This is a genomic window from Amphibacillus sp. MSJ-3 (assembly GCF_018919165.1).
Lineage (GTDB): Bacteria > Bacillota > Bacilli > Bacillales > Amphibacillaceae > Amphibacillus.
The window spans coordinates 1-57671 of sequence record NZ_JAHLQM010000003.1 but is presented as its reverse complement, the minus strand read 5'-3'; the positions used below and the strand labels follow the sequence as shown (position 1 = coordinate 57671).

Genomic DNA, 57671 nt, shown 5'->3' with positions numbered 1-57671 from the left:
TTAATGATATCCGCTTCATTAACATCAATTTTTACTGGGATAACTGAACCGATTGAGTTCTCATTCTTATTCGCATCACCATTTTTATACTTTGGGGTTCACGTTGTATTAGGTGCAACCTCATTTATGATTATGCATATGCTTGAAGTTGGCGTTGGCTTGACCTTCTCAGGTGGTCTTTTAGACTTTATTCTTTATGGTGTACTACCGGGGCAAGCAATGACGAACTGGATTTCGGTTGTCATCGTCGGTGTGATTTATGGATTCATTTATTACTTTGCCTTTCGCTTCTTTATCACTAAATTCGATCTGAAAACACCTGGACGTGAAGAAGGCTCTCAAGAATCTAAACTTTATACAAAAAAAGATTACAAACAGAAAAAAGCTAATCAAAAAACTGAGACAAGCAAGGATCAAATGTCAGAAGATATCATTACAGGACTCGGCGGTGCTAATAACCTAAATGACCTAAGCAACTGCGCAACCCGCTTACGTGTCAATGTTAAGGATCATTCACTTGTTAATCAAGATTTACTAAAATCAACCGGAGCTGCAGGTGTAGCTGTACGAGGAAACAACGTCCAAGTAATCTACGGTCCAAAAGTAGTTAATATTAAATCACGTGTTGATGAATATCTCGAAACCATTGATCAAACAACGGACAATGACGAAGATAAAAAGTAAATTCAAACAAAAAGTATTCTTTGTCAAATAACGTTGGCGAAAAATTTAGTCAACCAATTATTTAAATCATGTGAGTAATTAATAAGGCTCAAGTTTTGTACTCTGATTTCTCTGACTCGCACTACATTCGACAGGCTTTCCGCAGGCACGGCCTCGGGTGCACAGGATGTAAGTCAGTTAAACGTCGCCACAAAACTTGACTTCTTTAATCTAACATTCCTTAAGTTTCTTACTGGATCTACGGACTCGTGCTATCCCTGCAGGAGTCCGTCAATTTCCATTCGAGTCAACTTTGATAGTAAAAGTTACACTTTTAAACATACTTCAATGTCTCTTATATTACTTTAGGAGTTATTTTGAATTAATTTTAAGTTTTATTTTTCTTTATAAACAATACTGGAAGAACTTTTTAAAATTTAAACTCTAAAAAGGCGAATTCCACTAAGGAACCGACTTTTTTTGCTAAAACACCAGTTTATTTAGTTCATTTGTTTCTTGTCTGCAATTGCAATTTCTACTTTTACTACCATTGTTGGAACAATTGGAATTATAAAAAGAAACAAAGATAAAGCAATAGCCCTTCTCATTGTCTCACCACCATATGTTTATCTTGCCATCGGTTTTTAAAAAGTATATTACTAATTCCGATATCTAATCTAGCTTCTTTCTTCCACTTTAATTCCTCTTCTAGTGCAATCTCAATGGCTTCATTTATTAATGAATAAACCGCATAAAATCAGATTTTAAACCTCTGATTTTATGCGGCTTTATTTTTATGCTTTTTACTAAAATCAATTCATTTTTAACTCATGTCCCAGCCCTGTAATACTAATCTTAGTATTTATAAAAAATACCTAGTCTATTCTTACAAATGGAAAAGTAAATACATCTAGTATTGACGATTCCAGTGATAGATGGCCCAAGCGGTCATTAGCTAAAGAATGATTGCTAGTAGGGACTTTCCCATGTTTCACTTGACCAGGAGCACCATTAACCCCTGGGGTATAGATATTGTCACCAATTTCAAACATATAATTACGCTGTTGATCACTATCCCAGAAACCTTTGCCATCATTAAAGGCGACTTCCGCACGACTTGCTTCACCAATATTAAGTGTTATTTTACTATAACCCGCTATTTCAGATTCCTCCATCTTAACCCCTGGGGCAATTGTCCATCTTCCACCCTCTGGCCGATAATGAACATATGGAGTCTCAAAACCTCTTTGATAATAGATTGTTACTTTATTACCTTCCTCTAAAGCATCCGGCTTACCAGGGGATACTTCACCAGGTGAACCCCCTTGTCCCGGAATATAGGTATTGTCACCAATTTCAAACATATAATTACGTTGTTGATCACTATCCCAGGAACCTTTGCCATCATTAAAGGCGACTTCAGCACGACTTGCCTTACCGATGTTAAGTGTTATTTTACTATAACCCGCTATTTCAGATTCCTCCATCTTAACCCCTGGGGCATTTGTCCATCTTCCGTCCTCTGGGCGATAATGAACATATGGAGTCTCAAAACCTCTTTGATAGTAGATTGTTACTTTATTACCTTCCTCTAAAGCATCCGGCTTACCAGGGGATACTTCGCCAGGTGAACCCTCTTGTCCTGGAATATAGGTATTGTCACCAATTTCAAACATGTAATTACGCTGCTGATCACTATCCCAAGAACCTTTGCCATCATTAAAGGCGACCTCCGCCCGACTTGCCTCACCGATATCAATGGTTAGCTTACTATAGCCATCATATTCTGAATCTTCCATTGCTAATCCTGGTGCGCTTGTCCACTTACCACCCTCTGGACGATAGTGAACATATGGGGTCTCAAAACCTCTTTGATAGTAGATTGTTACTTTATTACCTTCCTCTAGAGCATCTGGCTCACCAGGCATAATACTACCTGGACCCGAATGGCCCGGAATAAAGGTATGAACACCTGAATCAAACAAATAGTTATCTCCATTATTATTATCCCATGTACCTTGGCCATTATTAAAAGTTGCCTCTAAGCGGTCAGCTTCTCCAATATCAATGGTTAACTTACTATAACCAGCAATTTCAGCATCTTCCATTTTCACGCCCGGAGCTACTGTCCACTCGACACCTTCAGGTCGATAGTGTATATATGGCGTATCAAATCCTTTTTTATAATATACAGTGACAGAATTCCCTTCTGGTTCTTCTTGAGTTGTTACTTTCAACATTTCACTGGGATCAGATTTCTGTCCATCATACCCCTTAGCAATCACTGTATATGTGTAGGCTGTATCCGGATCCAAATTAGTATCTGTATACGACGTTTGACTTGTATCACCAACAACTTCTCCATCTCGTAAAATTTCATAACCAACGACATATCCATCAGATGGATCCCATTCAAGCGTAACCGCTGAATCCGTTACATTAACGACATTTAAGTTCTTTGGTGTTGTCGCTGGCTCTTTTGGTTCCCTGTCAATTGGATCTGAATCAAGCCATTTCTCTCCATCATACCAACCGACCCGGTCAATTTGAAATCCCGGCTCATTAGGTCCTGGAATTTGCCTTCCTGAACTATCCTTAAATATAATATTTGCACTTTGGGCATTTTCAAAAACGTATACATACCAATCATCCTCAACTAGAGTCATCTCTGGCGCCGTATCCCAAGTGACTTCAGCCTCATCTGGTAACGCATCATAGTAGTAAATCTGCGGTGTTCCCCAATCTGCCGGTTTCTTAAAATATACTTCAAGTAACTGATCTGGATCCCGCTTTTCATAGGTATAGCTTTTTGTTTTAACTCCATTTTCATTTTCTGCATAGAGTTTCAATGTTACTGTTTCATCAAACTCCATATCAGCACCAATTGTTATCACTTCGCCATCAGTAAATTCAGTACCCTCTTCCGGATGACTCCCATCAAGTGTATATTTTCCTGTTTCTGCACGATCAACATTTAACGTAATCGTTAGCTCATCTGTCTTGAAAGAGTGACTTCCCGGTGTAGCTGAAACAATTGGTAGATTCGTTACTGGCTCAGCCGTGTCTTCAATCAGGATGATGCCTTGTGTACCGGCATCAAATGTTGCTAGACCATTTACAACTGTTGTTTCATCGCCAGTATAAGCATTTCTAACCACAGCTCCGTCTTCAAAAATACCTTCTACAGTCACTTCAGTCTTTCCTTCTGCACCTGTTGCTACAACAACCTGATCAACTAAATCATCCGATTCATAAGTTCGGGCAAATGTATATGGACGATCAGCTAATTTATGATGGGCTCCTGCACCAACAGCTATGTGATCATTTCTAAACTGGCCAAGTTTTTGCCAATGTGAAAGAACCTTCTCATTTATATTATCCCAGTTCATTGATGAACGGGTACCTTGATCAGAATCCGAACCACTATCTCCTAATGGACGAGCTGTTTCATCGCCATAAAAGGTTTGTACCCCACCAGGAAGTAGTAATAGTGCAGTACCTGCTTGAATTAGATCATCTCTACTATATAGTTTTGTATCATGAGACGAGATATAACTTAACATATTGAAATCTGGATCAGTATTAATTGTTTTTGCATATCTAGCAAAGAGACCTTCTAAATCATTCAAATTTGAATCTTGAAATTCAAAATTAATCACTGAATCAAAACCATGATCGAAATATTCACTCTTACCGAGGCCATGACCAAAGACCTCTGCCGTCATCCAAAAATCATCATCCCAATTAGCACCAGGACTATCTGGGTTATTCTCCCTCCATGTCTGTAACGCAACTTCAGCTTCAGCCTTTAACTCTGCCCAGCGATCAATTTCCACATGTTTTGCAGTATCGACACGGAAGCCATCAATCCCAAATTCCTCAACCCAGGAGGTTATCCATCTAATGAAGTAATCCTTCGGTGCGATATTTAATTCTTTTCGATAAGGCTCTGCGGCTGGTACAAGCCAATCCTCATACCCACTCGATTGGTTTTCCCACTTATTTTTTAAGATTGGCGGTAAGGCAACGCCTGAAGTTGTTTCAGTTTTCACATCGGGCAGAAAACTTAGACACATTGTTGTTTCGCTTCCACCACAATTATCATATCCAGCTGTTTCATCTGCGCGAATCCAGTCACTTCCCCACCAATTCGCCCAAGCTGCCTCATCTTTTTTATTGACAATATCGTTATGTGTATGCCAATCTTCCCCTTGATCCCGATTCGGTGTCCAATCTCTTGGAAGGCCACCAGAATTACCAAAATCAAAATCATGCATATCAACAATCGTTGGATAGCCAACATGATTCATCACGATATCAAGGACAACCCTAATTCCCAATGAATGCGCAAGATCAACAAATTCACGCATCTCATCAATCGTTCCCATATTCTGATCCATTGCTGTGAAGTCGAGTCCATAATAACCGTGATAAGCATAATGGGCAAAATCACCATCGTCTCCACCGCCGACCCATCCATGAATTTGCTCCCATGGTGCTGATATCCATATGACATTCGTACCTAAATCTGTAAAATAACCTTCCTCTAATTTCTGCGTCAATCCACTGATGTCGCCACCGTGGAAAGTCCCTACATTTGAACCCCAAGCATCTGTGCTCGGTCTTCCATAAGCATCATCATTACTGGTATTTCCATTGTAAAAGCGGTCAGTCAGTACAAAATAAACGTTTGCATTGTCCCATGAGAATGGTTTATCGACGAGGTCACCAGATTCATCGAATCTTTCTCTAGCATCCACCACTAAGTTCGATGGCATCATAAAGACCCCTTCAAACATTGGCAGGATCATTATCAAACATAGCATCATGCTTAATACTCGCTGAAATTGTTGCTTCATTTTCTACTTCCTCTCCCTTCAGTTTTAGAAAACATTTAATAGCTGATGCACCAAACCGATCATCCGAAAACCTTCAAAACAAGATCATCTCCTATTTCTATATTTGTAAGCGTTAACAAAATTTAGTGTTCTATTAACGATGCACATAAGTTAAAGTAGAGAGCTTATATTCAGTTAAGCTGCATTAAAAGTCTGGATTTACAAGTAAAAAGGGAATCTATTAAAAGAAGCTGATAAGCTTTTTGCTTTTCTGGTAGAACTGGATATGGAAAAATCATGTTGCGAAGAATGCTCTTGCTGCTATATTGTACAAAATAAGCAAATTCAACTAAACAAGCGAGTGCTTTTAGAATTTATTAAACTAGTTGATTATCATTAGCTGAGAAGAAAAAATGATAGAATCACCTGACTAATTAACATTTAAATCAAACAATCGATTGTCTAATTGAATCGAATTGACTCACTTATCTATTACAGTCAGAGATCAGAAAAGGTCCATTTATATTAGTAAATTGTTAATTACATCATTAGCGATCGCTAAAGAAAGCGTTTGCTCTAACTATCATTCATTATACCTAAGGACAAATAAGTGTCAAGAGTAAAATACACTGCTAATAAGTGGATTTCCCACTTACAAAGCTTAGCGTCTTTCGAATCCCACAAGTGGGAACCCTACTGGCAGTTACACTACGCTAGAACATCCTTTTACTGACCACCAATCTTCTATTTATCATCCAACCCTTTCACTTTTATGATTAGAGTATGAGATTTACAGTTAGTTAATCTATGAAAAGACCATTTAAAAATTGAAGTTTCTATATATTTATGATCAAACGTGAGGCTAGTCCTTTGCTATATATGGCTGGTCAATTAGCAAGGGAAATCTACTTATAAAAATAACCCTCTCTTCCTAAATTCATAGAAGGGGACTTCTAAAAGAGGCTAATCGATTAAATCCAAAAGGGTTTTCTAACTATAAATATTTATATAGGAAGATGTTGACATCAAAAAAGCTAAGTGTTATTCTTTTAATGAATTGAATATGTTTCTTCGGGGCAGGGTGCAATTCCCGACCGACGGTGACAAGGATCAACTTGAAGTCCGTGACCCGCAATTTTTTTGCGGTTGATCTAGTGAAAATCTAGAACCGACAGTTAAAGTCTGGATGGGAGAAGAAAAACTAATTAGAAAACACAGCAGGATAAGTGTATCCTTTTTGCCGTAGTTTCTTTTAGTCTATTAATCAAAGCCTCGTGGTCCACACAAGGCTTTTTTTGTTTAGAAAGGAGGAGGATAGATGCATGAAAAATATATGAAACTAGCCATTCAAGAAGCCAAAAGAGGCTTCGGTAGAACCCTGACTAATCCTTTAGTTGGTGCAGTCATCGTCAATAATCAAAAAGTCATTGCAAAAGGCGCCCACTTAGAATATGGCAAAGAACATGCAGAAAAAAATGCTCTCTCATCATATAAAGCCCCTAACAAACAATTCGATTCAATTCTCTATGTCACACTCGAACCTTGTAATCATTATGGTAAACAACCCCCTTGTACACAGGAGATTATTAATAGTGGAATAAAACAAGTCGTCATTGGACAGCTCGACCCTAATCCCTTAGTTTCAGGTAAAGGAAAAGAAACATTAGAGCAAAATGGCATCAAAGTGATTACAGGTGTCTTAGAAACGGAAGTCCGTGAATTGAATCCCTTTTTCAATTGTTTCTATGAACAAAATCGCCCCTATATCACCTTAAAGCAGGCAATCACTTTGGATGGCAAGCTATCTTTGTTTTCCGAGCGGACGGCGATCACAGGAGAGGATACTTATAAATACGTGCGTAAAGAGCGCGATCATTATCAAGGGATCTTAGTTGGTAGTCAAACGGTTCTAACTGACAACCCCTTCTTATTAGGAAGCGGTCAAGGCTTACACCCCATTCGAATGGTGTTAGACCGGCGCGGACGATTGTTTAATCAACTCGATCTAAATATTTTTACCAACCAAGCGAGTCCAGTTTGGATTTTTACCGAACAAAAGGTGGAGCTTAGCCTCCCCGAACATGTTGACCTAATCTTTAAAAAAAATATAACAATCGAATCCGTTATTGATGAATTAGTGAAGAGAAATATCCAATCTCTTTATGTAGAAGGCGGAGCAAAAATCCATGATAGCTTTTTAAACAGTGGTTATTGGGATGAGCTGATCACTTACATCTCACCCAAAATAATTGGTGGTAACGGTGTGCCAGCAATGTCAAGTACAAGAAATGCTAATCGATTAATCGAATTAAGAAATGTAAATGTTGAATTTATTGATCAAGATATAAGAGTTTCTGGAAGAAGGTGTTGAAATTGTTTACTGGCCTTATTCAAGAACAAGGGAAAATTTTAAAAATCAACCGGAAAGCACACACAATACAGTTGACTTGTCAAGCCTCTAAGAAGATATTAGCTGACTACCAAATTGGAGATAGTATGGCGATTAATGGCGTTTGTCTAACGGCAATTGCCAAGACTGATTCCAACTTTACGGTGGATATCATGCCGGAGACTTTTTACCGGACAACTTTTTCAAAATTAAAAATAAACGATCAGGTGAATTTAGAACGGGCGCTAGCTTTTCATGGAAGGTTGGAAGGACATTTGGTAGCTGGGCATATTGATACAACTACTCGCCTGATCCAAAAAAGAAGCAATGAAAATGCATTGATTTTAACCTTTGACTATCCTCAGGACCACCAGGGAGAAATCATTCCCCAAGGATCGATTGCAATTAATGGGGTTAGCTTAACAATAACAGAAGTACAGGCACGATCTTTTTCTGTTAGTTTAATCCCGCATTCAAAGGATCAGACAAATTTGGGAACTTTAAACCGTGGCGAATATGTCAATGTTGAAACAGATATGGTTGGAAAATATATCAAAGCGCAAGCGCATTTTACGGATAAAAGATTGGGAGGACTTCTATAATGACTAAGCGTATTGAACAAGCAATTGAATCCTTAAAACAAGGGAAGCTCATCATTGTCGTAGATGATGATGATCGGGAAGCTGAGGGGGATCTGGTTGGATTAGCAAACTTAGTTACAGCTGAGACTGTTAACTTTATGACCAAACAGGCTCGCGGTTTAATCTGTGCCCCTATTTCTGAAGAGATTGCCAATCATTTTGGACTTACGGAAATGATAAAAGAGAATACAGATTCTTATCGAACTGCATTTACAATCAGTATCGATCATCAAGACACTTCAACAGGTATTTCCGCCTTTGACCGGGCAAAGACAATTAAGGAATTAGCTAACCTAACTAATCAAGCTAGCGTTTTTCATCAACCAGGCCATATCTTCCCCTTAATCGCTAAAAAAGAAGGGGTATTAGCAAGAAGAGGCCATACTGAAGCGGCCATTGATTTGGCCAAGCTAGCAAAAGAGCCACAAGCTGCCTATATTTGCGAGATTTTAAATGAAGATGGAACGATGGCTCGAAGACCACAATTAGAAATCTTAGCAAAAAAGTGGAAGATGCCAATCATTACTATTGAAGAGTTAGTCACATATTTAACGGCAAATCAAGGGTTAACAGTAAAGTTACCGACAGCCTATGGTAACTTTGATTTAACTTTGTTTGAAGATGAAACAAATAAAGAACATCTTCTTCTATCCAAAGGTGAGATTAGAGATCTTAAAGAACCTTTACTTGTTCGGATTCATTCGGAATGTCTAACAGGGGATATTTTTGGTTCTCACCGTTGCGATTGTGGTGAACAACTACATGAGGCGATGCGTATGATTGAAGCAAATGGTGTCGGAGCAATTCTTTATCTTAGACAAGAAGGACGCGGGATTGGTTTGAAAAATAAGCTAAAAACCTATCAACTACAAGAAGAGGGTTTAGATACCTTTGATGCAAATCTCGCCCTGGGCTTTAAGCCAGATGAGAGAGATTATCGCTTTGCAGCACAAATCCTTAAGTCATATGGAATTGAGAAAATCAAATTACTGACAAATAACCCTAACAAAATTGATCAATTAAATGCTTTTGGAATTGAAGTGATACAACGCATTCCATTAGAAATAGATCCGGAGAAGGAAAATCTCCATTATATGAAAACTAAAAAGGAAAAGTTCCATCATCTACTATCAATTAATTAAAGGAGAATTAATATGCCAACATTCGAAGGAAATTTTAACGGGAAAAATATAAAAGTAGGAATTGTGATTGCTCGTTTTAATGAGTTTATCACTTCAAAGCTATTATCAGGAGCAATCGACAATTTAATGCGCCATGGAGTTAAAGAAGAAGATATCGATATTTATTGGGTACCAGGTGCATTTGAGATTCCTTTTATCACTAAAAAATTAGTCGGACAAAATAAATACGATGGCATTATAACCCTTGGTGTCGTGATCCGAGGTGCAACAACACATTATGAATTAGTCAGTAATGAAGTTGCCAAAGGTGTCGCACATATTGGACTAGAGTCAGATATCCCCGTCTTGTTTGGGGTGCTAACAACTGAAACGATTGAGCAAGCAATCGAACGCGCTGGAACAAAAGCAGGTAATAAAGGCAGTGAAGTTGCTCAAGGATTACTAGAAATGATCTCACTTAATAAGGTGATCTAAGGTAACTTTAACATTCAACAACATTGAGTGAAAGATTAGAAGCTGGAACATAAGTAGCCTTACTAAGTAAATAGAAGCATTTTTATTTCTGTAATATTCTAGATCATTTGAAGTCTTAGCGTTATGGCTTGTGAATTTCCCTAACTTCACGGCCAATAACGCTAAGTCTCGTTCTTTATATGCTTTGGATTTACCTCTTAAACGACTAGCTGCTTTAGTAGCTGATTGTTTAAGGTGCTCTTTTCGTTTCTTTAAAAATAATCCATTTATGATCTATCCCAAGAGTACCAACCAAGTGATTGGAAGATCGGCTAGTGACTCCCATGGAAAAAGTGCGAGTCCAAAAATCCTTATGGCGACACAGCAGTGGAGCGATAATAATTGTGGCATGGGACTGGGACTGGGGCTGCGGTTACTCGTCCCATCGAAGTGATTTGCGGTTACTCGCCCCACCAAAGAGACTTGCGGTTACTCGTCCCAGCAAAAACATTCACCTACGGAAAGCGCCCACCTAGAGTGTAAATCGTGGCATGATAAATCTAAACTATTTAAGTCATGATGAATCTATTAAATGATCATAATATCAAAGAGGGAATCCAGTATCTACTGAATTCCCTTTTTATTTTAGCTGGGTTTTATCCCTGACTCTTTCCTGTTTAATCTTACAAAGCCACGATTAAATTATATAAATTTAGTATTAATAACGAAATGATGATGAGCTTAAAGATCAGGTCAACCTGCTCAATTGAGAGCCACTTTGCCAACCGACTACCGATTAGGCCTCCTAGAATCCCACCAATTACCATACCCGGTAACATCGTTAAATTATAACTTCCCAAATCAACAGTTACACTTGTGATAAAAAGTGAGGATAGCTGTGAAAAGAAGATAATAAAAATTGAATAAAGGCCTGCTTTCTTTGTATCCAAAGCAAAAAGTAAGCTTAATATTGCAATATTATGTGGACCGCCACCGATATCTAAAAAGGCAGATAATAAACCAAGTATAAGCCCTACCAACAAAATAATCCATTTATTTTCAATATGGTAAGATGGAAATTTGTCTTTATATTGAACATAGACGAATACGGCGCTAAATATAATAATTAAAAAACTAGTTTGAATGACTCCAACCCAACCGTAAGCTAGTAATGACGTGAAGATACTTTTCCCTAACAAACCACCAATCACCGATCCACTAGCAAGTAAGATTGCTTGGATCTTATCCATCGTTTTAAGGTCACGGCGTTTAGTCCATAATGAGACTGTCGACATCCCCAGAACAGTCGTTGATGAAAGAACTCCAATCGTCCCAATCGGATAATGCCCTAAGAAATCCAAAATTGGTTTCATAAAAACTCCCCCACCAATTCCAGCAATTGCCCCAATGGTACTAGCCAAAAGCCCAATCATAAAATACAAAAAAATCATTTACGTTCATCCTTTGCTGTCTATTCTATCCAAAACTACTATATTGATTTAGATAATCTTCTTTGTAAAACTAATCTTCCAACCTTCTTAGTCATTTTTAAAAATTGAATAATTAGAGTTATATCGATCATTACATCTACTTAAAGAATCAGAAAAACACATTTTTATGTACTTACCTACACTGCTGAACACCTTCTTTATTTGCCCATAGAAAAAGGCCAGTAGATTCCTATTGTAATTAAGTCGTTAAGACCGAATCAAAGGTAGAAACTACAAGACCTATTTTAATTCTAACCGAAAGAAGTTAAATATTAAAGGTAAGAGAGAAAATCAAATATAAAACCTCTTCATCTTAAATTTTTCAAAAAGCGGACAATCACTTGTTTATAAGTCAGGTGACAAATAAGAAAATAGAGTAGGTAAAATTTCATTTATTCACGGAAAGAAATCCTTCAATTTTCATCAGGATGAATTATTCTGAATAATAATGATGTAATTTGATTGTTTTTGACTGAAATCTATTATATAATCTATTTATAAATGAAAACGGAAACAAGAGGTTGATAAATATGTTATTTCAACACCGAAAGGAAAAAATCCTAAATTTATTGTCACAAAAAGAAACCGTATCGATTCATGATTTAGTTGTTGATGTTGGGGTTAGTGAGTCTACTTTAAGGCGTGATCTGATCGCCTTAGAAGAAATGGGACTCTTAACACGCGTTCATGGTGGAGCAACCACGGTTAAAAATATTAGAAATGAACAAAAAATGTCACAAAAAGAAAGGAGCAACTTTCAAACAAAAGTAAAAATTGCTAAGTACTGTTCCCACTTAATTAAAGCAAATAGTCAAATTTTTATTGATGCTGGCACTGCCACCCTAGAATTGGTTAGAGTTTTACCCAATAATAAAAATATCCACATGGTTACCAACGGAGTCGATCAAGCTTTATTAGCTTTACAAAGAGGGATAAAGGTCACCCTATTAGGAGGACCGGTCAAACAAAATACACATGCAATCATTGGTTTAACAGCCTTTCATCAACTCGAGCGAATGAACTTTTCCTTCGCATTTATCGGAATGAATGGCATCAGTAAAGAAAACGGATTAACAACAACCAATCTAGACGAAGCGATGATCAAAGAATGTGCCATGCAACAAAGTCAAAATATCCGAATCTTAATGGATGATAGCAAGCTTAACCATGTCTACCAATATAAAGTGAAGGCCCCCAGCCAGGCGATTATCTTGTTAAACAGAAAAGCACAAATTAAGGCACCCGAAACGGTTGAAAAAATAAGTAATCATTACGATCTGCATTTTATCGAGGATTAATCTCGTAAAATCAAATTAATGAAAAGGAGAACATTTATGCTTTATACACTAACATTAAATCCATCAATTGATTATTTGATGCAAATCAGCGACCTAAAAATTGGTGAAACAAATTATACAAGTGGCGAAAGAATGTTACCTGGTGGAAAAGGGATTAATGTTTCACGAGTGCTAAATCAATTAGGTGTAGACAACAAGGCACTAGGTTTTATCGGCGGACATACCGGCCACTTTATCGAAGAATGGCTGAAACTTGAGCAGGTCAATTACGATTTTATTACAGTCAATGGAGATACGAGAATAAATGTGAAATTAAAGGGAAAGACCGAAACTGAAATTAATGGGGTTGGCCCAATAATCACTCAAACAAACAGTATGGAATTATTAAATAAAATTAAACAATTAGATGCTGGGGATACAATCATCCTATCTGGTAGTAAAAGTAGGGGCTTATCTGATACCTTTTACAATGACATTATCGAAGTTTGTACTGAGCAAGGGGTTTCCTTTGTAATCGACACAAACAGTAAAGAACTTTTAAATATCTTAAAAGCAAAACCATTTTTAGTAAAACCAAATCAAGCTGAGTTAGGTAGTCTTTTTAATCGAACGATTCAGTCAAAAACTGAAGCCATTCACTATGGTAAAAAGCTTCAAGAAGGTGGTGCGGAAAATGTCATTGTTTCATTAGGCGGTGATGGTGCAATTTTCATTGATAAGGATCAAACTTATCTTGCAGATTCCCCTAAAGGCCAAGTAATCAATACGGTTGGATCAGGTGATTCAATGATTGCAGGTTTTATGGCGGGAATTGAAAAAGGATTAACAAAGTTAGATGCCTTTAAACTAAGTGTTCAAAGTGGTAGTGCAACAGCCTTTAACAGTGATTTAGCCACAAAGGAAGATATTTTAGCACTAAATAATCAAGTTAAAATAAGAAAGGATTGAAAATCATGAATATGAATGATCTCATGCGTGAAGAACTAATGATTCTATCTTCCAAATCAACAAGCAAAAAGGAAATTCTCGATGAAATGACTAGAAAACTTGTTGAAACAGGTGCAGTTGATGATTATGATACTTTCAGACAAGCAATCTCAGAGCGAGAGGAGAATATGACTACTGGAATTGGTGATGGAATTGCCATGCCACATGCCAAAAATCAAGCCGTAAAAAAAACATCTGTTGTTTTTGCCAAGCATCCAACTGGCATTGACTTTGACAGTCTGGACGGTCAACCCGCTCGCTTATTCTTTATGATTGCAGCGAAGGATAGCGCAAATGATACGCATCTTTCAATTCTATCAAACTTATCAAAACTACTAATGAATAAAAACTTCACGGAAGCACTTTATGCCGCTGACACACCACAGAGTGCTAAAGCAATCATTAGTTTAGCTGAAGCTGGGTTGGAACAAGATCATAATAACGAAAGTCCTAGTCCAGACAAGAAGGGCGACGAACCCTATGTAATAGCTGTCACTGCTTGTCCAACTGGAATCGCCCATACTTATATGGCTGAAGATGCTTTAAAAAATAAAGCAAAGGAAATGGGCATTAAGATTAAGGTTGAGACAAATGGGTCAGATGGGGTTAAAAACCAATTAACTGATGATGATATTAAAAAGGCGGATGGCATTATCGTTGCTGTCGGGAAAAAAGTATCAATGGCCCGTTTTGATGGAAAACGTGTTGTCGAACGCCCGGTTGCTGACGGAATCAACAAAAGTGAAGAATTAATTAATCAAGCTCTATCAGGAAAGGCACCGATCTATCAGGCAAACCAAAGTGATCGAGAAAATGATTCAGATGAAAATAATCATCAGGAAAAAGGCCACTTCTCACTAAAATCAATCTATAATGATTTGATGAGTGGTGTATCTAACATGCTTCCTTTTGTGATTGCTGGAGGAATCATACTCGCTCTATCATATCTTTTGGAAGGATTTGTCGGAAAGAACTCCCCAATTTTTATTGGTATTAATGAAATAGGTAGTGCAGCGTTTAGTTTCCTAATTCCTGTTTTAGCTGGTTACATTGCCATGAGTATAGGTGGTAAACCTGCAATGGTAAGTGGCTTTGCCGGTGGTGCTCTTGCAGTCAATGCCGATGCTGGTTTTTTAGGTGGCTTAATTGCCGGATTTTTAGCGGGCTATATCACACTTATAGTGATAAAATGGCTGAAGGATATGCCGAAGAACCTGTCTGGTTTAAGAACGATCTTATTGTATCCAATCCTAACCTTATTCTTTACAGGCCTATTCATGTATTTTATTTTCGGACCCGTTTTCGCTAATATTAACATTGCCATGCTAAACTTTCTAGAAAATCTAGGTGCAGGTAATCAAGTTTTACTCGGCGCAATCCTTGGTGCGATGATGGCAACGGATATGGGGGGACCAATTAATAAAGCAGCTTATGCCTTTTCAATTGGTATCTTTACCGATACTGGTGACGGTAGTTTAATGGCTGCGGTAATGGTTGGTGGCATGATCCCACCTTTAGCAATTGCATTAGCTTCAGTTATTTTCAAAAATAAATTCACTGAAGTTCAACATCAATCTGCCCTAACAAACTTTGTCCTAGGCCTTTCATTTATTACAGAGGGGGCCATCCCCTTTGCCGCTGCAGACCCTATTCGTGTGATCGGCTCGAGCATGGTGGGTAGTGCGATAGGCGGTGGATTAACACAACTATGGTTAACCAAGGTCCCCGCTCCTCATGGTGGAATTTTCACCATGCTGGCACTAGGTGACAATCGCTTAATGCTCATGTTAGCTGTCCTAATTGGTACTCTCATCAGTGCGATTATCTTAGGCCTTTGGAAAAAACCACTAGAAGAACAAATAATTGCGGAATAATAATGAATTAGAAGTCAAACCTGATTCGGTTTTCAATTAAACCCGGATCAGGTTTCTGTTATGGTATGGCGAAATAATTAAAATTGACAAATAGAATTTCATAAACTTGCCCTATTCCCCTTCTTCAATCAAAATTAGAGAAGTTTTAAAAACTCAAAAGGGACTATTTACAGAAGATATTTTGCCAATTCATTCTACAACTAAAAAGTATTCAATTTAGCCTGACAGTTCCATGTTCTAACTAGTTCACCCAATTACGTATTATTCTAGTCCCTTTTGTAAAACTAGTACATACAAAAAATTGAAATTAATTCACCAGGAAGCCTAGGGATTTAAAATCGTACCCATAAATAGCAGAGCTCCGGTTTTTTCATCTGTAATTGTCATAAAGAAGGGGCGATCCACTTTCATTTCAAATGGAGGATCAATTTGTGCAGAGGTCGTTACTATATCAACTGAAGTAGTCCCAGCTGCTTCAGTCCCCTCTTCATTTACGTCAATAAATGTCTTTTGTTTAACTTCACTAATCCATATTTGAACATCTTCTTCAACCATTTTACTAAAGTCAGCTTGTCTTTCATCAAAGGCTGTTTTCATACCTAACGATTCTAATGCTTTGCTTAAGCTTGCCTCGAACTCAAGTTGAAACTTTGGTAACATAATAGTGCCTTCTTGTTCTTGAAACTCACTCTTCCACTTTTTCCAGTCTTTATTTGTCAAATTATCCTGAAGGTCAGCTATATTTTTATCTTCATTCGGAAGGAAAATTTGCATACTCATTTCTTCATCATCACCATAAGGTAGTGAGATGGCCTGGAAATCCCCATTTTCCATATACATGAAGTTTTTTTTCAATGTCATCAATGGGACATTCTTTGTTGAACCATCTTCTAGATGAAAGGCATGCTCTTCTGTCCTATTTTCATCAAATGGATATGTCCATGTACCTTGAAAATAAACTGCATTAATCAACATGGCGACGATATCCGGATTAAGTGGGACATCAACAATTTGGTCGATCTTCTCATTTGTTGCCTCACTGACCCACTTATTGATTTGATCAGCGGATTTCCCATCAGCAACACCAATTTCTTGCATCTCTGCATGATAATAATGCTGATTGTTTTCTAGAAAATCATTCTGAAATTGAAATTCCTGATTGAGCCAAATTGAGTTACCCATTTTCAGCTCAGCCTGACGTGAATCATCATTCATAATCGCCAACAATGAAGCATTGGCCTGATTGAGTTGATCACCTTCTATTTCATCTAACTGCAAGGTATCAACCATTTCCTGTCTGGTCTCACCGTCAGCTCCGTTGTAGACCATAGAAAGGGCCATAAATAAACTTGTTGGAGAAATAAAGGTGTTTCCATTTTCATCAGATTCAATTGTACTTAATAAATCGAATCCTAACTGGTTATTCGCATCAATAATTGTCTGATCAATATTTTCACTAGAGCTTACATTGCTATCATCATCTTGGTCGATGGGAGCCTGATCTGCTGTTCCACATGCTGTTAATAGTAAGACAAATAATGCGATAACACTCATCTTCTTCATCTCAACCATCCTCATTTCATATATTTTGGCTCTATTTCCTCTTGAGTAAGACTGCACACGGGATTAGCAATATTCAACTTATCGAAATACTTTGTCATGCCAACATAGTCAAGGATTTACTAGCTCTTATCCCCATTTATAATCCGATCATTTCCTTGGTATTATTGAAGCGGGGATCTTACTGACAATTGTACGGCGATAAGTAAAGTCCTTGACAAAGCTAGAATAAAGGCAGCATTTTCTCTTCTCAATCATTCTACTTTTGAACCACAATTTATCATCGATCTAATTGGTAAAAAAGTTCTCTGTATAAAAGGGTTGATTACTTTCATTAAAGTCAACGCCAATTCCCAATTTAGTAAAGCCATCATGTAAGATATTCCCACGATGCCCCGCTGAATTCATTAAACCTAGGTGAGCAAAAATACTATTAAACTGTCCGTAAGCTAGATTTTCCCCCGCCTGGGTAAAGGATATCTGATCAGCTAACATTCGATCCGAAAAGGTTTGATTTTGTAAATTTGTATGGCCAAAATACTGATTCTCTGCCATATCCGTACTATGCTTTCTTGCTGTCTCACTAACCGCTTCATCCCACTCCAGTATAGGTAAGTCATAATTGATACGAGTTGCATTGGTTAGATCAAATAACTGATATTCAAAACCCTTTCTTAATGCCTGGCTGGAGGGGGTGTAAAGGACATCCTTTGTTGATTCTAGGTCAGCATCAATGAGTAAGACAGCTGTCAACCGATCATCCTCATGAATATCATAAAAAAGAGTGACATAACTTCCGTCAATTTGATAAATATCATATTCTCCTTGACTATTAACTTGGTAGATAAAACGCTCATAGTCAATCAACTCTTCTGGTTCACCCAAGGTATCATTGACAGCCTCCTTTGTATCAGCCATCGAGAATGGATACTGGGTGGATAATAGATCTTGATTCGTAAATAACCCACGAACGATCTCTTCATCATCATATGCTACCATCATAAAGTTATGATAGTTTTCATGATAAGTAAACCAATCTAATCCATACTCATTCCTACTTTCCCGCATCGCCTCACCATATAATTCATCAACCTTATCCTTGGTATCACCTAACTCAATATTTCCTAGTGAAAAAGCTTGTTCACTTGGTAGAGTTAGTTCAGGCTTTTCTACTGGCTTTTGCTCTGGTTTTTTTCCAGGATCAAGAATACCAGAATTAGGTGATGAGATTTGATCTCTCACTTGATCGATATAAAAGTGATTATCTACCATATGATGAGCAAATTCCTTCACTGAAACAAACATTTCGTTCACAGATTCAGGAATAGCGTTACGAATGGGCTTCTGCCAAAGCGGTTCTGTCCAGAAAACAAACAGGACGATTAATAATAAATAAAAGAATCGCTTCAAAAGCTTAACCCCCTCCTTATTAATTACCTTATTTTTATAGTACTGAAACTTAATTAACTTTTATCGGTAGCTAACAGTATTGCCAGTTTGATGGATTTTGAACAGCTCCAATGTCGACTTTTCAAAAAAACTAACTCAATATTCCTATCAAAAAACTAAAAAAGTCGTAACTGAAGGGGTGCTAAACCGTCATAATCAATATCTAGCATTCCCTGCAACATTTTCGCATTACCAGCTGCATCTCCACCAGAGTTATTATTAAATAAAATATAGATATCTTCTGTTTCTTCGGCGATTTGTAAAATTCGTTCACGCCACTCCTGCAATTCAGCCCGATTATATTTATAGAGGTAGCGGACTTCTCGCCAATTGGTGTCTTTATTCTTAGGTCGATTCCAACCATAAACATTACGTCCATGAAAGCGAACTAAAGTTTTTACAGAATTCGTCACAACCGGGACAATTGGAACTGAACCATAACCAGTCTGTGGTTCATCTACAATCGAATGAATCCAATGATATTTCCGCATGAATTCAAGAGTTTGTTCACGGTTTCCTGGTCCGTACCAGGACTGATTTCTAAATTCTAATGCAATTGGAATACCATCCATCTTTTGAACACAATAACGTAAATAAATCATATGGTCCGAAGTACAGTCGAACCAGGGTGGGAATTGAAACAACACCATTGCTAGTTTACCTGCTTCGATCAAGGGCTCAATCGAATCCCTAAAAGCTTCAAACATCTCTGTTTTTGAACCATAAGGCGCATTTGCTCGCCTGTGACCAGTCATCCCTTGATAGGCTTTCACAACAAACTGAAAAGAGGCTGGTGTCTCTTTAATCCACTTTTCTATATTACGGATCGGTTGAACTGCATAGAATGAGGCATCAAGTTCAACAATCGGAAAATGGCTACAATATTCAGTAAGCCGTTGATTACTTTTAACTTCAGCTGAATATAAACGATCGTGCTCCCGCCACCCTGTTAAACCAATATATATCAACCTAATCACCTTGTCCCTTCATACTTTACAGGTTCTATTTTATCAAACATGACCTAGCCTGTCAGTTAAGTAGGATTGTAAGTATAGTCTATGAACGGAGGGTGAATCATGACTTCCCCTTACCTCTATTTAATTTTTAGAGTCCAATCGGGAACGATGATGACATTTCGGACAAAAAAATAGATGCTTTTGGCATCCAAATAGCTTAAGGGATCAATCAACTACAGTGAATAGATCCCTTCAAGGAGTGCCCTTGTCGTAGCTATTTCCATTCTTGTACTTAATGTATCTTCCTCTTTAACTGTTGCTATAAGATTACTGATACTTTTGTATAACTCTTCATATTCTCCTTCATCGCCAATTAATTGTAATTTCCACTTATTCTTTTCGTACATTTCTTTTAGCTCATCCGCTTGGATTGACAACTCCGTCCAATTTGGCTGGTCTAACTCCTTCTCAAATTCGTCAAGGTGATTAAAGAAGGCTTCACCTCCAACTTGATTTGAACAACCCGTCAAAAGAAGAATCATACAGAGTAAAACAATTGTCTTTTTCACTTTTCTCCTCCTAATTATGAATTTATATGACTATTTTGTCCCATAATAGGATAAATACTATTTGTAAAAGGTGGAAGGATATTATGCCAGAGTTAATTTTGATCTTGTTACGTTCAATCGTCGCGTTTTTATTGTTGTTTGTTATGACTAGAATTATGGGGAAGAAACAAATTTCCCAACTAACTTTTTTTGATTATTGTGTTGGAATAACGATTGGTTCCATTGCCGCTACGATGTCAGTTGACCAGAATGTAAAAGCATTAAATGGAATCATGTCCTTACTCGTTTGGGGGATCTTCCCCATCATATTGGCCTATTTCGGTATGAAGTCAAACACTTTTTCTAATATAACAGACGGAAAGCCGGCAATCTTGATCGAAAACGGGAAATTATTAGAGGATAATATGAAGAAAAACCTTATGAATATAAATGAAATCATGCTCTTATTAAGGGAAAAGGATGTTTTTACAGTAGCTGATGTAGAAATGGCTGTTCTTGAAACAAATGGTGGCTTAAGTGTCATGCTAAAAACAGACAAACAACCTGTTACACCGAAAACCCTGGGTATTCCTGTTGAACCGGAACATGGTCCAAATATCTTGATTATGGATGGTAACATAATGAAAAAGAGTTTGAAAAAGCTCGGATATACAGCTGATTGGTTATTAGCTGAAGTTCAAAAACAGGGAGCTAATGAAATTAAGGATGTCTTTTTTGCACAGATAGACTCCAAAGGACAAATGTATGTTGACTTATATGAACAGAAGAAAAATGAATAATCATTAAAAATAAAAGCCATGTAGATACAGATTGGCATTCTTAATAACAAGCCAGGATCTGACCCTACATGGCCTAACAAAGGCGCGATGACTAAATTGAAATAACACTGAAGAACGACATTGGCTAATCAACAAGATTTAAAAAGCAGAGGAGTAAATCCGAATTCATCATCCAGTCCCATGGAATTTACTCTTCTTGATTTACCCTTCAAAAAGTTTTTTCTTCATCAAGCTGTTGATGGAAAAGGCCTTTGCCCTCTTTAGTCATTAAAAACCTATCAATCATTAATTAAATTTACTTTAAATCTTCAGCTTTAATTGTCCAGATCACTTGATTACTACTTCCACCAGCTACGTTCCCACTAATTTTACGAAAATAATATTGATCAGCTTCAAAGACTTCGGTAATAAATTGCCCCGATTGTTCTTCACCTGGTCCGATCTCCCCTTGAAAGTCCTCAACACTATCAAAAGCACCTACAGCTCCAATTGACCCAGAACCTTCGAGATTATCCGTCACTTCCATCGTACCCATAATATCTTCAACATTTAAGGTGGTATCACTTGTGTTTTTTATCGTCACATCAAGTAGGATCCAGTCATCTAATTGGGATTCAATTCCCTCTAGCTCATACCCTTTTAATTCAGCCGTGGTCACTGTCATATCGTAACTTCCGATATCCGTATAAAAATGGCCGGTGTCTCCTATTGAAAGGTCTACTTGATCTTCAACATCAAGATCTGCAGCATCTTCAGTTTGATCATCTGTTGCTAAATCATCATTTTCATTATTTTCGTCACTGTTCTCGTCCACTTGCTCTTCTGGTTGTTCACTATCATTCGTATTCTCATCCTTGTCATTGCAGGCAGCGAGCATAGTGATACTCAGCAATAATACTCCAAAAGCAATTAGAAATTTCCTCATTTTGAACACCTCTCAAATTGTTTTTTGAAAAAACATGCTGAATTAACCTTTCAATAGTATTTTAACATAGAATTTTAACTTTTTAGTATGTTAATTCAATTAAAGTTTGTGTCAAATAATTGTGGGAGTTTTTTTAAGTTCCTATTTTATACAATTTTTAGTATCTAGTTAATTTATGACTTTGTTCTCTAAACCCGCAGTTTCCAGATACTTCGCTTTCCACGGGCACGAACTCGGGCGCACAGGATGTGGGTCAGTTAGACGTTGCCACAGGACGTGGCGGTTTTAGTCTAACATTCCTTATTGCTCCACTACCGTGTCGCAATAAGGATCTTCGGACTCGTGGGACTGGGACTGGGACTGCGGTTACTCGTCCCATCGAAGACCGTTTGCTGTTTCCGTAGGAATCTACTGGCAGTTACACTGCGATAAAACCCATCGGTCACTCATCTCGCTTCTTTGAATGGATTTCGGATTTCCTCACGAACTACTTACTCCATATTAACTAGAGGTCTTTTCGTCTATTGCTTATTTCTAATCGATGGCTTTTTTTACATCTCTCAAAGAAAAGAGACTTCTTTCAAAAAGCTGTTAAGGTTTTACCGATCATATGGTATTATACTAATATATTAACCTATAATCATATTAAATCTTGTAATAGTGAAAGAGGTAGAGGAAGTTGAATAAAGTTATTTTAAGTGCCGATAGCACCTGTGACTTAGATAATATAACAAAAGACCGATATAGGGTTCATTGTCAACCGCTTCATATCAATTTAGGTGAAAAGATGTATCGGGATGGAGTAGATATTACGCCAAATGATATATACCACACCTTCCAAGAACAACGTATTTTACCAAAAACATCAGCCCCAAACCCCCAAGAATATATCGACTATTTTAAACAATGGACAGATAATGGTTGTGAAGTTATTCACATCAGCCTCGGTTCTGGTATTTCCTCGTCTTATCAAAATGCTCTTCTTGCTTCAGAAGAACTTGAAGGAGTTTATGTCATTGACTCTGGAAACCTTTCAACAGGAATGGGGCATCTTGTACTCGAAGCTGGTGATCGTATTAATAAAGGGATGCCTGCAGCACAAATTTATGAGGAAGTTAATCAATTAAAAACAAAAGTCCATGCCAGCTTTGTGATTGATACGCTGACCTATTTATATGAAGGTGGAAGATGTTCCGCCCTTGCTGCCTTAAGCGCAAACTTACTAAATATAAAGCCATGCATTGAGGTTGACCATACAAGCGGGAATATGAACGTAGGGAAAAAATATCGCGGATCCCTATCTAGAGTGTTTAAGCGCTATACTCAAGAGAAGTTAAATGAATACGACAATTTAAAGCTTGATCGTATTTTCATTACCCATTCGGGCACTTCTCCGGAAAATATTGAACTAGTCAAAAAGGTAATCGAAGAAACTGCTAATTTTAATGAAATTATAGTAACCCAAGCTGGATGTACTGTTTCTTCTCATTGCGGACCCAACACACTCGGTATCTTATTTATGACCCAATGAACAAAGTAGAGGCTGGGATAAAACTCAGCTAAAATGAAAAAGGAATTCATTTGATACTGGATTCCTTTTTCTTATGATCATCATTTAAATAGAATCATCACCTCTTAAATATTTTTGAGGTGTCACTCTGTGATTTATACTCTGGGTGGACGCTTTTTTAAATGTATAATAAATTGAATATTTTGATTGAAAGCTGGTTACAATGTTCAAATTGCGACAGAAGGCCAATTTGTGCTTCTCGCATTTTTCCGTACCAGGCAAAGAGAAAGTGAAAAATGGTTTAAAGCAAATTTTAATGCTTGAAACCATTTTTTTGGTTAGTTATATTCCAGCCTCTTGTATCTTATCTTCTACTTTTTTAGTAAGTGATCAATCTGCCTCCAGTTGAAATACTGGCATCAATACATGTTGCAGTATAGCTTTAACTCCTGTCCGGTGTTGATCATACAAAAATACAAAACACTAATATAAGTAAGCCTTCAGAACGCATGATGGATCACTATTTCTTCATATTCCTTTTTACAGTATAGCGAATCCATAATGTACCGTACTCTAACTGTTTAACAGACTTCAATTCAAAAGCGCTTGCCTTAATCGTGGAATATGGTTCTCTTGCAACGAAGAAGCGATGTCCATTTGGATCGCCATTTGCAATAGGAGCCAAAATAACACTAATTTCATCTACTAAATCATTTTGGATGAAAGACCAATTGATTGTTCCACCGCCTCCAACCATCATTCGCTTAATCTTAAAGTGATTATAGAGCTTATCAAGCATCACTTCATAATCAATCTGATCTTTTCCAGCGATGATATATGATATCTTCTTCCTTCTAAGAAAATCTTTGTAAGCATGAGATGCCTGCTCCGTTAAAACTTCTACAATGTGAGAAGCTACATCACCATAACCATAGCTATTGTCTTCAAAAGCTAATTCTCCACGCGGGTCGATGGATAGATAATACATTGAGGCATTTGTATCTGCGATATAATCCCCCTTGGGAACCGGATCGGCATTTTCATTTAATGCTGGTTTCTTATAGAATGTTATATTATCTTCTGTTGATGTCTTTCCATTTAAATAAGCTTGGATATTAAACTGCTGCTTCTGAGGATCCAAGGACAACTCTTGATATTGCCGACTTGCTTCTTTAAATTCTTGTAAATCCATCACATCAATATTGCCATCTATCGCCGTGTGTGTATGAATAATAACATATGGTTTCTTCATCAGTCTTACCTCCAAAATAATTAATATTTCTATAAATCATAGCTTTAGCATGGTTAACTGATCAGGGGAGCCCAACAAGTGAAGATTCACTTTATACAAGTTGTCTAGTTGGACGAACAATCATATCACTTATTGCCATCCGATCAGGTGTATCAATTGCAAATGCAACTGCAGATGCAATATCTTCAGAAATTAAGCCCCATTCTTTTTGTGCCTTATGAAGATCTTCTGAAACCTGTTTATCATTAATTGTCTTATATAACTCCGTTGCAACTGCGCCTGGAGAAATAATAGTAGATTTAATATTGTTTTTACCTTGTTCTTGTCTTAACCCTTCCATAATGGCTCGTACAGCAAATTTTGTTCCACAATAGACAGCTGAATCAGGATAAACAACATGACCTGCTACAGAATCCGTCGCAATAATATGTCCTGTTTTTTGCTCAACCATAATTGGTAGAACTGCCGCAATTCCATTTAAGACACCCATAATATTAATATCAATCATTTGCTGCCACTCATCACGCCGTCCTTCTACGATTGGAGCAGTTGGCATAATACCAGCATTATTGTAAAGAACATCAACTCTTCCATAAGTATCCATAGCAAGATTAATTACTTTTTTAACCTCTTCATAGTTGGTTACATCTGCTTGTTGAATATGGATATCCGCCTTAGGGTTTGCCGCTTTTATAGCTTCAAGGCGATCTAATCGACGTGCGGCAATAATTAATTTAGCACCTTTTTCAGCCAGTAATCTAGACGTAGCCTCACCAATCCCACTCGATGCTCCCATAATTACAATAACCTTATTTTTAATTGTCATCATTAAACAGCTCCCTCAAATTATTGATTGATTTTTTCCTAGGTACTTCATTTATAATGGGTTTTCGCATGCTTCAGCTTGCTACTCCCCTGTCACCTTTACTACCCTTTCGATAAAAAAATCTTAAACATTGAAGTTAAGATCACCCTGAGTATAAGTGCATTGCTATTAATATTGTATTTCCCATAACAGGACTAGCATTAACGGAAGTCAAATTGGCCATCAAAGGCAAACCTTTTTTCCACATTATTAGTCATCAATATTTTTTATTACCTTTGCTGGTACTCCTGCAACGATTGTATTTTCCGGAACATTCTTTGTAACAACCGCCCCTGCTGCCACAATAGCATTATTCCCAATTGTGACATTGGGCAATATTGTTGCATTTGAACCAATCCAGACATTTTCCCCAATGATGACTGGAGCAGAATATGTTGTTTTTCTCGTTTCTAAGGAAAAGCCGTGATTAAGTGTAGCGATCGTCACATTCATTCCAATTAATGCACCGTCACCAATCCTAATCCCTCCCCTATCTTGAAAAGAACAGCCTGTGTTAATAAATACGTTTTTCCCAATATTAATATTTTTCCCGAAATCCGTATAGAACGGCGGAAAACACATGAAGGATGAATCAACTTCAGCGCCTGTTAGTTTACTGAACAGCTCCACTATCTCTTCTTTCGAATGAAATGAAGAATTTAATTCCATCGTAATCCTTTGCGCTTCAAAGCTACATTCGGTTAATAACCCATGCAATTCTTTATTCCCACCTGGAATAGGATTTCCATCTCTACAAAACTTAACAAACTCCTCCATATTCATAATAGATCCTCCAATCTTCATATTTTCTTTAATTCAAAAGCCCTCTTCTTCACTAAAAAAGTATTCCCCATCTCATTTACAATCTCATCATTTACAGAGAAATTTAATGTGAGATAACACAATAAATCAGACGATAACGAGAATTAAATCAAAAATATCCTTTTCTTCATCTTTGACTGAATGGAAGATGAACGAATCAGACTTTTATTAGATTTCTCAAATCAGCTTTGCACTTATATGATAAGCTGATATGATTGGAATATCCAATACTTATATCAAATACATACGTATACCTTTTAGGCATATATATTCAGAGGTGATTTTTATGGATATTCGAGTCTTACGTTATTTCATTGCTGTTGCAAATGAAGAGAATATTTCAGCGGCAGCAAAACAGCTCCATTTATCGCAACCTACCTTATCAAGGCAATTAAAAGACCTTGAAGTAGAATTAGGCACTACTTTATTTCAAAGAGGAAATCGAAAAATTACTCTAACAGAACAAGGTATGTTCTTATTATCGAAGGCAAGGGAAATCGTAGAATTAGTTGATAAAACAGAAGCTAATTTCCATCATGAAGAGGTGATAGGTGGTGAAATATACATAGGCGGTGGTGAAACAAGAGCAATGCATTTTATTGCAAAGGCTCTAGCAGATCTGCTTAAAAAACATTCAGCCATTAAATATCACCTTTATAGTGGTAACGCAGATGATATCATGGATAAATTAGACAGTGGATTATTGGATTTTGGTATTGTAATTGAACCAACAGATAAGCAGAAATATGAGTTCATTCAATTACCAGCTACTGAAACTTGGGGTGTATTAATGCAAAAAGAAAGTCCCTTGGCATCTAAAGAATTTATTCAACCTTCGGACTTAATAGATAAACCCTTAATTATTTCACGTCAAACAGCGGTAGATAATGAGCTTTCCGGATGGTTTGGGAAAGGTCTTGAAAAATTGCATATTTCCGGAACATATAACTTACTTTATAATGCTTCACTCATGGTTGAAGAAGGTCTTGGTTATGCCCTATGTATAGATAAAATAATTAACACTACAGGCGAAAGCAAACTTTGCTTTAAACCGCTACACCCTAACCTGCATGCAGGGCTGAATATGATTTGGAAGAAGAATCAGATATTATCCACTGCCTCCCAGGCATTCCTGGGCCAAGTTCGTTATAATATTGAAAATAATGACATATAAAATGTTTCTTTACTTTGTAGGTTTTCCCCCATCCCCCACTGACTGTGAGTTGGGACTGGGACTGTGGTTACTCGTCCCACCAGAAACATTTGCGGTTACTCATACCAGCGAGGACTTTTGCGGTTATTCTTGCCATCGAAAACATCTGTTACTATCACAAGGGGATAAGCTAATGATTCTTAAACCAAGTGGGACCTTACTGTCAATTGATCTCCAACTTTTAAAATTCAATTTCCTTCAAATGCTTGAAGTGCTGTCTTACTGACAGTTGCACTGCGATAAATGTACTCTTCAACACTAGATCAGACAAAGATTAACTTGACCGATAAAGATGGCATTGATAAAATAGTAACATTAATTACTCATATTTCTTTATTGAAATATGCTTAAAAGTGATCGATTGCAATCTATAATCGTTTTTAAGATTATCAAGATGGCATTGAATAGTTATAAATTTACTTTTATAGAAGCAAACAAGTTAATACAAGTCCCTCTGTATATCCTCGATAATAAGGTTCGAGAGTTTCTACCGGAGATCCATTAAATTTCCGACTATAGAGGCAGAATATTTACATGTATTTCTGCCTCTGTCTTTTTTGCCAGAGGTTTTTGTTATTTAAAGAATGAGATACTTGTTTTTTAAAAAAGTAAGCTGTATTCCCTAACAATTATCAGTTACAGATAGGAGTGGTAAGTATGCAAGGTGAAAATGAAATGATTTTAATTCTTGATTATGGTAGTCAATACAATCAACTAATGACTAAAAGCATTCGCGACCTTGGCGTCTACAGTGAATTGTATTCACACCGATTAACGATTGACAAGATTAAGCAGATTAATCCAAAAGGAATTATCTTATCAGGAGGTCAACAAAGTCTTGATGACCAAGACCATTTGCCAATTAATGAAGCAATCTTTGATCTAGACATCCCTGTTCTTGCCCTTGATTATGGTGCACGTTTAATCACTGACTTGTTTGGGGGTAAGGTTGAGCAATCACCTGAACAAACCTCTAGGGAAATGAAAATAGAAATTACTGAGGAAGCTTCATTACTTACCAATACATCAAGTGAACAAACGATTTTGATAAGCAGTAATGAACAAATCACCGCAGTACCAAATCCCTTTGTTGTTGAAGCTAGAAGTCAATCAGTAGTAGTGGCAATGCGCCATCAGGACAAGCCAATCTTTGGACTTCAATTCCACCCAGAAGGACAAAATGCTGTCTTTGGGCAAAATATTCTCAAGAACTTTTTATTCGAAATCTGTGAATGTAAAGGAAATTGGACAGCTAGCCGTTTTATCGAACAAGAAATTGAACAGATTCAGCAAGTGGTAGGTGATCGCAAGGTTTTATGTGCTTTAAGTGGTGGAGTAGACTCTTCAGTTGTAGCCGCTCTTGTTCATAAAGCAATCGGTGATCAACTTACTTGTATATTTGTTGACCATGGTCTACTTCGTAAAAATGAAGGCGACATGGTAATGAAGACATTTAAAGATGACTTTAACATGAATATTATTCGCATTGATGCCGAAGATCGCTTCTTAAGTAAACTAAAGGGTGTCACAGATCCAGAACAAAAACGGAAAATTATCGGAAATGAATTCATTTATGTTTTTGACGATGAAGCAGATCGATTGAAGGATATTGACTTTTTAGCTCAAGGAACGATTTATTCAGATGTGATTGAGTCTGGGATAGATAGCAAGAAAATGGTCAAATCACACCATAACGTCGGAGGCCTACCCGAAAATATGCAATTTGAATTGCTTGAACCATTAAAAGCCCTATTCAAAGATGAAGTACGAGCAGTTGGCCTTGAATTAGGGATTCCGAGTGAAATTGTTTGGCGCCAGCCCTTCCCTGGTCCAGGATTAGGGATTCGTGTCCTAGGTGAAGTGACGAAGGAGAAACTTGAAATTGTTCGTGAAGCAGACGCCATTTTACGTGATGAAATCCAAAAAGCTGGACTTGATCGTGATATTTGGCAATACTTTGCGGTACTTCCAGGGATCCAGAGTGTCGGCGTCAAAGACGGTAATCGCACATATGACCATACAGTGGGGATACGGGCGATTCATTCTGTTGACGGCATGACCTCAGATTGGGCTAGAATTCCTTGGGATGTGCTAGAGAAGATTTCCCATCGTATGACAAGCGAAGTCGAACATGTCAATCGTGTAGTCTATGATGTAACAAGCAAGCCACCTGCAACAATTGAATGGGAATAAAAGAACATGATAACTTGGTGTGAGAACGTTGATTTAACAGCATTTAGGCACATATGAAATGGATGAAAACAAGTTAATTTGAATAGGTTCTCCGCCAAAATGGTTGTTGGAATTTCCTATATCAAGTTGCATAAAGAGCCTTGTAGCAAGAAAGCAAGGCTCTTTTTTTGATTCTATTTTTTATGTCAGAATAAATAATGTCGCCAAAATTTAAATTATGACCCCTATTTAAAACAGAAGACGTTTCTATAAACTGAAGAGTATTTTTTTATACTCAAAAACAATCGAAAGGAAACTACTATGAAACCTAAAACTAAATATTTCAACAAGTTTCTTGGGGTACTGATGCTCTTGCCGACACTCATCAGTACCTTTTTTACATCCACTACACCAGTTCAAGCCAGCACATTTGTATTGGAAGAATTGACTGGTTATTACTACACTGGCATCCCTGTTCATCTTGGTTATGAATTGACTCAAAATATTTATGTTTTGAAAATGGACGGAAAGAAAGTTTTCTGTGTCGAATCTGGTATTCCTGAAAATAGCGGTGAAGGTTATACACCTGAAGCTTTTATCCATACAAAAAAAGACCTGCTGTCTAAAATTGCTTACTACGGCTATACCAAGACAAAACAAACTCACTATGGCTACGCTGTGACTCAACTCATGATCTGAGAAGAACTCGGCGACATCTATCGTTCTTCCACGATTCCAAACTATCAGGAACGAAAAGCTGAAATCATGGCATTAGTCAAAAGACATGACACTCTCCCCTCTTGGCACAATCAAGAAGTCACTATCAAAGTTAGAGACTCTTTAGCATTAAAAGATGTCAATAATATACTAAGTGATATGACGCTTGAATCCAACTCTATGAACAGCACCATCAAACAAGACGGCAATACACTGATTATCACGCCAAGTGCCGATTCTAGAAACGGCAGTATCTTTTATTGGAAAGTCCCTCAGAACGAAGTTGGTACATCCGTTGTCTACAAGAAACCTAAAGAACAAGTCATGGTGGAATTTCATTTAGAGAGTTCTAAACAAACCAACCTAAAAGTCAACATCATCAAACTAGGGAACGTCAAAGTCCAAAAGATTGATGGAGATACTGGCAAACCACTGACCGATACGACATTACGTTTTGAATATGCAGGAGTATCTAAAGATATCACCACTGACAAAAACGGTGTCGCTGAAATCAAGGACATCCCACAAGGTACAAAAGTGACGATTTCCGAAGTCACTGCTCCCAATGGCTTTGTCAATAAAGGTGAAATCAAAACCGTTATGATTGAGCCAAATAATACTATTGAAGTTCGTTTGGACAATAAGGCCCAACAAGGCTTATTGAAATTAACGAAGACTGGCAACAAAGTTGTCGATGTGGAACAAACTGAATCAGAGTATGGCGCCCTCCACTCTTTCATTTTTGACTATCGACCACTGGCTGACGTGACCTATGAGATTGAAGCTGTGGAAGACATTGTTGTTGGTGGAGCTACTCATGCGAAAGCTGGAGAAAAGCAGTATGACTACAATTCCGAAGTGGAGCTGGTAAATCCAGTAGCTGATACAGTCGCAACGGCAACTTTTAGAGGGGCTGATGTGGACTGGTATATTAGGGTAGATAATATTGTTTTGAAGAAATCCACAATCACACCGCAACCAAATAAAAAAAGGATAGTAAAATATCCTTAGTAGAAGTTGTCATATGAAGAATACCTACTGACAGATTCATTATATTCTTTTTCAAATTTCTCCTTTTGCTCTTGACAAGCTATCTTGAATGAAGTTTGCAACTCACTATCTTCTTGCAGTTTTTGAATTACCCAAGGTTGTAGCATGTAGGGGAAAACGGCATTATTTAGATCAGATACAGCATACTGAGTAGTTGCTTTACCTATCATCATACCATGCTCTAAAAAATTGACTGCTCCATCGTGCAAGGGTAGTTCATGTGTATGATTATCTTCTGTAAACAAAGAATATATAATTGCCTTTTGATATCTGTCTAAAGCTTGCAGTCTTGGTTTTTCACTTTCTTCAAACTTCTTTTTATAATATTTGTTTCTGAAATACTGAACAACGCTTATCAGTAAACTAATAATCAAAATAGAAAATGAGGTGATAAATACCAGTCCTATTACAAAACCATATTTGTCCCTAAAATCAGTCATGTACATTTTAGATACTAAAGAATTAGGACTGAAAAGTATCAGCCCAGATGCCAATGATAAGGCACCCATTATCTTATTTGGAAGTTTGAAAAAATCCGCTATATTAAAATCAACGTTCATATAATATCCTCTCATTCAGTAATATTCGTTAACTAATTATACCAATAAATTGCATTCTCTTATATAATAAAAGTAATAAATTTTAATGAAAGGTGTTCATAGCTATGAAAGATGTAGTGTTTCAAGGCAAATTAGATGGCGAATTTGATGGTTTTGACGATGACAAACTATTTAAAACCTCAAATGGTCAATATTGGATTCAAGCAAAATATAAATATTGGTATCATTATAAATACAGACCTGATATCACCATTTACAAAGAAAACGGCAGATACTATATATCTGTAGAGGCTAAAGAAATTGAAGTTCGGAAATTAAATAATGTTATAGAAAGTCAAATTGATGTAGCTTTTGAGGGTTGGAACGGAGAAAGCGTCTATAAATTGCGCAATGGTCAAACATGGGCACAGTCTACATATAAATACGAATATAAATATGAATACTCGCCAAATGCAATTGTATATGATGGAGGTTCTGGAACAACAATGCAAGTTGCTGGAACGAGCGCGAGAGTAAGAAGAGTATATTAAAAGTATTAGTAAATACAAGCTAAAAACAGCTTGCTTTTTATTTGCCAGAAAGGAGGCTAATCATTTTCAAGCACAAAGGGAAATGAATCAAATCAAGGGATACCAACCTGCTCTACCATACTAGTCTAGGAGTTTTTGGGTTCGCTGGATTTCTGATGATGGCTCTCTTCCACCTTCGCTCTCTTAAGAATACAAATTGGAAGTCCATCACAGTTGAGAAAATCCTCGCACAACTCTATATCTCAAGTTTTCTAGGTAGCGTAATCACTGCCTTTTTTGTTTGCCTATTATTAGGACTGCTGATATATCGCTATCACATTGATACGGTGAAACAACTCCAGCACAGGGAGAAATTGGCGTGCATTATTTTAGAAAACAAATGGTATGAATAGGAACAGGTACAATCTGATGGCTTCTTTAAAGACCTCTCCTCTCCCAAGTCAAAAGAAAAAATCACTGTTTTCCCCAAAGATGTACTATTCTTCAAAGAAAGGACTGATTTATATTCGTGTAGAAGTTACACTTGGCAAGTACCAAGATCAGCTTCTACACTTAGAGAAAAAACTTGAGACAGGTCTCTACTGTGAACTAGTTGATAGAGAAATCAAAGATTCCTTTATTGAGTACACCCTACTCTATGATTCCATTGCCAACCGTGTCAGCATTGAAGAAGTAGTGGAAGATAATGGACGACTTAAGCTAATGAAGTCTGTCTATTGGGAATATGATAAACTTCCTATAAATGTAAAGATAAGAATGTGCACCCCCCTTTTGATTATTTAACGATGTACAAATTTGTTCAATTGAGTATGGTGCAAACCATACTCAATAACCATAATACCCGAGCTTACGACTTATGTTCCTTTTGAATGTGATCCTTGAGACGATATGAATCCCCTACAATATTTATTACTGTCGCATGATGAAGAATTCTATCCAAAATGGCGTTTGCTATTTTGGGATCTTGAAATATATCTCCCCACGATTTAAAGTTCGCATTCGTTATAAAAATAGTGCTTTTATTTTCATAACGCATATTAATTAATTGAAAAAAGAGCTTTGCGTCATCTTCATCAATCGGTAGATAACCTATTTCATCGATGATGAGTAATTTATACCTTGCATAGTGTTTTAACCTTCTTTCTAATCTGTTTTCAAGCTTCGCTTTCTTTAAATTTAAAAGTAAGTCATTGCACTTAATAAAATATGTGCTGGTTCTCTTTTTCGCAGCTGCTATTCCTATTGATGTAGCTAGGTGGGTTTTTCCTACTCCACTAGAGCCCAAAAATACAATATTTTCTTTTTGTTCAATAAATCGCAGTGTTGTAAAATCTAATATTTGTTCTTTATTAATCGACGGTTGAAATGAGAAATCAAAATCTTTTACTTCCTTTAAATGTGGAAATGCAGCTACTTTCACCATTGATCGAATCATATTAATTTCTTTCATATCAATTTCATAATCAGTTAATTTAAACAAGGCATCGGTAAAAGATAAATTATTTTTGTTCATAAAATCGATCGTTTCATCTAAATGAGTGATTATTTGATTTAATTTTAAGTATTTAAGGTTGTCAATCAACTTCATATAACTACTATTCATTTCTATACACCTCATTAATCGCAGATAAATTTTTTAATGCTAGTTCTTCAATATCATCCTTATAGTGTAGTTGTTTAGACAAACTCTCTATATAATGGGCTTCTTTAAAATTCATCTTTTGTTTACTTATCTGATGTTCTGCAATTAAATCCGTGTTATAATATATATGAATTTTATTGTCATAGACTTGTAAACCTACGGTTTTGCCCGTGTATCCTGGTGGTACAGAATACATGTTGGACTTGAATGAAACCATATTTGAAGTGTTTACTTTTACAGGTGTATGATCTATTTTATAGAAATCTCTTATTTGCCTTTTGGGTAATGGGTTTAAGAGATTTCTTTCTTTTTTTAGATGTAATATCGGTATTTTACCTGTTCCTTGATGATATTGGCTGTTCACCCGATTACTTAATTCCTGTATAAATGCATGTAACTCTTCATAATTAAATTTCCCTTGATAAGCATGAATTTCATCAATCAACTTCATAGGCGCTTCAACCTTGGCTTTGGTTTGTGGCCTTCCGGCAACGCAAGGTTTGACGACAAAACCACAATCTTTCGCAAATTGATAAAATCGTTCATTAACTTTTCCAGGCTGGTATCTCGTTCTTGGTTCATCCATCACTGTTTTCATATTATCTACTAAAATAGCTTTAGGAATCCCGCCAATAGCTTCAAAACTTTCCATAAGGAATGAAAGTAACACACTTTGTGATTTAGAAATTGATAATAGATACGTTCTGAAACGTGAATAAGATAACAGAAATACACAAATATTCACATACAATATTTCCCCGTCTTTTGTCATGTACTGAATGTTTTCTTTCCAATCCACTTGTGCTTGTTCTGCCGGTGGTGTTTCAAACCGCACGGTTTCCTTTGTATGCATTCTACCTTTACGAGATTCAAAGTATTGTTGAAACTCTGGCTTTCCTGAAATATATCTTCTAAAGCTAGAAGCAGCGCAGTCCAATCCATGATTATCTTTTAAGTATTGCCAAAGCACTCGTTTATAGTAAAACTTCTGTGGTGTCTCATCAGAACGCAGTAATTTTATAATGTGGTAGTAATCATCAATTTTTGATTTTCTTTTTCTTGTATGACTCAGTTGATAACCATTTAAATATTTGTCGATCGTTCTTCGATCGACATTAAGATCTCTCGCTAATTTGTTTTTATTAATTTTCATGTTCAGACTCTCCATTAGTATTTTTAGTTTTGGTAAGTCTGTATTTCTACTTCCGTATTTACATCAATTTTTATATGCATAATATTCACCTCGAAAATATTATGCAATAGCCGAGCAAAATTGTACATTCCTATTTAATCGTTTGTGTACATGCTTAGGTTATCATTTATACTTCCTCATATATTGATTGCTGGAGGAACTGGTGGAGGAAAGACTTATTTCATTTTGGCTATCATTGAAGCCCCCCTCCAGACCAATGCTAACCTATATATTCTGGACCCTAAAAACAGTGACCTTGCAGACTTAGATTCTATGATGGATAATGGTCTACTTCAAGAAAGAAGAAATGCTGGACTGTCTCAAACAATTTTATGAAGCTATGCTGGGGCGTGATAGTACAAAGGTCATTTCCAAGTTGAAACAAATTGTTATGCTGGGAAGATAAGCTGGTTTCTTTTTAATACTCGCTTGTCAATGACCAGACGCAAAGTATTTAGGGGATGGAACTCTTGACCAGTTTAATTTCCGAGTAGCTCTTGGAAGAATCAGTGAATTGGGTTATGGTATGATGTTTGACGAAACCAATAAAGACTTCTTTTTAAAACAATTCAAAGGACGTGGTTATGTAGATGTAGGAACAAGCGTGATTAGTGAGTTCTATACACCATTTATACCTAAGGGATATGATTTTCTAGGACAAATAGGTCAATTAGCAACCAAAACGCAGGCTGACCCTGTGCCGTGCAAAGCGAAAGGAACAAGGGCAGACTAGCGTTGTTTAATGTGGCGATAGCCACGCCAAACTGACACCCCCCAGTCATCTAACAGGGGGTAGAAAAACAACAAAAAACTATCAAAAGTCATCTGCAAGTCCAGTAACCACGGGCGATAGAACGATTTTTATAAGGTATGATTATGCATAGGAAAATGTCACACCTTTATTGATTGGAGGAATGTGAATGGAAAACAACCCTTCTTTGGTGGAAACATTCAGGAAAAAACGCAATGACTACGCCGTTTCGCAAAATAAGCTTGCCACGGCTGTGGGCATTACACGGGAACACCTCAATCGGATTGAAAATGGAAAGACTTTAGTTTCCCAATCTCTAAGAGAAAAATTAGACAAAGAACTGGACGTCTTCAATCCTGACTCTCTCTTAGAAATGTTATTCGACTATGTTCGGATTCGATTTCCAACTGATGATGTGGTCATGGTTGTGCAACAAATTCTGAAAATAAACATTGAGTATATGGTGCATGAAGATTATGCCTATTATTCCTATCAAGACAACTATCACTTTGGGGACATCATGGTCTTACATTCCGTGAATTTATCGAAAGGAACACTGCTAGAGTTGAAGGGAAAAGGCTGTCGGCAATTTGAAAATTTTCTTCTTGCTCAACACAGAAGCTGGTATGATTTTTTTGAGGACTGTGTCAAAGCTAAAGGTTTTATCAAATGACTGGACTTAGCCATCAATAATAAAACAGGGATTTTGGATATTCCAGAATTGGCTAGAAAATGTGTCGAAGAAGAATGTGTCTCAGTTTTTCGGAGTTTTAAAAATTATAAAAGTGGTGAATTGAAGCAACGCAATGAAAAACAGGATATGGGACACACACTCTATATCGGCTCACTAAAAAGCGACATCTATTTTTGTATTTACGAAAAAGATTATGAACAATACGTCAAGAATGAAATCCCCTTAGAAAAAGCTGAAATCAAGAATCCTTTTGAAATCCGCTTGAAGAATGAACGTGTTGAAAAAGCACTGGATGATTTACTGGGGTATCGTAATCCAGAACGGACAGCCTTTAGTATCATTAACCGATATCTCCGATTTACTGATAAAGAAACAGGAAAACGCCGTAGTGATTGGAAAACCAATGACAGCTGGGCGTTTTTTATCGGCAAAAATCGTGGACATCTTCGTTTAACTACTCAACCAGAACCTTACGACTTTAATCGAACGTTGAGCTGGCTACGTCATCAAGTAGCCCCTACCCTTAAAATTGCCACAATTCTAGATGCAGTCAACGAAACGGATGTGGTGGAAATGATGATTCGTGACGCCTGCTTAACAGATCGTCATGAGAAAATCCTACAACAACAGCCCTATAATTCTAAGGATATTATCCTATGAATGAGTTGAAATTAGTGAAACTCTATTTACTTAACCGAAGAATTTATCTCGAAGAAAGGAATAAGATATTATGAACTCTGGACAAAATTTATATAACTTGTTTTTAAGTAATGCGCAATCGCTGGTATTACTGACAATTGTTTCTATTTGACTCTACTTGGGATTCAAACGTGAATTCTCAAAACTAATTGGCTTTTTGATTATTGCATTGATTGCCGTTGGGTTGATCTTTAATGCAGATGAAGTAAAAGATGTGCTACTCAACCTTTTTAACCGACTCATTGGAGCATAGGAGGTCACATAATGGAAGTGCAGATTTATATTGCCAACTTAGGCAAATACAATGAGGGAGGATTGGTTCTCCCCTCCGATTGATTTTGAAGACATGAAGGAACGTATCGGTCTCAATGATGAATACGAAGAATATGCTATTCATGATTATGAACTTCCCTTTAGCATTGGGGAATACACTTCAATTGAAGAAATTAACCGACTATGTGAGAGGGTTAGCGAATTGGAAGGCTCACCTATGTATGATGAACTATCTACCATTCAAAACACTTGGTTTAATAGTCTTGAGGAAATGCTAGAAAACAAAGACGATATTATTTGCTACAACGACTGTGATTCAATGGAAGATGTTGCACGATATTTCGTAGAAAAAACTGGTGGATTGGGAGAAATCCCTAGTCACCTGCAAAATTGTATTGACTATCAAGCATTGTGGCGTGATATGGGGATTAGAGGAAACTTATTGCTGACTTCTCATGGGATATTTGAACACACTAACTAATACACAACATATTGTTGCTTTTACATATCAAAAATGGATTAAACACTACATATATGTTAGAATGTTACTGGAAATTCTTTTTTAAATAGATATATACTGTAGGAGGAAAAATTAAATGGTAAATCTTCAAAAAAACTTTATCTCATTCCATGACCTAATTAAGCTTGATTATGACGATAATTCTCTTTTGAGAGAATATAGGGACCAAATTATAAATGGATTAAAGGATTTTATGGATATAGATTATTCTTTTAGCACATTCGTTCAAGGTAGTTACTCAGTCTTTACAGGAATTAAAAGTTCAGATGAAAATATAGATTTTGATATTGATGTTGGATTAGCAATAGAAATGAGTTTGGACGATTGTCAAAATCCAATAACTGCGAAGAAATGGGTCAGGGATGCAATACAAAGAACATTTCCAAATGCAAAAATTACTATAAAAAATCCTTGTATAACAGTCAACTTTTCTAGCGATAATAATAATGAACAAGTACATGTTGATATTGCAGTATATGCTGTTGAAAATGAAAACTATTATTTGGCAAGAGGAAAAGAGTATAGTTCAGATGAAAATATTGAATGGGAAGTAGCAGATCCCAAAGAATTGAAAGATATGATAAATAATTATTCAGACTCAGCGGAAGATAGAAAGCAATTTAGGAGATGTATTAGATATTTAAAAAGATGGAAAGATAATAAATTTAAACAAGAAAACAGACCAACCGGAATAGGATTAACAGTTCTAGCACTAGAAAAATTTTCCCCAAACAAAACTATTGATTGGTTAGAGAATACAACAACATATAATGATTTAAAAGCATTACATGATTTTACTAGCACACTATTAAATTGTTTCAATAATTATGAATATGATAAAACCAACAAACGTTGGCATTACAGAATAAAAGCAGATTTACCAGTAAAACCTTACAATGATGCGTTTTGTAAAATGACATCTAATCAGATGGAAGATTTTAAAACCAAATTAGATTCATTAAATTCTGATCTCAAGTTTTCAATTGATACACTGGATGAACATGAAGCTACTAAAAAATTAAATAAACATTTTGGTGATGATTTTGTTGTGGTAGATGAAGAAACAGTTGTAGAATCTAGTGCAAGAAATTCATTTGTCTCGGACTATCCAAGTGCGTAAATCCATTATGATAAGTAAAAAATTAAATTATTTACTGGATAATGTTTATGAAAATAGTGAGGGACAATTATTTGGTGATTACTCAAGTTCGAATGGGAAGACTATTAAACTAAAAATAGTTTTCCCTACCCATTTTCCCAACGAATTACCTAAAGTGTACATTCAAAATTTAGATGAAATAGATTTATTTATTCCGCATTTAGATAGCAATGGATTGATTTGCTATGTTACCTCGAATAATGTCATATATGATAGTAGAAATGAAGACAATGTATTGTTTTCTTCAGTACAAATGGCGATTAAAACCATTGAAACTGGTATAAAGAAGCTAAACTATGATGATTTTAGAAATGAATTCATTGCATTTTGGGATCAGCAAAAAGATTTAATACCAGTAGACTTTTTTGCTGAGCCAAACGATGAAGTTAAGCGTTTAGAAGTTTTTTTATACAAAGAGGAGAATTTAATACTTACTGATATTGATAATCAAGATATACCAAGTAAATTTTATACTGGTAAAATTGATAAAGCGAATTCTGCGGATGCTTTATATATACCTTTAAGATTAAATAATAAGATTTTACCTCCCAACCCCAGAAAGGGATGGGGGAAAAAAGAATTATTAAAATTAATCAGAAATAACACCACCCAATCCAAAAAAAATTTTTTTGATAGATGGATAAAAGCTAAAAGCACAAGTATAAAAATATTGATTTTAAAAATACCGATTGATAAAAAAAATGAAGTAATAATAGGTTACTGGTTCGATAAAAACAAACAGTCGATAAAAAAACAACTAAAAAGACCCACACCATTGTTAGTAACCCGTTCGGACTTGAAATATCTTCTTGAAAGGACAAGTGGCGAACACTATTTTACAAATTTAAATGTTTGTATTGTTGGATTAGGTTCAGTTGGGGGGAAGTTATCTTCTGAACTTTCTGACTTGGGGATAACTAAAATGACATTAATTGATTACGAGGCGTTTGAAAAAGATAATCTTTTTCGCCATGAGTTAGGAGCAAATAGTTTAAAAGTAGATAAGTTTAACTATAAAGTAGATAATCTGCAAAATGAGTTAGAGAAGAAAAACCCATATTTAGAAGTTGATGTAGAGTCAATGAATGTTCTAGGCGTTATCAAAAGCGATCCTACCTTTTTTGATAAATTTGATTACACCTTTATCTGTGTGGGGGATACTATGACAAGTTTAGCACTAAATAGTTTCTTTAAAAAAGGAATGTATAAAGTATTTTATTCTTGGGTTGAACCCTTGGGTATTGGGGGACATATACTGTATACTGACTATAGTCAAAAGGGATGTTTTCAATGTCTTAATACCAGTGTAGATGAAGGAATTATTACAAGTAACCGCTCTTCGCTAGCCGCCCCGAATCAACATATCGAAAAAAATTTAGCAAGTTGTCGTTCTTCTTTTGTGCCGTATGGATCATTAACATCAAGTGAAGCTGCAATTAGAACTACAGAAATATTTTACAAGGTAATTACAGAGCAAATCAAAGAAAATACTCTGTATTCATGGCTAGGGGATACTTATCATTTTAAATCATTGGGATATCTGTTTAGTAATCGATATAGAAAATTTGAACATTCATTTCCAATCTATGAAAAAAACTTTAAAAATGAGAAATGTAAGATATGTGGAGACCATTCATGAAAAAATTTAGTAACGAAGTACTTTCAATCGAAGTAAGAGATGGGGTTGTGAATCAACTGTCACACTTTATACAAAGGGAAGCAAAATCTTTGGAATCAGGTGGGATACTCATGGGAAAGAGACTCTATAGTGGTGATATCATAATTACGGATATCACTACACCTCAGAAAGGTGATATCCGTAAGAGAATGTACTTTAAGAAAAAAACAAAAATTCATCAAAAAATCTCTGATGATATCTGGGCTGAAAGTAAAGGAAGAATAACTTATGTTGGTGAATGGCATACTCACCCTGAAAATATTCCAACACCATCGTTTGTAGATATAAAAGGTTGGGAATTAGGTGTAAAAAAACAAAAAAATAACAAGGTTTATCTTTTTTTAATAATTGGAATTAGAGAATTTGGCATGTGGAGTTATGATGAAGAACATGGTTTAATACAAATGGAGCGGATATTGTGAGGCTGACATCATGAAAAAAATAATATTTATAGTTTGGAAAATATTGATTCCACTCATGCTGCTTATTGTTTTGCCCCTTTCTCCTATATTCTTATTTGATTCAAAAATGACAAATATAGGATTACAAATTCTTTTAAAGAATGAACGGGAGTATAACTTAGCAATAGAAATGTTGAAATATTTAAATATTAATATCACGTATCTATTCAGCATACTAATATTAATAATTTTACTAAATTTTTTTAAAAAACAAAATAAAGATCGAATATTTAATTCAAATAGTAATATTTATTATAATTTTTACTACGCTCTCTTTTGGATTGCTTCAAATATCTTAGGTTATGATAAAATACAATTAGCTGGAATACCTATTCAGATGCAGTATAAAATCGTCTTGAGATCAACTTTTAATTCTATTGTCCCTGATATGTGGATGGAGCATTACGATGAAGTACCTGATGGTGTAGAAGTCACTTTAGACTCTATTATTGTCAATGATCCTAAAAAGATTAACTTCATTATCTCTGATACCTATTTTCTTAAAGATGAGGAAATAGACGCTGAGTACAACACTAATTCAGTAATAAGAATTACATCAAATCTCAGTGACAGACGATACGTGAATAAGGAACTTGTTCAAAAAACTAGAGAAGCCATCCAACTTGTCCGTGAAAAGGGATATAAAGAAATATTCATTTTTTCTACAGCGAATCCACAAAATAACTTGAATATAATAAATTCTTCGTTTAGATTTTTTGGGCGATTCGTTGATTTTAAAGTCTTTGTCATTCAAAAAAATGAGGAAAAGTGTTTTTTTAAAAAATATAATCGAGAAAAAAAACTCAAATATGAGAAAAAATATAGAATAATTTAGAAAGAAGAATACTATTGAAAAAGATAAGAAGTTACAGCAGTATCTGGTCGGTCGAAAAAGTCTTCTATGCCATCAACGATTTACAGCTTCCCTTTCCTGTGACCTTCACACAAATGACATGGCTGTCGTGTCATTATTAGTAATCATTTTATTTGGGAATCTCCCTCCCCTTTCCATGATTGAAAGAGCTTTACTCAAATATGTTGTAACCGTCAAGTCTAAATGTACACTTGGCGGTGCGGATGTTTTCTTGGACCATTAAAATAGTTATTAATGTAATGATATTTCAATAATCTAAGTAATTTTATGGGGCGAAATTTATCATTTTACGGTGTTCCACTATACTCATCCCGCCCAATGGTTGTTTAATTCTTTCGTTATTATACCATACAAGACACTTGTCCAATTGCTCTATAAAACTTTCGATTGTGTCAAGTAATTGTGGGAGCTTTTTTAAGTCCCTTATTTTATACAATTTTCAGTATCTAAGGATAATACCCTGCAGGAGTCGTTTTTTGGATATTGAAAGGATGAAATCAATTATAAAGATTGTGAAAATCTAGAAGAGTTAAGAGCGGTTGTAGATAAATTATATTGATTATTACAATGATGAACGTGGACAGTGGAATATAAAAAATTGCCCCCTGTTCATTACAGGGAGCAAATTTTATCTGGGTTGCTTAAGGTCCTTTTTTTAAATGTCCTTGACAAGGGGTCCATTTCAGACCTCTATTTGATCCTACCTAAAGGTAGTTTATTTAGCAAGCTTCTTTCGTCTAACAAAATATACGCCTAAGCCAATGATTAATAATGCTAAACCTATAATGATCCAATTGTACATGTTTGTTGCTGTACTTGGTAGAGAATGATTAACATCGCCATCTTCTGCTTCGGTTTTCTCAGTTGGTCGGTCCGTCATATCATTTTCACTTTCAATATCATTATCATCTTTTGGATCATCTTCAACAGTATTCTGAGAGCCATCTATATTTTCCATATCATTGTGATCCCCATCGCCTTTATTACTGTCATCACTTGGATCCACATTGTCTTTATTATCTTCTTCACCGTCAATATCACCAGGTTCCTCATTGTCAGAAGGATGATTTATTTCCCCAGTTACAAAATGAAATATATCAGAGCGTCTTGTCGCACCATATTCATCTATAATATTCATATACCAATAGTAATCTTTATTAGATTCTAGACCATTCCATTCTGTTGAAACGACATCCCCAGATGCAACATTTTCTACAGAACCTATTAATTCATTCGTATAAATATTAACACTGAAATAATCAGTAGCAACCCTTTTATTAATATCCTTTAATTGGATACCTTCTTGAAATGAATCAATTTCAGGTTCAAAAAAATTATAATCATCTAAAATTGGTGAATACGTAACGACATCAAGAACTTCTTGTACTGGATCAAATGTCAATAGCCTTATATAGCCATCCCCGCCATTTGGTCCCCCTTGGTAATCTGCCAACATTTCAATAACTTTTCTTGTTGTCCCATCTGAATTTGTTACTGTTGTAATTCTCTTGGCAACCCCATGATAATGTCCACCTATTGCCATAATGACATTATCATTTGTTGCGATAATTTCATCAAATACATTTTGCGCCATATTTGATAAAGTAGCATTATATTCTAAATAGGCATGCAAACCTAAAATCGCGTTACGATCGGCATGTTTTTCTAATGCTTCATTTGCCCATGCGATGGTTTCTTCTGTATCTTCTGTCCCGAACCCTAAGTACAACACAATAAAATCATGTCCACCAAACGAAACTAAGTCATAGTGGTTACGGTTATTATCCATCTCACCGCCATACCAAGGATTATCTTTATAACGATCAGCCCCTACATATTTATGGTAGTAAGAGTAATCAATTCCATCAATTATTACATCATGGTTTCCAGCAAGTACCCCGTATGGAACATTAGCATCATCAAGCTTTTTCAAATTACGATCAGCTACTTCCCACTGTGCATCACTATCAGCTACATTTACAAGATCTCCAGTATGAATGGCGTATTCAAACGTTCCATTTTCATATTCATCAACAATCCAGTCACCTAATTGATCAAAAATGTCAGGGTAATATTCTGCATAGAATTGAGTATCTGTCCACCATAACATCGTAAATGGATCATTTGGATTTTTAACTTCATCCTGCACCATTGCTTGAATTTTTCCATCTTTAACAAATCTAGCAATATCTACTTCTGCCGTTAAAATGATATCACTTTCCTCATTTTCACCAGTTGCAGATTTTAATGCAGTCCACTCTCCAGCTTGATAATCCCAGCCATACAAAGTGACGATTCGATTTGGCAATGTCTTTCCTTTCCAATACAATTCCACAACACTATCGTCTGCAATTTCTTCATCTACTTCAACTTCGAAACGATGATATGGAAATCCCGAAGTTGTATCACTTACCAAATATTCTCCATCTTCAGAGGCAATTTTAGCTTGGTCGGTTTCATTAATTACTTCTTCCCCAGCTGACTCCAATGTAAGAGGAGGCTCACGATCCGCATTATAAGTATAACCTGTCACACCAGACCCCTTTGTAAAATCATACTTATAACCTTTTAAAAATTGTACGTCCATTCTATCTCCAGTTGGATCCGTAACCGTTGCCTCTAACTTCACGCTGTCTTCAAGCAGATCTTTAGCATCTTCGGGTGAAACAGATTCGGGTTCATTCGGAATTTCTGTTCCAATTTGGAAGGTGACCGAATCAATCGTTTCATTACCAGCACCATCATATACCGTTACAAAAATTTCGTGCTCACCTTCTGCTAATTTAGCAGATGATGTTTCATATGGAAGTTCAATCTCTTCACCATCAAGTGTTGCCTCTACTTTATGAACACCAGTTAAATTATCTTCTGCATCAACATCAAAAACTAGCTTACCTTTTAAAACTTCCCCGTCTATTACATAATCATTTTCCCCATATGTAATACCCTTGATATTTGGGTCTGTATTATCTACCGTTACAGATATTGATTCACTAAAATCACTATTAACATTTAACTCAAGTTCATAAACACCATCAGCATAAGCAGTAGTATCAATTTCCGCATATCTAGCCGTCCACTTATCTTCTGGTATATCAAATTCAAAATCAATCTTCATTGGTTTGTTAAAGTTAGTATTTGTAGGCGCACCACCATCACCCATACTATAGAAAATGTTTTCCATATATGGTGCAGTCGTTACTGACTTATTACCTAAATAGGATTTTGTCTCCTTTGGCATAACCATTGTACCGTCTGGTAATTCGATATGAATATTCTTAACATTAAAATCATCAAAGTTCGTTTTATTAAAATGTTCTTCATGAACATCTAAGTCATATGGTACATTTTCACTACCCGCATGAATCGATACAGTACTACCAGATACAAAGTAGTCAGGTGTCATTTCATAAGAATACCACACGTTATCAATATATTTCGGTAAAAGTCTCGCAAAATATTCTCTTTCTCCTGCTGGATTTTTTGCACTTGCAGAGGTTTGATAAATATGGTCAATTCCATTTGCCTGGAAACCAAATTTAACGATACCAGGTAATGCCCGTTTTAAATCTAGTGGATTATTATCCATCTTCATTTCAAAACGATCATCAAATTGGCTACCATACGCATAAAGTGAGACCATTTTATGAAGTATATCACCATCATTGATGGATAGACCTTTATCTGGTAATGGAATATCTCCCATCTCATCTTGTACAGTTAAAGAATATCCTAGTGAATTGTACGGAAGTTTAGTAGTATTTCCACTGCCATCTTCCCCAACAATCATATAACGGTAAACGCCTGGATCCGAGATATTCAATGCGGCTTCATACGTGAATGTGCCAGCTTCCTCTGATAATAGTTCTGCATCTATCTCATTTGTAAAAGTTGTCTTCTCTGTATCCCCATCGCCATAAACGACTCTAGCTTTTTCTAATTTTTTTTCACTCGTAAATGTAATACGATAATCATTATTTTTCTCTATGTTATACTTTCCCTGATTATAGTCCATCTTTGGAGCTACAACATCTATTCCTTCTACCTCAGGCACCTGACCCTTATCAATATTTCCAGGGTTGGCAAATGGTCGTGTATCCAATCGCTTCATTTCTTTTCCGTTTTTAGGATAAGTATATCGAATGACACTATTTCTTACTTCACCTATTAATTTGTCTTCCCCTGATGCTGTTGCATCATACCAAGCTTCAACAATCATATCATCTAAATGATCAGAACTTGAAATAGCAAATCCTCGATGTAATGAATTTGGCAAATTAAAATCAGATGATTCACTATTATCATAGAAAATAACATCATTTTCTGCCAATGTTGAATTAAAATGTGTATTAAAATCTTCTACCTTGGTATATCCTGCACTTACTGCTTCCTTAGCAAACCATATAATTGCTGTATTGTATGGTTCAATGGCCGTATCATCTGGAAATGTCCATTGTTTTGTATTCGTTGAATCAGGATATAGATAAAATAAGGTATAACCTTTTAAATTTAGTACTTCGTCAGAATTATTATATACTTCAATGAATTCATATTGATTACCAGACCCCTTACGATAATCTCCAGAAGGGTTAGGAGCCATTTCCGTTATCAGAATACGAGGTATTTCGTAATCTTCCTCCCGTACTTTTATTGAAGATTTGAATTCTTCTGACTGAACAGCTGTTTTGCCATCTGTTGCTTCCAAATAGTAATAAAAACTATCACCAACAAGATGATCTGATGGTATTGTATGTGTATAATAATTGTCAGAACCCAACTCCATTTCTACTTTCGTGTAACTATCCTTTTTATTAAACCTATAATTCAATGTAACAATTAATGGATCTCCATCTTCATCCGTCACATTGGCACTTACTATTAAATCAGTATCAACTTCTATCACTTGTATAGGATCATGATTGATAACTGGATCTATATTTTCTATCGGGATTAATTGTTCGTTTTCAATCTGTCCAGGTGTCGGTTCACCTTTTTGAATATAGTTGTCTAGAAGCGTTCCATTTCTCGGAATTCTAGTATGTAAACTTAGTCCATCACCAACATCGTCTTTCGTGTAAAAAACTTCACTAATAATAGCATCAGGATCATCTTTTTTTGTAATTAAGAATCCACGCTCACTATTATTTAGTCCATCCTGCCCCCGGAGCTTATATACAGGCACTTCATCCGGAATGGAATGGTAGGTTCGAAAATCTTCTTCCGTTAATTCGCTAGCGGAACCAACAATATTACTATTTGTCCGTTCCACCCATAGTACCGCAGGACTATTTGCAGGTATAATAGCCTCTAAATGATCTGCATCATCTACTGCCGTTACTTTTAAATCCTTTATATTGTTAATGTAATTATATCTAATTTTATATAAACTATTAAAATCAATGTCTGTATCTGTATTATTATAGATTTCTACAAATTCAAATAAATCATTATTCCCAGCACCATCTATTTCTCCCTCATTCGATTTATCATCAGGATAAACTTCCGTAATTAATATTGGAAAAGATGCTTCATTATCTATTTTACTTCTTTGGTCATTTTTATCTAAAGCAAAAATAGTATTCGTAAATGATAAATTCACAAGCAATATAATTAGAACGATTGATAAAATCCTTTTCATATAATTTCATACTCCTTTGTGCACATTTAGTTAAACTAATAGTAACTAATTCCCATAATTTCTACCGGTAAAAATAAACCATTCTCCCTCCCTTCAGTAATCCATATTACAATCACCGTGTTAACTAAGTGCTAATATCTTGTAAATTCTTCATAAAATAATTGCAAATCAACATAAATTGGTTACCAGTATCCGACATAGCGAAAGTTAGTTTGTTAACTCTATTGATGGTATTGTATACTATAGGAGAAAGGAGTGTTTTTTTTGGATTTAAAAAAGATAGATGAACAATTCACACTTAAAGCAATATCTTTAGCTGAATTATCTAAAAAGCAAGGTAATGAGCCTTTTGGTGCAGTACTAGTAAAAGATAATACGATTGTCTTCACAAATGAAAATCAAATTCATACGATGAGCGATCCTACCTTTCATGCTGAACATGGACTGATCCGCAGGTTCTGTCAAGAAAATAAGATATCGGATCTTTCAGAGTATACTCTTTATTCTAGTTGTGAGCCTTGCTTCATGTGCTCAGGTGCAATGGTATGGTCTAAATTAGGTCGTTTGGTATTTAGTGCTTATGCAAAGGATTTAGACAAGATTTTAGGAGAAAAAGAGGAAGCTCCAAGCTCTTTAGTATTCCAACATTCTGTCTGGACACCTGAAGTTACCGGTGGGGTTCTTCGGGAAAAAGGGGTTCAACTCTTAGAAAGTTATTTTTCTAGTAAGGATAAATAGTTTTATAGAATCTCTTTGCCTGCTCGTGAGTTAAACAATATTTTAAATTAAGTTTTGATAATAACAATGCAACAAATTTTACTAGATCTTTATCTGGAGATTCTGATTGGTGGGGTGGAATGATTCACCTTCCCCCTACCATTTTTACCAGCTTGTGTCCTAGTTATTTGATCCGCTAATATACCTTCAGCAGTTTTGTGACAGCACTTTTCTACTTTTGTAACTCAAATAGTAGCTCGGCTTCTTTTTATATATTGTTGGGACTAAGTTTCCTTCTTTGTGTTTTAAAAAAGTGGGAAGCCTTATAGTTAAACATCAATATAATCCATTTCCTGACTGCGCTCAGCAAAACTTTTGAAAATGGTTTAAAAGTAGATGTAATCTCCCTTCCAACTCTCCTATGAAAGACTTCGAAATTATATGTCACTATAGGAAAAGGAGAGGTCTTCCGGGTTAAACCGAAATAGATTGAAAAAGCCATGACGACAACCTACTAATTATGGCCTTTTTGGCTTGCCGAGTGTGCGCTGATGACTACACCCCAACCTGACAGGGTAAATGAATCCTAGTGATCAAAACCTATTTAACTAGTTAGAGCGTAAGAATTAGATTGTGCCCAAAGAGGAAATTTATTTTTATGAAGTTGATGCAATTATAATTGAAAATAAAGACATACAAAGATTAATGATATAATTGCATATAATTAAACAGAAATGAAACACTCTGAACTCAAATGTTTAAACTAGAAAGGGGGAATGAGATCATGGGGAGATTACATTTGGCATATTTGAAGAGATTGGCTAGAAAAATAGATGAGAAGACTAAGGTGCATATCGCCGGACAGAAAGACGTGAATGGTGTAAAGGAGATCATCAATATACCATACATAGATGACGGAATGGAAAGTCATCTTCTTGATATTTATTATCCGGAAAACACCACTGATAAACTAAATGTCATTATCAACATCCATGGTGGAGGATTTATATGCGGATCGAAAGAGGTTAACAGGATATTTAATAAATACATGGCAAAACGAGGTTTTGTTGTTGTGAGTGTAAATTATTCACTTATTGATGGAAAAGTACGTTTTAAAGATATTATTTCTGATCTATTTACTGCAATTCACTGGGTATACAACAATATCAGTGATTACTATGGAAATAAAGACCATATCTATCTTTACGGTGACAGTGCTGGGGCTACGTTGACATTGATGGTTGCAAGTATAGCAAATAGTCAGGAGTTGCTAGATACTTATGCTGTGGAGGCATTTCCATTTAAGCAGTTTAAAGCTCTTGCTGTTATCTCACCTTCAATTGGATCAATGAATCCCATGGGTTATCTTGTGGCTCCAAGCTACCGTGAGTTTTTGAGGGACGACTATGGGAAGGAAAACTATGACCTCTATTTTCCGGATGTTTTTGTGCCTGAAAACTACCCTCCCGTATATATATTGACTGCAAAAGGGGATTTTTTAAGAAAAGATGCGCATAAAATAGAAAAACTACTTTCTGAAAATAATATTCCATGTGAACTGACTGATAGGGAAGAAAAACTAGGACACACATTTTGTTTCCAAAATCCATATCGTCAGGAGAGTATTGAAGCAGCGGACGCGATAGAAAGGTTTTTCAAAAAGAACTTTTAATATGTTTTTAAAAAGTTGGAAATTTAATAGTTAAATATCAATATGATCCATTTCCAGACTGTGTTCATGCAAAACTTTTGAAAATTGTTTAAAAGCAGATGTAATTTCCCTTCCAACTCACCCTATGAAGGACTTCGAAATTTTATGTCACTATAGGAAGTTGGGACTTTACTGTCAGTTGATCTCCCACTTACAATGCTTACTTTCCTTCAAATTTCTAAAGTGGAATCTTACTGACAGTTACACTGCGTTAAAGCGAAACTCAATCAGTGAGGGTTGGTCTACAGGACCTAGATCATGCAGACATTACCACAAATGTGATGGTTTAGTCCGCGTTCCCCTATCCCCACTGATTGCGACTGGGACTGGGACTGGGACTGCGGTTACTCGTCCCACCGGAGACATTTGCGGTTACTCGTCCCAGCGCATTGATTTGTGGTTATTCATCCCAGCAAGAACTTTTGTTACTACTACAATGGTATGACCTAAAGGCCCTTAAACCAATCAGACCGTCAGTTGATCTCCCACTTACTCACTGGGCCTTGCTTACAAGTTCCATAAGATGAGAGTCTTCTATTGGAAATTAGATAAACAAATACTTCAAAACTTTTAAAAGCCTTTGGTTCTTTTTTGACTTTATAACATTCAGAGTACGATTGTTTTAATCACCTTTCCCTGATCTAAATCAAATAAAATAATTTCACCGTTTTGATAATAAGCATATGAACGTGAACCGTCTTTTGGTATCGTCGTGCTACCTGGATTAAGAACAATGACTCCATCTTTCTTCTCTAGCACCTTCACATGAGTATGACCAGAAACAACCACTTGGCAGTCATGTTCTTTTGCCTGTTGAATGCGTTCTTCTTCTGTCTCTTCATAGCCGTGAACAAGATAGAATCGATGACCATCAAATTGGATCACGCGGGATTTTAATGAAAGGTCCTGTGCTAACACCATTTCATCCACATCCGCATCACAATTCCCGCGAACATAGACGATATCCTTGCGCGACTTCAGTAGATTTGCTAATTCTTTAGGATTGTAGTTTTTCGGCAAATGATTACGTGGACCATGATAGAGTACATCACCAATATGACAAATTTGTTCCGCATCTTTGAGTCCTTCAAGCGCTTCGACCGTATCCTCGAAACCACCATGACTATCACTAATAAAACCTAATTTCACTTTTATCACCTGTCCTTCTTACAAAAAGTAAATTCTTATTTACTACTTTAATTCTTGCTTATTCAATCACTTCAGTATGGAAACAACGCTTCATATGATTTAGCATTGACTCACCAAGATTGGTAAAGGTTGCGACACCTCTTTTATGAGTTACCGTTTTAAATCCTTCTGCATCTGCCCCTGAAACCGTTGAAAAGACACAAATATCTGTTGCCACTCCAACTGTATGTACCTTTTCCACACCCTCTTTTCTTAATTTTTCAGCCAATCCGGTTTTAAAGAAGGCATTATAATTCGTTTTTGGATCATAGATGACATTTTCATTGTCCTTATTTTCTTGAAACCAATCATTTAACTCTCCATACAATTTTTGTCCCTCTGTATTAACAACATTATGTGCTGGCCATAAATCAAAGTGAGGATCGTTCGGTTGATGTGCATCCATTGAAACAACAACAATATTTCCCTCTGCCAAAAACTTTGTTGCCAAGTCCTTAATATAAGGTACGATTTCCTGTCCTGCCTTACCTACTGTTAAGGTACCATCATCGGCAACAAAATCATTACTCATATCAACGATTAATAGTGCTTCTTTTGCCATTACCACTCAGCTCCTTATCATCTCTTTAGCTACCAGATAACTTTTTATATTGACCGTAATCTATGAAATCCACTCTAGTCCTTCTGAAGTCATTGTTATTTATCTGATTTTACTTTTATCCCTGTTGCTTATGTTCATATTATACTAGCAGAATTGACCATTGCAAATCTTCACCGCTTTATATCTAAAGTAAACAAGGCTCCACATCACTTATGTTCCGAGTGAGATGAAGCCTATTCTATACATTTATATTTTCGAATAATGGATTTTGGAATCTATCCTTTGTTCTTTAAATATTTTTGGAATATATATGGCATTGTCGTTTTGTCTTATTTTTCATACTTAGAAGCAGGCTATGACTTATTCATAACTAACCTTCAGGAATCCCATCCAACTTAATGTAACCGATTCAGCTTAGAAAGTTTAAATATTCAATCCCAATTATAGCAATCCATTTTTCTACTTTAATAGTCTAGGTGGGTAACATAATCCGAATTTAAGGCCAAAAAACACTGATAAGTGAGTCGTAAACTTTTGGTATTTTTACTTTTTTCAGTAGCTCCATTATCATCCGGTGGTTGCCCTTGTGTGATTGATCTAGGGCTTTAAAGTCAGTCAATCTGTGATAAAGCATATCAGCATCTAGTCAAAGCTTCTGATCACCCTACAATATTTGTTTGACTAAATCTTGATAATATTCATATAACAACTGTTTATTATCAATTTGATAGTCTTTTCGATAGATAAGCTGAGCATATTGATCTGTCAATTTCATCATTAAATCAACCTCAAGTGTATCATCTACCATCTGGGCAAAGCTGTGTAATGTTAGTGTTGATGATCGTTTTAATTTTTTTATTTGTAATAAGTAGAGCAAAATCTGATAGGCTTTTTTAAAATCGGCCTCAGTTTCGAAACAAGGCCAACGCCAAAATAGGATTTGCTTTAAAATTGCCTTCCACCTTGTCACAAGATAGGCTAGCAAGGCAATAAGTAAACCGTAGAACCATGGCCAAAAGTTCAGTTGTCGAATGGTTGAACTTGTCCCCTCTTCCTCTTGCTCTATGTCATCTACTTCGGGGATCATTGTATCTTGTTCATCTTCTTCTATTAGATCTTCCCGATCTTGCACTTGGTTTTCGATATCTTGTTCAAGTTGATCATTTGATTCATCTAGCTCTTCATATAGGATTTCGCTACCATCGAAGCCAATCGTCGGTTCAAATGGAATCCAGCCGATTTCCGGGAAATAGACTTCCACCCATGAGTGAGCGTTACGATTGGTAATCTCATAACGATAGCGCTCTTCATCATCCGTAGATAAATCTTCAATTTGTTCCCCACTTGTAAAACCCTTCACCCACCGCGATGGGATTCCAATCGCTCTTAACATCACAGCCATTGATGTTGAAAAATTGTCACAATAACCTACCTGTGTTTCAAATAAAAATTGATCAACATAGTCTTCTTGTTCATTTGGGATAGGGACTCGACTTGTTTGATAAGTAAAATCACCTTGAGCAAAATAAGATTCAATCGCAAGTACCCGATCATAGCGCGTAGGTTCATCTGAGGTAATTTCCTCTGCCAGTTGAATCACCCGTTCTGGTAGTTCTTCAGGTAATTGTAGATAAAGTGACGCGATATCGTGGGGGATCGCCCCATTTGCCCATCTTAACTGATCGATTGAGATATCCGGGTATAAATAAGTCATTTCAATAGTTTCCGTCTGGAGTTTAATGTCTGGATTTTCAGGTTCAATTTGACCTGTTTCCTCATCATAGGCAAAAGAATCAATCTCTTGATGATTCACTTCTAACAAACCATAGGGATAAACAAGTTTATTAAAGTCCATTTCCTCTAAATATTGAACGGATACTGTTCTTAAAGGTTGATCTGAGCTTGGAGTAACTAGCTGTAAGCCTCCCACAAAATAAGGTTGGAAATCTAAAGCCTTCTGTCTTTCCCAGCCGTGACCTGTATAAAAGTCCTTCGATTCAATTCGCCAATAATGATCAAATGATGTTTCAGCATAAAATAATGGGGTATTATCCATTTCCAGTGTGCCACCTAATCGACGATCATCCTCACCATAACCAACCCGACGCGTTTTCCCCCAATTGCTAAAATTATACTCCTCAGCTGTACTTCTTAAAAAAGGGATCGGATCTGGCCAAATTGGATCTGATTTTGGAGCGAAATAACTTAATAGGCCAATCGCAAATATGGTCAAAAGAAATGGGATAAATATCCGTTGAAACCATCGGGTGAAATCAGTCGTTAGCTGTTTTTGTTCGGCCCTTTTTAAATAATGATTAATCACAAGCAGAATTAAACCGGCTAAAGCTATCCGAATAATTGCTTGATCCGCTTGATAGGGAGTAAAGGTATCCAGTACAGTTACAAACACAATCGTTAGAACAATTAAGACAAAGGCACGCTTCATAGTAATTAACCAAAAGTAAAGTAAATAACTGACTAGCGCAATGATCAGTAAAAATAAGGCGGTTTGGAAAGATTCAGTAAACCGATGCCAGTCTCCAGCCATTAGAGCTGTCCAATTAATCTGCCATTCTATTTGAAGTTTACGAAACCAGTAGTCACTGAAAATTGGCCCCGGCAAAAAAGTGTGGTTGATCATTAGGATCAGCACAATTGTTTTTAATAGAAAGGATAGCCGTGTTGGCCATTTGAGATAGGTTAGGCCAAAACAAAAAATGGCGTAGAGAACAAATAAATCAAGATGGCCTAATTCAGTAACTGTCTTTAAAGGACGAATCCATTCAATAACTAAAATAAATCCAAGCAAATAAACGATAAAGTTTAACAATTGACTACCAGACTGAATACGCCCTTTTCCTCTCATCAAATATTCACCACCACTCTTCTTTTTTTCAGGTCAAATTCCGTTAATAAATAAACCTGAATCCGATGCTTTTTCAATTTAGTTTCAAGTACTTCATCTTGCTTTATTTGATCAGCTTGTCGCTTTGTTATATATAATGAGATCCGATTCACCTGATTGGATAAGCCCACCACTTGTTCGACGAGTCGACTTGTTAATTGATCTGTAAATAAGATCAGAAAATCTCCTTTATCAACAGATTGCTGATAATGTGTAAACGCAGAATCCATCTTCTGTTCATCTGCACCTGGTTTAAATGCTATGAAAGGATCCATTAATTCAGCTTGTTTCTTATTGGTTAAAATAAGTGGCCGGCCATGACCAATGTGGAGAAAATCAACCTTTCGATTTTTCCGATTAGATGCCTTTAAAATAGTTTGACAAAGGGATAAGTGCCACTCATAGGCAACTCCACCTTTCATCCCTAATAGCATAATCGTACCATCTCGACTATATTCTTGTTCAAATTCCTTTGTCATTAATGTGGCTGTTCTAGCAGTCGCTTTCCAATGAATCGCTGAAAGTCGATCGCCAGAAATGTAAGGGCGAGCTCCTGTTATATAATTAGAACGATCCGTCTGTAAAGTTGTTGTCAAACCTTCTCCAAAACGATTTTCTTGATCATTCCATCGTATATATAAATCAAGATTAGCGGGAGTAACACGAAAAGTCGATGGAGTTGGTAAAACAATTGATTTAGTGATAAAGCCAAATATATCAGTCATCGTTAAACTAAGCTGTTCAAAAGCATGCTTGCCCCTCGGTAAATGATTCAAGTCGTAGGAATATTCAAGTTTACGGCGAAATAAGGGATAAAGCATCTGCTTAACACTTGCTTCACGTTGTAAAATATTGCCCTTCTCCAGCATTTCCCCCCATCGATCAGTGGTAAAATAAGAGCAGGCAGATTCAGGGAGGAAATCCTCGATGATCAAATATGAAACCGGAAATGGAAGATGTCTTGTTAGCTCTATACGAACCTGAATCGATTGTCCCGCCTGAATCGGACTAGTCGCAACTACTCGTTTCACATGCCAGTCCCTAATTGGATAAAAAATAAAGAACAAATAATAGATTAAAAAAGGTAAACTAGTATAAAATAAAAACCAGCTCACAAATCCACCTTGAAACATGGCATAACTAAACAAAACCAATACTAAACCAAATAGTAAGGCTAACTTAACCAACAAATAGACAACTTTCCGCATCAGTTTGATACCTTTTGGGCTGGAACTTCGACTTGATTTAAAATATCCTGGATCAATCGATCAACTGATTTGCCTTCATAATTCGCCTCTCGAGTCAAAAGCATCCGATGGTTTAGAACAAAAGGCGCTAAATAGATCACATCATCTGGGATACAATAATCACGTCCCATAATATAGGCATATGCCTTGCTTGCCCCCATTAACCCAATCGCACTACGGGGGCTCCCACCCAGTTGAATATCAGGATGTTCTCTTGTTTGACGTACGATTTTAACAATATACTGTTGAATAATTGGGTCAACGTAGACATCCCTTACCTCTTTCTGCATATCAATTAGGTCGTCCCGTTCGATTATAGCTGTTATTGTCTCAATTGGATGAATACCACTCGTAATATCCAGCATCTCGATTTCTTCGATTTCGGTCGGATAACCCATTTTTAATTTGAGTAAAAAACGATCGATCTGCGCTTCTGGTAGAGGATATGTTCCTTCATATTCAATTGGATTTTGCGTGGCCATCACAAAGAAGGGCTGGTCAATTTGAATCGTTTCGCCATCTACAGTGACACTTCCCTCCTCCATTGCTTCTAATAGAGCGGATTGCGTTTTCGGTGAAGTTCGGTTGATTTCATCGGCTAAAATAATATCACCAACAATAGGTCCTCTTTTATATTCAAATTGTTGGCTGTGCGGGTGATAAATTGACACACCTGTTACATCTGAGGGCAATAGATCAGGTGTAAATTGAATTCGATTAAAAGAGCAATTAAGAGATTTAGCAAGTGCCCGAACAAGCATTGTCTTGCCGACTCCTGGTATATCCTCGAGCAACACATGGCCACGAGCTAAAAGGGCAGTTAAACTTAAGATCACTGTTTCTTCTTTACCAACAATAACTTTATTTATATTCGTTACTATATTATTTATTGATTGTTGTTTCATATTCATCTTCAACTTGACCCCCGTTTATAAATCGTAGATTGTAAAATTAAGCTAGACAACTAAAAAAGTCATTTATGATACACTCTTACTATACTTCCACCACGAAGAATAGGAGTGATCATAAATGACCTACACCCATCTTACCACGGAT

40 protein-coding genes, 6 pseudogenes and 2 riboswitches (1 of these 48 running past the window's edge) are annotated in these 57671 nt (G+C 36.3%); of the genes and pseudogenes, 27 read left to right on the top strand and 19 right to left on the bottom strand.

Translation table 11 applies throughout. The annotated features are described in order from the left end of the window. Positions 1 to 684, top strand: the 3' portion of a protein-coding gene (locus tag KQI76_RS01725) for a PTS transporter subunit EIIC (RefSeq protein WP_253288754.1). Its footprint begins 948 nt before the window's first position; only the last 684 of its 1632 coding nucleotides appear in the window; the start codon falls outside the window, past its left edge; the stop codon is at positions 682 to 684. 854 nt (positions 685 to 1538) lie between these two features. Here the strand turns inward: KQI76_RS01725 and KQI76_RS01720 are convergent. Beyond that, positions 1539 to 5441, bottom strand: coding sequence for a carbohydrate binding domain-containing protein (locus tag KQI76_RS01720; RefSeq protein ID WP_216398573.1), 3903 nt, complete (start codon positions 5439 to 5441; stop codon positions 1539 to 1541). A 1123-nt stretch (positions 5442 to 6564) separates the two neighbouring features. Beyond that, positions 6565 to 6703, top strand: a riboswitch (FMN riboswitch). A 116-nt stretch (positions 6704 to 6819) separates the two neighbouring features. Here KQI76_RS01720 and ribD point away from each other — a divergent pair. Genes ribD through ribH form a run of 4 tightly spaced genes read left to right on the top strand, consistent with a single transcriptional unit; the run spans position 6820 to position 10147 of the window. Continuing rightward, a complete protein-coding gene (gene ribD / locus KQI76_RS01715) occupies positions 6820 to 7872 on the top strand; it encodes a bifunctional diaminohydroxyphosphoribosylaminopyrimidine deaminase/5-amino-6-(5-phosphoribosylamino)uracil reductase RibD (protein WP_216398572.1) in 1053 nt (350 codons plus the stop codon). Then, a complete protein-coding gene (locus KQI76_RS01710; RefSeq protein WP_371817639.1) occupies positions 7866 to 8492 on the top strand; it encodes a riboflavin synthase in 627 nt (208 codons plus the stop codon). Before ribD ends, KQI76_RS01710 begins: the two co-directional genes overlap by 7 nt. Further along, complete coding sequence (gene ribA, locus KQI76_RS01705; protein ID WP_216398570.1) at positions 8492 to 9673, top strand: GTP cyclohydrolase II; 1182 nt, start codon at positions 8492 to 8494, stop codon at positions 9671 to 9673. The genes KQI76_RS01710 and ribA overlap by 1 nt, the downstream gene beginning before the upstream one ends. Positions 9674 to 9685: 12 nt before the next feature. After that, a complete protein-coding gene (ribH, locus tag KQI76_RS01700) occupies positions 9686 to 10147 on the top strand; it encodes a 6,7-dimethyl-8-ribityllumazine synthase (RefSeq protein ID WP_216398569.1) in 462 nt (153 codons plus the stop codon). A gap of 662 nt (positions 10148 to 10809) precedes the next feature. Here ribH and KQI76_RS01695 read toward each other — a convergent pair. Next, a complete protein-coding gene (locus KQI76_RS01695) occupies positions 10810 to 11577 on the bottom strand; it encodes a TSUP family transporter (RefSeq protein WP_216398568.1) in 768 nt (255 codons plus the stop codon). 569 nt (positions 11578 to 12146) lie between these two features. On the opposite strand from KQI76_RS01695, the gene KQI76_RS01690 reads away from it, so the two are divergent. The 3 genes from KQI76_RS01690 to KQI76_RS01680 are packed head-to-tail and all read left to right on the top strand — an operon-like array spanning position 12147 to position 15775. Continuing rightward, on the top strand, positions 12147 to 12914 hold the full coding sequence (locus KQI76_RS01690; protein ID WP_216398567.1) for a DeoR/GlpR family DNA-binding transcription regulator: 768 nt from the start codon (positions 12147 to 12149) through the stop codon (positions 12912 to 12914). A gap of 36 nt (positions 12915 to 12950) precedes the next feature. Further along, positions 12951 to 13862 (top strand): 1-phosphofructokinase, encoded by a 912-nt coding sequence (gene pfkB / locus KQI76_RS01685; protein ID WP_216398566.1) that lies wholly within the window; start codon positions 12951 to 12953, stop codon positions 13860 to 13862. Between the two features lie 5 nt (positions 13863 to 13867). Then, entirely contained in the window at positions 13868 to 15775 is a 1908-nt protein-coding gene (locus tag KQI76_RS01680; protein ID WP_216398565.1) for a PTS fructose transporter subunit IIABC, read from the top strand. A 324-nt stretch (positions 15776 to 16099) separates the two neighbouring features. Here the strand turns inward: KQI76_RS01680 and KQI76_RS01675 are convergent, their stop codons facing one another. From KQI76_RS01675 to KQI76_RS01660, 4 genes are all read right to left on the bottom strand, one after another. Next, complete coding sequence (locus tag KQI76_RS01675) at positions 16100 to 17338, bottom strand: serpin family protein (RefSeq protein ID WP_216398564.1); 1239 nt, start codon at positions 17336 to 17338, stop codon at positions 16100 to 16102. A gap of 285 nt (positions 17339 to 17623) precedes the next feature. Further along, a complete protein-coding gene (locus KQI76_RS01670; protein ID WP_216398563.1) occupies positions 17624 to 18745 on the bottom strand; it encodes a CAP domain-containing protein in 1122 nt (373 codons plus the stop codon). 155 nt (positions 18746 to 18900) lie between these two features. Then, positions 18901 to 19752: a DUF72 domain-containing protein gene (locus KQI76_RS01665; protein WP_216398636.1), complete on the bottom strand. Its 852-nt coding sequence runs from the start codon at positions 19750 to 19752 to the stop codon at positions 18901 to 18903. A 221-nt stretch (positions 19753 to 19973) separates the two neighbouring features. Beyond that, complete coding sequence (locus KQI76_RS01660) at positions 19974 to 20309, bottom strand: DUF4363 family protein (protein WP_216398562.1); 336 nt, start codon at positions 20307 to 20309, stop codon at positions 19974 to 19976. 83 nt (positions 20310 to 20392) lie between these two features. On the opposite strand from KQI76_RS01660, the gene KQI76_RS01655 reads away from it, so the two are divergent. Continuing rightward, the gene (locus KQI76_RS01655) at positions 20393 to 21088 is read left to right on the top strand and encodes a DUF421 domain-containing protein (protein WP_216398561.1); all 696 of its coding nucleotides are present in this window, start codon (positions 20393 to 20395) and stop codon (positions 21086 to 21088) included. A gap of 295 nt (positions 21089 to 21383) precedes the next feature. Here the strand turns inward: KQI76_RS01655 and KQI76_RS01650 are convergent, their stop codons facing one another. Beyond that, a complete protein-coding gene (locus KQI76_RS01650; protein ID WP_216398560.1) occupies positions 21384 to 22013 on the bottom strand; it encodes a hypothetical protein in 630 nt (209 codons plus the stop codon). A 679-nt stretch (positions 22014 to 22692) separates the two neighbouring features. On the opposite strand from KQI76_RS01650, the gene KQI76_RS01645 reads away from it, so the two are divergent. After that, a complete protein-coding gene (locus tag KQI76_RS01645; RefSeq protein ID WP_216398559.1) occupies positions 22693 to 23544 on the top strand; it encodes a DegV family protein in 852 nt (283 codons plus the stop codon). A gap of 499 nt (positions 23545 to 24043) precedes the next feature. On the opposite strand, the gene KQI76_RS01640 is transcribed toward KQI76_RS01645, so the two are convergent. The 3 genes from KQI76_RS01640 to KQI76_RS01630 all read right to left on the bottom strand — a co-directional run bounded on the left by KQI76_RS01640 (position 24044) and on the right by KQI76_RS01630 (position 26423). Then, positions 24044 to 24775, bottom strand: coding sequence for a dihydrofolate reductase family protein (locus tag KQI76_RS01640; RefSeq protein ID WP_216398558.1), 732 nt, complete (start codon positions 24773 to 24775; stop codon positions 24044 to 24046). Positions 24776 to 24866: 91 nt separating this feature from the next. Further along, positions 24867 to 25601 (bottom strand): SDR family oxidoreductase, encoded by a 735-nt coding sequence (locus tag KQI76_RS01635; RefSeq protein WP_253288753.1) that lies wholly within the window; start codon positions 25599 to 25601, stop codon positions 24867 to 24869. Positions 25602 to 25850: 249 nt separating this feature from the next. After that, positions 25851 to 26423: a sugar O-acetyltransferase gene (locus tag KQI76_RS01630; protein ID WP_216398556.1), complete on the bottom strand. Its 573-nt coding sequence runs from the start codon at positions 26421 to 26423 to the stop codon at positions 25851 to 25853. Between the two features lie 325 nt (positions 26424 to 26748). Here KQI76_RS01630 and KQI76_RS01625 point away from each other — a divergent pair, with 325 nt between their 5' ends. From KQI76_RS01625 to KQI76_RS12090, 4 genes are all read left to right on the top strand, one after another. After that, positions 26749 to 27636 carry a LysR family transcriptional regulator gene (locus KQI76_RS01625; RefSeq protein WP_216398555.1) on the top strand — a complete coding sequence of 296 codons (888 nt, stop codon included), beginning with the start codon at positions 26749 to 26751 and terminating at the stop codon, positions 27634 to 27636. 473 nt (positions 27637 to 28109) lie between these two features. Continuing rightward, positions 28110 to 28211: riboswitch (purine riboswitch) on the top strand. Between the two features lie 121 nt (positions 28212 to 28332). Next, positions 28333 to 29868, top strand: coding sequence for a glutamine-hydrolyzing GMP synthase (guaA, locus tag KQI76_RS01620; protein ID WP_216398554.1), 1536 nt, complete (start codon positions 28333 to 28335; stop codon positions 29866 to 29868). A gap of 300 nt (positions 29869 to 30168) precedes the next feature. Beyond that, positions 30169 to 30546: a Cys-Gln thioester bond-forming surface protein gene (locus KQI76_RS01615; protein ID WP_216398641.1), complete on the top strand. Its 378-nt coding sequence runs from the start codon at positions 30169 to 30171 to the stop codon at positions 30544 to 30546. 66 nt (positions 30547 to 30612) lie between these two features. Further along, the gene (locus tag KQI76_RS12090; protein ID WP_483860882.1) at positions 30613 to 31575 is read left to right on the top strand and encodes a SpaA isopeptide-forming pilin-related protein; all 963 of its coding nucleotides are present in this window, start codon (positions 30613 to 30615) and stop codon (positions 31573 to 31575) included. Here KQI76_RS12090 and KQI76_RS01605 read toward each other — a convergent pair. Beyond that, positions 31572 to 32174: a superinfection exclusion B family protein gene (locus KQI76_RS01605; protein ID WP_216398553.1), complete on the bottom strand. Its 603-nt coding sequence runs from the start codon at positions 32172 to 32174 to the stop codon at positions 31572 to 31574. The genes KQI76_RS12090 and KQI76_RS01605 overlap by 4 nt on opposite strands. A gap of 104 nt (positions 32175 to 32278) precedes the next feature. Between KQI76_RS01605 and KQI76_RS01600 the strand changes: the two genes are divergently transcribed. Both KQI76_RS01600 and KQI76_RS01595 read left to right on the top strand, forming a co-directional pair. Then, on the top strand, positions 32279 to 32704 hold the full coding sequence (locus KQI76_RS01600; protein ID WP_216398552.1) for a hypothetical protein: 426 nt from the start codon (positions 32279 to 32281) through the stop codon (positions 32702 to 32704). Positions 32705 to 33018: 314 nt separating this feature from the next. Beyond that, positions 33019 to 33442: pseudogene (locus KQI76_RS01595) on the top strand (ATP-binding protein); the annotation flags it as partial. A gap of 109 nt (positions 33443 to 33551) precedes the next feature. Here the strand turns inward: KQI76_RS01595 and istB are convergent. Together istB and istA are read right to left on the bottom strand one after the other, a co-directional pair. Next, the gene (gene istB / locus KQI76_RS01590; protein ID WP_216398550.1) at positions 33552 to 34307 is read right to left on the bottom strand and encodes an IS21-like element helper ATPase IstB; all 756 of its coding nucleotides are present in this window, start codon (positions 34305 to 34307) and stop codon (positions 33552 to 33554) included. Further along, positions 34300 to 35579, bottom strand: a pseudogene (gene istA, locus KQI76_RS01585) (IS21 family transposase). The gene istB and the pseudogene istA overlap by 8 nt, the downstream one beginning before the upstream one ends. A gap of 91 nt (positions 35580 to 35670) precedes the next feature. Here istA and KQI76_RS01580 point away from each other — a divergent pair. The 9 genes and pseudogenes from KQI76_RS01580 to KQI76_RS01540 all read left to right on the top strand — a co-directional run. Next, a pseudogene (locus tag KQI76_RS01580) lies at positions 35671 to 36271 on the top strand (P-loop NTPase family protein); the annotation flags it as partial. A gap of 187 nt (positions 36272 to 36458) precedes the next feature. Continuing rightward, positions 36459 to 37643, top strand: a pseudogene (mobT, locus tag KQI76_RS01575) (MobT family relaxase). Between the two features lie 70 nt (positions 37644 to 37713). After that, positions 37714 to 37935, top strand: a pseudogene (locus KQI76_RS01570) (hypothetical protein). 11 nt (positions 37936 to 37946) lie between these two features. Further along, positions 37947 to 38436 (top strand): annotated as a pseudogene (locus KQI76_RS01565) (antirestriction protein ArdA). A gap of 115 nt (positions 38437 to 38551) precedes the next feature. Next, positions 38552 to 39595 (top strand): cyclic GMP-AMP synthase DncV-like nucleotidyltransferase, encoded by a 1044-nt coding sequence (locus KQI76_RS01560; protein ID WP_216398549.1) that lies wholly within the window; start codon positions 38552 to 38554, stop codon positions 39593 to 39595. Continuing rightward, a complete protein-coding gene (locus KQI76_RS01555; protein ID WP_216398548.1) occupies positions 39555 to 41273 on the top strand; it encodes a ThiF family adenylyltransferase in 1719 nt (572 codons plus the stop codon). Before KQI76_RS01560 ends, KQI76_RS01555 begins: the two co-directional genes overlap by 41 nt. Continuing rightward, positions 41270 to 41734, top strand: coding sequence for a Mov34/MPN/PAD-1 family protein (locus KQI76_RS01550; RefSeq protein ID WP_216398547.1), 465 nt, complete (start codon positions 41270 to 41272; stop codon positions 41732 to 41734). The genes KQI76_RS01555 and KQI76_RS01550 overlap by 4 nt, the downstream gene beginning before the upstream one ends. Before the next feature lie 10 nt (positions 41735 to 41744). Then, positions 41745 to 42608, top strand: a complete 864-nt coding sequence (locus KQI76_RS01545; RefSeq protein WP_216398546.1) for a hypothetical protein — start codon at positions 41745 to 41747, stop codon at positions 42606 to 42608. A gap of 14 nt (positions 42609 to 42622) precedes the next feature. Beyond that, positions 42623 to 42748 carry a TcpE family conjugal transfer membrane protein gene (locus tag KQI76_RS01540; RefSeq protein WP_483860879.1) on the top strand — a complete coding sequence of 42 codons (126 nt, stop codon included), beginning with the start codon at positions 42623 to 42625 and terminating at the stop codon, positions 42746 to 42748. 614 nt (positions 42749 to 43362) lie between these two features. Here KQI76_RS01540 and KQI76_RS01535 read toward each other — a convergent pair. Further along, a complete protein-coding gene (locus KQI76_RS01535) occupies positions 43363 to 48285 on the bottom strand; it encodes a lamin tail domain-containing protein (RefSeq protein ID WP_216398545.1) in 4923 nt (1640 codons plus the stop codon). Between the two features lie 264 nt (positions 48286 to 48549). Between KQI76_RS01535 and KQI76_RS01530 the strand changes: the two genes are divergently transcribed. Continuing rightward, on the top strand, positions 48550 to 49023 hold the full coding sequence (locus KQI76_RS01530; protein WP_216398544.1) for a nucleoside deaminase: 474 nt from the start codon (positions 48550 to 48552) through the stop codon (positions 49021 to 49023). A gap of 763 nt (positions 49024 to 49786) precedes the next feature. Continuing rightward, complete coding sequence (locus KQI76_RS01525) at positions 49787 to 50674, top strand: alpha/beta hydrolase (RefSeq protein ID WP_216398543.1); 888 nt, start codon at positions 49787 to 49789, stop codon at positions 50672 to 50674. A 645-nt stretch (positions 50675 to 51319) separates the two neighbouring features. Here the strand turns inward: KQI76_RS01525 and yfcE are convergent. From yfcE to KQI76_RS01500, 5 genes are all read right to left on the bottom strand, one after another. Further along, entirely contained in the window at positions 51320 to 51862 is a 543-nt protein-coding gene (gene yfcE / locus KQI76_RS01520) for a phosphodiesterase (RefSeq protein ID WP_216398542.1), read from the bottom strand. A 58-nt stretch (positions 51863 to 51920) separates the two neighbouring features. After that, positions 51921 to 52463, bottom strand: coding sequence for a cysteine hydrolase family protein (locus KQI76_RS01515; RefSeq protein ID WP_216398541.1), 543 nt, complete (start codon positions 52461 to 52463; stop codon positions 51921 to 51923). Between the two features lie 664 nt (positions 52464 to 53127). Further along, positions 53128 to 55329, bottom strand: coding sequence for a transglutaminase-like domain-containing protein (locus tag KQI76_RS01510; protein ID WP_216398540.1), 2202 nt, complete (start codon positions 55327 to 55329; stop codon positions 53128 to 53130). Further along, positions 55329 to 56576 carry a DUF58 domain-containing protein gene (locus KQI76_RS01505; protein WP_216398539.1) on the bottom strand — a complete coding sequence of 416 codons (1248 nt, stop codon included), beginning with the start codon at positions 56574 to 56576 and terminating at the stop codon, positions 55329 to 55331. The genes KQI76_RS01510 and KQI76_RS01505 overlap by 1 nt, the downstream gene beginning before the upstream one ends. Further along, entirely contained in the window at positions 56576 to 57526 is a 951-nt protein-coding gene (locus KQI76_RS01500) for an AAA family ATPase (RefSeq protein ID WP_216398538.1), read from the bottom strand. Before KQI76_RS01500 ends, KQI76_RS01505 begins: the two co-directional genes overlap by 1 nt. Between the last annotated feature and the right edge of the window lie 145 nt (positions 57527 to 57671).

Excerpts from the sequence above, each read along its gene's own strand:
- KQI76_RS01605 (WP_216398553.1), bottom strand. The coding sequence starts at position 32,174 with ATGAACGTTGATTTTAATATAGCGGATTTTTTCAAACTTCCAAATAAG.
- KQI76_RS01720 (WP_216398573.1), bottom strand. The coding sequence starts at position 5,441 with ATGCCATCGAACTTAGTGGTGGATGCTAGAGAAAGATTCGATGAATCT.
- KQI76_RS01695 (WP_216398568.1), bottom strand. The coding sequence starts at position 11,577 with ATGATTTTTTTGTATTTTATGATTGGGCTTTTGGCTAGTACCATTGGG.
- KQI76_RS01625 (WP_216398555.1), top strand. The coding sequence starts at position 26,749 with ATGGATATTCGAGTCTTACGTTATTTCATTGCTGTTGCAAATGAAGAG.
- KQI76_RS01545 (WP_216398546.1), top strand. The coding sequence starts at position 41,745 with ATGAAAAAAATAATATTTATAGTTTGGAAAATATTGATTCCACTCATG.
- KQI76_RS12090 (WP_483860882.1), top strand. The coding sequence starts at position 30,613 with ATGGCATTAGTCAAAAGACATGACACTCTCCCCTCTTGGCACAATCAA.
- KQI76_RS01500 (WP_216398538.1), bottom strand. The coding sequence starts at position 57,526 with ATGAATATGAAACAACAATCAATAAATAATATAGTAACGAATATAAAT.
- KQI76_RS01675 (WP_216398564.1), bottom strand. The coding sequence starts at position 17,338 with ATGAAGAAGATGAGTGTTATCGCATTATTTGTCTTACTATTAACAGCA.
- KQI76_RS01690 (WP_216398567.1), top strand. The coding sequence starts at position 12,147 with ATGTTATTTCAACACCGAAAGGAAAAAATCCTAAATTTATTGTCACAA.
- pfkB (WP_216398566.1), top strand. The coding sequence starts at position 12,951 with ATGCTTTATACACTAACATTAAATCCATCAATTGATTATTTGATGCAA.
- ribD (WP_216398572.1), top strand. The coding sequence starts at position 6,820 with ATGCATGAAAAATATATGAAACTAGCCATTCAAGAAGCCAAAAGAGGC.
- KQI76_RS01615 (WP_216398641.1), top strand. The coding sequence starts at position 30,169 with ATGAAACCTAAAACTAAATATTTCAACAAGTTTCTTGGGGTACTGATG.
- KQI76_RS01525 (WP_216398543.1), top strand. The coding sequence starts at position 49,787 with ATGGGGAGATTACATTTGGCATATTTGAAGAGATTGGCTAGAAAAATA.
- KQI76_RS01510 (WP_216398540.1), bottom strand. The coding sequence starts at position 55,329 with ATGAGAGGAAAAGGGCGTATTCAGTCTGGTAGTCAATTGTTAAACTTT.
- KQI76_RS01550 (WP_216398547.1), top strand. The coding sequence starts at position 41,270 with ATGAAAAAATTTAGTAACGAAGTACTTTCAATCGAAGTAAGAGATGGG.
- KQI76_RS01630 (WP_216398556.1), bottom strand. The coding sequence starts at position 26,423 with ATGAATATGGAGGAGTTTGTTAAGTTTTGTAGAGATGGAAATCCTATT.
- KQI76_RS01535 (WP_216398545.1), bottom strand. The coding sequence starts at position 48,285 with ATGAAAAGGATTTTATCAATCGTTCTAATTATATTGCTTGTGAATTTA.
- KQI76_RS01680 (WP_216398565.1), top strand. The coding sequence starts at position 13,868 with ATGAATATGAATGATCTCATGCGTGAAGAACTAATGATTCTATCTTCC.
- ribA (WP_216398570.1), top strand. The coding sequence starts at position 8,492 with ATGACTAAGCGTATTGAACAAGCAATTGAATCCTTAAAACAAGGGAAG.
- ribH (WP_216398569.1), top strand. The coding sequence starts at position 9,686 with ATGCCAACATTCGAAGGAAATTTTAACGGGAAAAATATAAAAGTAGGA.
- KQI76_RS01635 (WP_253288753.1), bottom strand. The coding sequence starts at position 25,601 with ATGACAATTAAAAATAAGGTTATTGTAATTATGGGAGCATCGAGTGGG.
- KQI76_RS01640 (WP_216398558.1), bottom strand. The coding sequence starts at position 24,775 with ATGAAGAAACCATATGTTATTATTCATACACACACGGCGATAGATGGC.
- KQI76_RS01560 (WP_216398549.1), top strand. The coding sequence starts at position 38,552 with ATGGTAAATCTTCAAAAAAACTTTATCTCATTCCATGACCTAATTAAG.
- KQI76_RS01515 (WP_216398541.1), bottom strand. The coding sequence starts at position 52,463 with ATGGCAAAAGAAGCACTATTAATCGTTGATATGAGTAATGATTTTGTT.
- KQI76_RS01505 (WP_216398539.1), bottom strand. The coding sequence starts at position 56,576 with ATGCGGAAAGTTGTCTATTTGTTGGTTAAGTTAGCCTTACTATTTGGT.
- istB (WP_216398550.1), bottom strand. The coding sequence starts at position 34,307 with ATGAATAGTAGTTATATGAAGTTGATTGACAACCTTAAATACTTAAAA.
- KQI76_RS01655 (WP_216398561.1), top strand. The coding sequence starts at position 20,393 with ATGCCAGAGTTAATTTTGATCTTGTTACGTTCAATCGTCGCGTTTTTA.
- KQI76_RS01650 (WP_216398560.1), bottom strand. The coding sequence starts at position 22,013 with ATGAGGAAATTTCTAATTGCTTTTGGAGTATTATTGCTGAGTATCACT.
- KQI76_RS01600 (WP_216398552.1), top strand. The coding sequence starts at position 32,279 with ATGAAAGATGTAGTGTTTCAAGGCAAATTAGATGGCGAATTTGATGGT.
- guaA (WP_216398554.1), top strand. The coding sequence starts at position 28,333 with ATGCAAGGTGAAAATGAAATGATTTTAATTCTTGATTATGGTAGTCAA.